Origin of the sequence: Pararhizobium sp. O133, assembly GCF_051669845.1 — a bacterium.
In the GTDB taxonomy this organism is placed as follows: Bacteria; Pseudomonadota; Alphaproteobacteria; order Rhizobiales; family Rhizobiaceae; genus Pararhizobium.
On record NZ_CP196426.1, the window covers coordinates 283,315 to 340,985 of the forward strand.

Annotated in this window: 48 protein-coding genes and 3 pseudogenes (1 of these 51 running past the window's edge); 23 read left to right on the plus strand and 28 right to left on the minus strand. The window is 61.4% G+C overall.

Annotated elements, in window-relative coordinates; translation table 11 throughout:
* Nucleotides 1-926 carry the 5' portion of an aldehyde dehydrogenase gene (aldA, locus tag ACST81_RS01385; RefSeq protein ID WP_438751019.1) on the minus strand. The gene continues 499 nt to the left of window position 1, outside the view, so only the first 926 of its 1,425 coding nucleotides appear in the window; its start codon is at nucleotides 924-926; its stop codon lies off the left edge, out of view.
* Between the two features lie 117 nt (nucleotides 927-1,043).
* Nucleotides 1,044-1,958, minus strand: a complete 915-nt coding sequence (locus ACST81_RS01390; protein ID WP_438751020.1) for a LysR substrate-binding domain-containing protein — start codon at nucleotides 1,956-1,958, stop codon at nucleotides 1,044-1,046.
* Nucleotides 1,959-2,419: 461 nt separating this feature from the next.
* On the opposite strand from ACST81_RS01390, the gene aspT reads away from it, so the two are divergent.
* The 4 genes from aspT (at nucleotide 2,420) to ACST81_RS01410 (ending at nucleotide 10,443) form a co-directional block, all read left to right on the plus strand.
* Nucleotides 2,420-4,111, plus strand: coding sequence for an aspartate-alanine antiporter (gene aspT / locus ACST81_RS01395; protein WP_438751021.1), 1,692 nt, complete (start codon nucleotides 2,420-2,422; stop codon nucleotides 4,109-4,111).
* A 191-nt stretch (nucleotides 4,112-4,302) separates the two neighbouring features.
* Nucleotides 4,303-7,014: a decarboxylase gene (locus ACST81_RS01400; protein ID WP_438751022.1), complete on the plus strand. Its 2,712-nt coding sequence runs from the start codon at nucleotides 4,303-4,305 to the stop codon at nucleotides 7,012-7,014.
* Nucleotides 7,015-7,055: 41 nt separating this feature from the next.
* Nucleotides 7,056-8,753 carry a TrkA C-terminal domain-containing protein gene (locus ACST81_RS01405; RefSeq protein WP_438751023.1) on the plus strand — a complete coding sequence of 566 codons (1,698 nt, stop codon included), beginning with the start codon at nucleotides 7,056-7,058 and terminating at the stop codon, nucleotides 8,751-8,753.
* An 82-nt stretch (nucleotides 8,754-8,835) separates the two neighbouring features.
* A complete protein-coding gene (locus tag ACST81_RS01410) occupies nucleotides 8,836-10,443 on the plus strand; it encodes a bifunctional aspartate transaminase/aspartate 4-decarboxylase (RefSeq protein ID WP_438751024.1) in 1,608 nt (535 codons plus the stop codon).
* A gap of 101 nt (nucleotides 10,444-10,544) precedes the next feature.
* Here the strand turns inward: ACST81_RS01410 and ACST81_RS01415 are convergent, their stop codons facing one another.
* The 10 genes from ACST81_RS01415 to ACST81_RS01460 form a co-directional block, all read right to left on the minus strand.
* Complete coding sequence (locus tag ACST81_RS01415) at nucleotides 10,545-12,041, minus strand: aldehyde dehydrogenase (protein ID WP_438751025.1); 1,497 nt, start codon at nucleotides 12,039-12,041, stop codon at nucleotides 10,545-10,547.
* Between the two features lie 64 nt (nucleotides 12,042-12,105).
* A complete protein-coding gene (locus tag ACST81_RS01420) occupies nucleotides 12,106-13,233 on the minus strand; it encodes a zinc-dependent alcohol dehydrogenase family protein (protein WP_438751026.1) in 1,128 nt (375 codons plus the stop codon).
* A 52-nt stretch (nucleotides 13,234-13,285) separates the two neighbouring features.
* Entirely contained in the window at nucleotides 13,286-14,782 is a 1,497-nt protein-coding gene (locus ACST81_RS01425) for a sugar ABC transporter ATP-binding protein (protein WP_438751027.1), read from the minus strand.
* On the minus strand, nucleotides 14,779-15,879 hold the full coding sequence (locus ACST81_RS01430) for an SMP-30/gluconolactonase/LRE family protein (protein ID WP_438751029.1): 1,101 nt from the start codon (nucleotides 15,877-15,879) through the stop codon (nucleotides 14,779-14,781). The genes ACST81_RS01425 and ACST81_RS01430 overlap by 4 nt, the downstream gene beginning before the upstream one ends.
* Nucleotides 15,860-17,998, minus strand: coding sequence for an ABC transporter permease (locus ACST81_RS01435; protein WP_438751030.1), 2,139 nt, complete (start codon nucleotides 17,996-17,998; stop codon nucleotides 15,860-15,862). The genes ACST81_RS01430 and ACST81_RS01435 overlap by 20 nt, the downstream gene beginning before the upstream one ends.
* 78 nt (nucleotides 17,999-18,076) lie before the next feature.
* A complete protein-coding gene (locus tag ACST81_RS01440; RefSeq protein WP_438751031.1) occupies nucleotides 18,077-19,105 on the minus strand; it encodes a sugar ABC transporter substrate-binding protein in 1,029 nt (342 codons plus the stop codon).
* Nucleotides 19,106-19,146: 41 nt separating this feature from the next.
* On the minus strand, nucleotides 19,147-20,115 hold the full coding sequence (locus ACST81_RS01445; RefSeq protein WP_438753321.1) for an ABC transporter permease: 969 nt from the start codon (nucleotides 20,113-20,115) through the stop codon (nucleotides 19,147-19,149).
* A gap of 282 nt (nucleotides 20,116-20,397) precedes the next feature.
* On the minus strand, nucleotides 20,398-21,183 hold the full coding sequence (locus ACST81_RS01450) for a glucose 1-dehydrogenase (protein ID WP_438751032.1): 786 nt from the start codon (nucleotides 21,181-21,183) through the stop codon (nucleotides 20,398-20,400).
* 106 nt (nucleotides 21,184-21,289) lie between these two features.
* The gene (locus ACST81_RS01455) at nucleotides 21,290-22,231 is read right to left on the minus strand and encodes a LysR substrate-binding domain-containing protein (protein WP_438751033.1); all 942 of its coding nucleotides are present in this window, start codon (nucleotides 22,229-22,231) and stop codon (nucleotides 21,290-21,292) included.
* Nucleotides 22,232-22,320: 89 nt separating this feature from the next.
* Nucleotides 22,321-23,460, minus strand: a complete 1,140-nt coding sequence (locus ACST81_RS01460; RefSeq protein ID WP_438751034.1) for a CaiB/BaiF CoA transferase family protein — start codon at nucleotides 23,458-23,460, stop codon at nucleotides 22,321-22,323.
* Between the two features lie 240 nt (nucleotides 23,461-23,700).
* Between ACST81_RS01460 and ACST81_RS01465 the strand changes: the two genes are divergently transcribed.
* The 4 genes from ACST81_RS01465 (at nucleotide 23,701) to ACST81_RS01480 (ending at nucleotide 28,000) form a co-directional block, all read left to right on the plus strand.
* On the plus strand, nucleotides 23,701-24,534 hold the full coding sequence (locus ACST81_RS01465; RefSeq protein WP_438751035.1) for an HpcH/HpaI aldolase/citrate lyase family protein: 834 nt from the start codon (nucleotides 23,701-23,703) through the stop codon (nucleotides 24,532-24,534).
* The gene (locus ACST81_RS01470; protein ID WP_438751037.1) at nucleotides 24,531-25,889 is read left to right on the plus strand and encodes an MmgE/PrpD family protein; all 1,359 of its coding nucleotides are present in this window, start codon (nucleotides 24,531-24,533) and stop codon (nucleotides 25,887-25,889) included. Before ACST81_RS01465 ends, ACST81_RS01470 begins: the two co-directional genes overlap by 4 nt.
* Before the next feature lie 105 nt (nucleotides 25,890-25,994).
* Entirely contained in the window at nucleotides 25,995-27,149 is a 1,155-nt protein-coding gene (locus ACST81_RS01475) for an acyl-CoA dehydrogenase family protein (protein WP_438751038.1), read from the plus strand.
* Nucleotides 27,150-27,160: 11 nt separating this feature from the next.
* Complete coding sequence (locus ACST81_RS01480; RefSeq protein WP_438751039.1) at nucleotides 27,161-28,000, plus strand: FAS1-like dehydratase domain-containing protein; 840 nt, start codon at nucleotides 27,161-27,163, stop codon at nucleotides 27,998-28,000.
* Between the two features lie 69 nt (nucleotides 28,001-28,069).
* Here ACST81_RS01480 and ACST81_RS01485 read toward each other — a convergent pair.
* A pseudogene (locus ACST81_RS01485) lies at nucleotides 28,070-28,932 on the minus strand (IS110 family transposase).
* Nucleotides 28,933-29,096: 164 nt separating this feature from the next.
* Between ACST81_RS01485 and ACST81_RS01490 the strand changes: the two are divergent.
* Nucleotides 29,097-29,354: a hypothetical protein gene (locus ACST81_RS01490; RefSeq protein ID WP_438753800.1), complete on the plus strand. Its 258-nt coding sequence runs from the start codon at nucleotides 29,097-29,099 to the stop codon at nucleotides 29,352-29,354.
* A 16-nt stretch (nucleotides 29,355-29,370) separates the two neighbouring features.
* Nucleotides 29,371-29,526 (plus strand): annotated as a pseudogene (locus ACST81_RS01495) (VirB8/TrbF family protein); the annotation flags it as partial.
* Nucleotides 29,527-29,658: 132 nt separating this feature from the next.
* Here ACST81_RS01495 and ureG read toward each other — a convergent pair.
* From ureG to ACST81_RS01510, 3 genes are all read right to left on the minus strand, one after another.
* On the minus strand, nucleotides 29,659-30,270 hold the full coding sequence (gene ureG / locus ACST81_RS01500) for an urease accessory protein UreG (protein WP_438751040.1): 612 nt from the start codon (nucleotides 30,268-30,270) through the stop codon (nucleotides 29,659-29,661).
* A 107-nt stretch (nucleotides 30,271-30,377) separates the two neighbouring features.
* Nucleotides 30,378-30,839: an urease accessory protein UreE gene (gene ureE / locus ACST81_RS01505; RefSeq protein ID WP_438751041.1), complete on the minus strand. Its 462-nt coding sequence runs from the start codon at nucleotides 30,837-30,839 to the stop codon at nucleotides 30,378-30,380.
* Nucleotides 30,840-30,928: 89 nt separating this feature from the next.
* Complete coding sequence (locus ACST81_RS01510; RefSeq protein WP_438751042.1) at nucleotides 30,929-31,129, minus strand: hypothetical protein; 201 nt, start codon at nucleotides 31,127-31,129, stop codon at nucleotides 30,929-30,931.
* Between the two features lie 108 nt (nucleotides 31,130-31,237).
* On the opposite strand from ACST81_RS01510, the gene ACST81_RS01515 reads away from it, so the two are divergent.
* Genes ACST81_RS01515 through ACST81_RS01525 form a run of 3 tightly spaced genes read left to right on the plus strand, consistent with a single transcriptional unit; the run spans nucleotide 31,238 to nucleotide 33,825 of the window.
* Nucleotides 31,238-31,543, plus strand: a complete 306-nt coding sequence (locus tag ACST81_RS01515; protein ID WP_438751043.1) for a hypothetical protein — start codon at nucleotides 31,238-31,240, stop codon at nucleotides 31,541-31,543.
* 30 nt (nucleotides 31,544-31,573) lie between these two features.
* Nucleotides 31,574-32,107: an HdeD family acid-resistance protein gene (locus tag ACST81_RS01520; protein WP_438751044.1), complete on the plus strand. Its 534-nt coding sequence runs from the start codon at nucleotides 31,574-31,576 to the stop codon at nucleotides 32,105-32,107.
* Nucleotides 32,108-32,148: 41 nt separating this feature from the next.
* Nucleotides 32,149-33,825, plus strand: a complete 1,677-nt coding sequence (locus tag ACST81_RS01525; protein WP_438751045.1) for an alpha/beta hydrolase — start codon at nucleotides 32,149-32,151, stop codon at nucleotides 33,823-33,825.
* A gap of 30 nt (nucleotides 33,826-33,855) precedes the next feature.
* On the opposite strand, the gene ACST81_RS01530 is transcribed toward ACST81_RS01525, so the two are convergent.
* From ACST81_RS01530 to ACST81_RS01545, 4 genes and pseudogenes are all read right to left on the minus strand, one after another.
* Nucleotides 33,856-34,896 carry an AI-2E family transporter gene (locus tag ACST81_RS01530; protein WP_438751046.1) on the minus strand — a complete coding sequence of 347 codons (1,041 nt, stop codon included), beginning with the start codon at nucleotides 34,894-34,896 and terminating at the stop codon, nucleotides 33,856-33,858.
* A gap of 301 nt (nucleotides 34,897-35,197) precedes the next feature.
* Nucleotides 35,198-37,008 (minus strand): annotated as a pseudogene (locus tag ACST81_RS01535) (SLC13 family permease).
* Nucleotides 37,009-37,134: 126 nt separating this feature from the next.
* Nucleotides 37,135-37,656, minus strand: coding sequence for a DUF1269 domain-containing protein (locus ACST81_RS01540; protein WP_438751048.1), 522 nt, complete (start codon nucleotides 37,654-37,656; stop codon nucleotides 37,135-37,137).
* A gap of 236 nt (nucleotides 37,657-37,892) precedes the next feature.
* Entirely contained in the window at nucleotides 37,893-38,078 is a 186-nt protein-coding gene (locus tag ACST81_RS01545; protein ID WP_438751049.1) for a hypothetical protein, read from the minus strand.
* Nucleotides 38,079-38,585: 507 nt separating this feature from the next.
* On the opposite strand from ACST81_RS01545, the gene ACST81_RS01550 reads away from it, so the two are divergent.
* From ACST81_RS01550 to ACST81_RS01595, 10 genes are all read left to right on the plus strand, one after another.
* Nucleotides 38,586-38,720 (plus strand): hypothetical protein, encoded by a 135-nt coding sequence (locus ACST81_RS01550; RefSeq protein ID WP_438751050.1) that lies wholly within the window; start codon nucleotides 38,586-38,588, stop codon nucleotides 38,718-38,720.
* 217 nt (nucleotides 38,721-38,937) lie between these two features.
* Nucleotides 38,938-40,134, plus strand: a complete 1,197-nt coding sequence (locus ACST81_RS01555) for a succinylglutamate desuccinylase/aspartoacylase family protein (RefSeq protein ID WP_438751051.1) — start codon at nucleotides 38,938-38,940, stop codon at nucleotides 40,132-40,134.
* A gap of 99 nt (nucleotides 40,135-40,233) precedes the next feature.
* Nucleotides 40,234-40,557, plus strand: a complete 324-nt coding sequence (locus ACST81_RS01560; protein ID WP_438751052.1) for a hypothetical protein — start codon at nucleotides 40,234-40,236, stop codon at nucleotides 40,555-40,557.
* 34 nt (nucleotides 40,558-40,591) lie between these two features.
* Nucleotides 40,592-40,798: a hypothetical protein gene (locus ACST81_RS01565; RefSeq protein WP_438751053.1), complete on the plus strand. Its 207-nt coding sequence runs from the start codon at nucleotides 40,592-40,594 to the stop codon at nucleotides 40,796-40,798.
* A gap of 39 nt (nucleotides 40,799-40,837) precedes the next feature.
* Nucleotides 40,838-42,280, plus strand: coding sequence for an amidohydrolase family protein (locus ACST81_RS01570; protein ID WP_438751054.1), 1,443 nt, complete (start codon nucleotides 40,838-40,840; stop codon nucleotides 42,278-42,280).
* Nucleotides 42,281-42,354: 74 nt separating this feature from the next.
* Nucleotides 42,355-43,119: an esterase/lipase family protein gene (locus ACST81_RS01575; protein WP_438751055.1), complete on the plus strand. Its 765-nt coding sequence runs from the start codon at nucleotides 42,355-42,357 to the stop codon at nucleotides 43,117-43,119.
* A gap of 759 nt (nucleotides 43,120-43,878) precedes the next feature.
* On the plus strand, nucleotides 43,879-44,946 hold the full coding sequence (locus tag ACST81_RS01580; RefSeq protein WP_438751056.1) for a helix-turn-helix domain-containing protein: 1,068 nt from the start codon (nucleotides 43,879-43,881) through the stop codon (nucleotides 44,944-44,946).
* A 543-nt stretch (nucleotides 44,947-45,489) separates the two neighbouring features.
* Nucleotides 45,490-46,542: a helix-turn-helix domain-containing protein gene (locus ACST81_RS01585; RefSeq protein ID WP_438751057.1), complete on the plus strand. Its 1,053-nt coding sequence runs from the start codon at nucleotides 45,490-45,492 to the stop codon at nucleotides 46,540-46,542.
* Between the two features lie 304 nt (nucleotides 46,543-46,846).
* Nucleotides 46,847-47,980, plus strand: coding sequence for an efflux RND transporter periplasmic adaptor subunit (locus ACST81_RS01590; RefSeq protein WP_438751058.1), 1,134 nt, complete (start codon nucleotides 46,847-46,849; stop codon nucleotides 47,978-47,980).
* The gene (locus tag ACST81_RS01595; protein ID WP_438751059.1) at nucleotides 47,977-51,120 is read left to right on the plus strand and encodes an efflux RND transporter permease subunit; all 3,144 of its coding nucleotides are present in this window, start codon (nucleotides 47,977-47,979) and stop codon (nucleotides 51,118-51,120) included. The genes ACST81_RS01590 and ACST81_RS01595 overlap by 4 nt, the downstream gene beginning before the upstream one ends.
* 49 nt (nucleotides 51,121-51,169) lie before the next feature.
* On the opposite strand, the gene ACST81_RS01600 is transcribed toward ACST81_RS01595, so the two are convergent.
* The 8 genes from ACST81_RS01600 to ACST81_RS01635 all read right to left on the minus strand — a co-directional run bounded on the left by ACST81_RS01600 (nucleotide 51,170) and on the right by ACST81_RS01635 (nucleotide 57,561).
* Nucleotides 51,170-52,207, minus strand: a complete 1,038-nt coding sequence (locus ACST81_RS01600; RefSeq protein WP_438751060.1) for an urea transporter — start codon at nucleotides 52,205-52,207, stop codon at nucleotides 51,170-51,172.
* A gap of 106 nt (nucleotides 52,208-52,313) precedes the next feature.
* Nucleotides 52,314-54,017: an urease subunit alpha gene (gene ureC, locus ACST81_RS01605; RefSeq protein WP_438751061.1), complete on the minus strand. Its 1,704-nt coding sequence runs from the start codon at nucleotides 54,015-54,017 to the stop codon at nucleotides 52,314-52,316.
* A gap of 9 nt (nucleotides 54,018-54,026) precedes the next feature.
* On the minus strand, nucleotides 54,027-54,332 hold the full coding sequence (locus ACST81_RS01610; RefSeq protein ID WP_438751062.1) for an urease subunit beta: 306 nt from the start codon (nucleotides 54,330-54,332) through the stop codon (nucleotides 54,027-54,029).
* A 10-nt stretch (nucleotides 54,333-54,342) separates the two neighbouring features.
* Nucleotides 54,343-54,645: an urease subunit gamma gene (gene ureA / locus ACST81_RS01615; RefSeq protein ID WP_438751063.1), complete on the minus strand. Its 303-nt coding sequence runs from the start codon at nucleotides 54,643-54,645 to the stop codon at nucleotides 54,343-54,345.
* Between the two features lie 23 nt (nucleotides 54,646-54,668).
* Nucleotides 54,669-55,493, minus strand: coding sequence for an urease accessory protein UreD (locus ACST81_RS01620; RefSeq protein ID WP_438751064.1), 825 nt, complete (start codon nucleotides 55,491-55,493; stop codon nucleotides 54,669-54,671).
* A 133-nt stretch (nucleotides 55,494-55,626) separates the two neighbouring features.
* Nucleotides 55,627-56,145: a YqhA family protein gene (locus tag ACST81_RS01625; protein WP_438751065.1), complete on the minus strand. Its 519-nt coding sequence runs from the start codon at nucleotides 56,143-56,145 to the stop codon at nucleotides 55,627-55,629.
* A 71-nt stretch (nucleotides 56,146-56,216) separates the two neighbouring features.
* Nucleotides 56,217-56,900 carry an urease accessory protein UreF gene (locus tag ACST81_RS01630; protein ID WP_438751066.1) on the minus strand — a complete coding sequence of 228 codons (684 nt, stop codon included), beginning with the start codon at nucleotides 56,898-56,900 and terminating at the stop codon, nucleotides 56,217-56,219.
* 82 nt (nucleotides 56,901-56,982) lie between these two features.
* Entirely contained in the window at nucleotides 56,983-57,561 is a 579-nt protein-coding gene (locus tag ACST81_RS01635) for a HupE/UreJ family protein (protein WP_438751067.1), read from the minus strand.
* Nucleotides 57,562-57,671 lie beyond the last annotated feature (110 nt).

Consider the following 57,671-nt stretch of genomic DNA (forward strand, 5'->3'; position numbering starts at 1 on the left):
CGGCGGGCGGCAAAGCCGGTGCGCAATTTTTCGACAAGCGTGTCATGGACCGACGCATGCACATAAAGCCGCTCGGCCGAGGTGCAGACCTGTCCGCAATGGGCGGTCTTGGCTGATAGGATCAAGCGTGCCACCAGATCGAGATCGGCATCGGGCTCGACGATGACAGGCGTCTTGCCGCCGAGTTCCAGCGAGGGCTTGGCGATGTTGGCCTTGCAATAGTCAAGCACCGTCTGTCCGGCCGTGACGCTGCCGGTCAGCGTGATCATTCCGACGGATGGCTGCGTGCACATGGTGCGCGCCGTCTCATGTGACATGGTCATGATATTGATCAGCCCGGCCGGCAGATCGGCCTCCAGCACGGCTTGCGCGAAGGCGAAGGCCGATGTCGGCGTCGTGTTGCTCGGCCGCACGACCACGGCATTGCCGGTGATCAAAGCCGGCGCAATCTTGCGCACCAGCGTGTAGATCGGAAAATTGAACGGAATCAGGCAGGCGACGACGCCGATCGGCTCGCGCTTCAGCATCAGCGTCTCGTTCGGCGTATCACTTTCGATAACTTCGCCCTCGACCCGGCGCGCCCATTCGGCATGATAGCGCATTAGTTCGACGCCGTAGATCGCCTCCGCCGTCGCATCCGCAACGCTCTTGCCGGATTCCCTCGCGAGTGCCGCACCGATCGCGGGCGCATGCCGCTCGAGGGCATCGGCAAGCCGCCGGAGCGCATCGCCACGCTGGATGGAAGGCAGGACACGCCAAGCCTTCTGGGCATCCCGCGCCGCTTCGACGGCGCCGATCACGTCCGCATCGCTTGCCGCAGGCACGCTCGTGAAAACAGCGCCATCCGCCGGATTGCGCACATCAATGCCGACAGACGCAGAAGGCTCGACAAAGCGGCCGCCGATGAAGTTGCGATGCTGCGCCATGAGGGTCACCCGAACCACCTGCTAATCCAGCCAGTAGAGAGATGATCGTCCCGGTTTCGCAAGCGACTTATTCTCGGGCCAAGCATTCCAAAAACGAATGTTCGGCCCCGTCGATGACTATGTCGCGGCGGCGGCCTGATCGAGCGCCAGTTCGTTCAGCAGCCAAGCATGGAAATCCCGGACAGTCGCCAGCTCAGGCTGGCCCGACCGGGTCACCAGCCAATAGGATTCATGCCCCTCGACGCCGACATCGAGCACCGGCACGAGCTCGCCGCTTTCCAGCTGCCGCCCGACCATGAAACGATCAACCACGGCAACGCCAAGCCCGGTGCAGGCGGCCTCGATCACCAGGTCGAGCAGGTCAAACTCCAAACCGCCACGGATATCGGTATCGCCAAGCCCCGCCGCGTCCAGCCAGTGCTGCCAGGTCAGATAGCGCTGGTCGGCCGAGGCCAGCACATGCAGGAAGGTGAAGGCGGAAAAATCGATCCGGCCGTCGCGGGTCGCGGCCTTCAGCAGATCGGGCGCGCAGACGGCGATATGGCGCTCGGTCATCAGGATGCGCGATTGCAGCATCGGCCATTCGCCGTCTCCGAAGCGGATGGCGCAATCCAGCAGGCCGCGTTCGGCAAGACTGTCCCGGAGTTCGGTGCTGAGGCTGATTTCGATATCCGGAAGCGCCCGGCGCAGGCGCGACAGCCGGGGCATCAGCCAGCGCTTGGCGAAGGTCGGCGGCACATTGATGCGCAACCGATTGCGATTGCTGGTCTCGACAATGGAGCGCACGGTCTGCTCGATCGTGTGAAAGGCCTGCTGCAACGTCACCATCAGTTCGGTTCCGGCGCGCGTCAATTCGAGATCGTGATGGCGGCGGATCAGCAGGTCCTCGCCGAGTTGCTTCTCGAGATTGCGCACCTGCCGGCTGACAGCGCTTTGCGTGAGGTTCAGTACCTCCGCGGCACGGGTGAAACTCCGGGTCTGGCCGACGACCTCGAACACCTTCATCGCCGACAGCGCCGGTAATTTTCGCATACACGCATTTCCGTAAAATTTTGGCGCAGACGATTGGCATAGCGCCCGAGGCGATTGCGGATTGAAGGTACTTTGGCCGCGACGTTGAATCAACGGCCCCCTGTAGGGCGTCGTTTCGCTTGGCCGGCCGGGCATCGTCCCTTGCCACCCGCAAGACAACTCCATTGCAGGCTTTCAAGTCAGTATCGCGGTTGCATAAAAGTACGTTTTTATCAGGATCGCAACAGGAGGCGATGCCCGCTCATTACTCCAACGGCGCCGCCCCCGTGTGTAACCGGATATTGCGGGATTCATCCTTAATCACGATTATTGCGACCACCTTGCAAGACGATTGCAAGTGTGTATCCTGTCATTGATATTTCGCATTTTTTTGCAACTATAACGAAATCAACTGTTCCCTTGCAGTTCATTTGTGCCATGGAGCAGACCTGCCCTCCTGCGATGAGAGAAGAGGCACCCTCATGATCGACTGGTTTGTCAACACGCTTCGCGCCTATCCGGAAATTGCGATCTTCCTGTCCCTCGGCCTCGGTTATTATTTCGGTTCCTTCACCTACAAGGGGCTGGGGCTCGGCGCGGTGACGGCGACGCTGATCGCAGCCGTGCTGATCGGCCAGCTTGGCATAACGATTTCCCCACCGCTGAAACCGTTCTTTTTCCTGATGTTCCTGTTCGCCGTCGGCTACGGCGTGGGGCCGCAATTCGTGCGCGGCATCGCCAAGGACGGTATCCCGCAGGCGGTGTTCGCCGTTGTCGTCTGCGTCTTCTGCCTCGGCGCAGCCTATTTCGGAGCCCTCATCGCCGGTTACGACATAGGCTCTGCCGTCGGCCTCTACGCCGGTTCGCAGACCATTTCGGCCTCGATGGGTCTTGCCACCGATGCCATCAACCGCCTCGGCCTGCCGCCGGAACAGAGCAAGGCGATGCTCGACGCAATGCCGGTCGCCTATGCCGTCACCTATATCTTCGGCACTGTGGGCTCGGCCATCGTTCTCGCGCTTCTCGGCCCGGCCATGCTCAACATCGACCTGGAAGCCGAATGCAAGCGCTACGAAGAAGAACACGGCGGCAAGAAGGCGCTCGGCGGCGCCGGAACCGCTTGGCACAATTTCGAACTGCGCGCCTATCGCGTGAAGGACGGCGGCCGGATCGTCGGCATGACCGCTCTTCAGGCAGAAGGCCTGTTGCCGTCCGAACGCGTCTTTATCGGACGCGTCCGCCGGGGGGGTGTGGTGACCGACGCGACGGCCGAAACGGTGATTGCCGCCGGCGATGTCGTCGCCATTGCCGGACGCCGTGAAGTCCTGGTCGATCTGATCGGCAGCGTCGCCGACGAGGTCGACGACCGCGAACTCCTCGCTGTTCCGGCAAACGGCGTCGATGTCTTTGTCACCAGCAAGGAGGTCGATGGCAAGACGCTGGCCGAACTCGCCAGCCGCCCGGCGGCGCGTGGCGTCTTCCTGCGCAAGATCGTGCGCGGCGCGACCGCAACGGAAATCCCCATCCTACCGAACACAAAGGTGCATCGCGGCGATATCCTGACAATCGTCGGCCGCACGCAGGATACCGATGCCGCGACCAAGGATCTGGGGCGTCCGGATGCGCAGACCGACATCGCCGATGTCGCCTTCATCGGCGCGGCGATCTTCATCGGCGCCCTGATCGGGGCGCTCACCTTCAAGGTCGGCAGCGTTCCGCTGACCCTGTCTACCTCCGGCGGCGCGCTGGTCTCCGGCTTGTTCTTCGGCTGGCTGCGGTCCGTGCGCCCGACCTTCGGCCGTATCCCATCGCCGACCGTCTGGTTCATGAACTCCGTCGGCCTCAACGTCTTCATCGCGGTCGTCGGCATCTCGTCCGGCCCAGGCTTCGTCGCCGGCCTGCAGCAACTCGGCTTCAGCCTGTTCCTGTGGGGCATCGTGGTCACGACCGTGCCGCTGGTTCTGGCCATGTATGTCGGCAAGTACATCTTCAAATTCCACCCGGCAATCCTGCTTGGATGCTGCTCCGGCGCCAGGACGACAACGGCTTCCCTCGGCATGATCAACGACCGGGCGAAGAGCCAGATTCCGGGCCTCGGTTATACGGTGACCTATGCTGTCGGCAACACGCTCCTGACCATATGGGGCATGGTCCTGGTGCTCCTGCTCGCCTGAAGCGCCGGCGTGCAGATCGATTCTCGATGAAATGGCGAGAGGACCGGAGAGGTCCGATCGCAGGCGATGAAACCCGGATTTCAGTGACTGGTCCGCGCATCAATTTTCAACAGGCACTGCGACGGCGACCTGACGCACCGCCGTTTGTCGAGGTTCAGGACTTAAAGAACAAACCATATTGGGAGCATGAGATGTCAACCGAGACCGCGAACGTCAATCAGTTTCTACTCATGCATTCAAGCCGCGCCGACAACTGGCGCGAGGTCACGATACTCGCGGATAGCTGGGCCGCCAATCGGGGCGAGCAGGCGGCGCTCGAGTCGGCACTGGCGGGGCTCAGCGCGATCGAGGAATACAATGCCTATCCCGGGACACGGCTGCTCGAGGCGCTGAATGAACGCATCGCCACCAATGACGCCGGCGGCGCGGCAAAGCTCGCAAGGCGCATCTCGAACGGACTGCTGACACATGCCTATCGCGGCCGGCCATCGGAATGGGACGTGTATGACACGATGTCGCCGAACGAGGTGATCGACATCATGCCGCCCGCAACGGGGGAAACTGCCGGCCGCAGGCCCTATTTCGAGGTCCTTTACGTCAACAGCCAGCCAGCGGTGCGCTGGCCGGCGCTGGCAAACGAAATCCGTCGGCTGCGGCGTCCCGAGGACGGCTTCATATACGAACCGGTCTTCGTCGGCTCGTTCGAAGACGCCATCTGCGCCGCCGCGCTGAACCCTGACATCATCTCCGTCGTTCTGGCCGAAGGCTTCCCGTATCGTTCGCGCCACGATGCCCCGGTGCTGCGCTCCGTGCTCGACCCGCTCGGCGAAACGGAAGGTCCGGACATGTCGGCGCTGCGCCTTTCCCGCGCGCTGAAACGCATCCGTCCGGAACTTGATATCTATCTCCTTTCTAATCGCCAGGTGGAGAAGCTGGCGGGAGACCCGACGGCGGATGCCGTGCGGCGGATTTTCTACGCTGTCGAGGAGCCGTTGGAACTGCATCTCGCCATTCTCGAAGGCGTGCAGGCACGCTTCGAAACGCCTTTCTTCGACAACCTGAAGAAATATGCCCGCCGGCCGATCGGCACCTTCCATGCGCTTCCGATCGCCCGTGGAAAATCCGTCTTCAAGTCGGACTGGATCCGCGACATGGGCGAGTTCTACGGTCTCAACCTGTTCCTGGCGGAAAGCAGCGCCACGACCGGCGGCCTCGACAGCCTGCTGGAGCCGACCGGCACGATCAAGCGTTCGCAGGAAATGGCCGCGCGCGCCTTCGGCGCCGATCATGTCTTCTTCGTCACCAACGGCACATCCACATCCAACAAGATGGCCGTCCAGGCGCTCCTGGCGCCCGGCGACATCGCGGTGGTCGATCGCAACTGCCACAAGTCCCACCATTACGGCATGGTCCTGACCGGTGCGCAGCCCTATTATGTCGAAGCCTTTCCGATGACGGAATATTCGATGTATGGCGCGGTCCCGCTCGCCACCATCAAGAATGCGCTGTTGGCGCTCCGGGCCGAGGGACGGCTCGACCGGCTGAAACTGCTCGATCTCACCAACTGCACCTTCGACGGCCACATGTACAATGTCCGGCGCGTGATGGAGGAATGCCTGGCCATCAAGCCGGACCTGATCTTCCTCTGGGATGAGGCCTGGTCCGGCTTTGCCCGCTTCTCGCCCTTCCTGCGTCCTCGCACGGCCATGGGCGCTGCCGGCGATATCGAGGAGTGGCTGCGCGATCCCGCCTCGATCAAGGCCTATGAAAAACAACAGGCCGAACTGGGCGACACCCCCTCGGACGAGACACTGCTCGCCGCCCAGCTCATTCCCGACCCCCGTCTCGTGCGCCTGCGGGTTTACCAGACCAACTCGACCCACAAGTCGATGTCGGCGATCCGGCAGGGCTCGATGCTGCTCGTCAAGGACGTCGATTTCCACACCGTGGAAGCCCAATTCCATGAGGCCGTCTTCACCCATGCCTCGACCAGCCCGAACCAGCAGTTGATCGCAAGCCTCGACGTGGCGCGGCGGCAAATGGAACTGGATGGCTACGGGCTGGTGATGAACGCGATCGAGATTGCGTTCAAGATTCGCCAGGCCGTCAACGATCATCCGCTGATCTCGCAGTATTTCCGTGTTCTCGGTGTCGACGAGATGATCCCGGCCGCCTACCGCCAGTCCGGCTTCAAGGACTATCTGGCGCCCGGCACCACTTGGGCGACGGCCGTCAAGGCGATGCGGGAAGACGAGTTCTATCTCGATCCCACCCGCATGACGCTGGTCTGTGGTACCGCCGGCTTCGACGGCACGCAGTTCAAGGGCCTGCTCGCCAACGAGTTCGGTATCCAGATCAACAAAACCTCGCGCAACAGCGTGCTCCTGCAGTCGAACATCAACAATACGCGCAGCGACGTCGCGCATCTCGTCCGTGTTTTGGTCGAGATCTGCCACGGCATCGAGAAGCGGCTGGCCGATGGCGGTGAAGAGGCCCAGACGGGCTTTGCGGCCCGGGTGAAGTCGCTGATGACCGACGTGCCGGACCTGCCGAATTTCAGCCACTTCCACGACACCTATCGCGGCGATGCCGGCAAGACGACCCCGGAGGGCGACATGCGCACCGCCTTCTTCCACGCCTATGACGCCTCCGTCTGCGAATATGTGCCGCTCAAAGGTGCTGAATGCGACCGTCGCTTGGCGGAAGGGCCTGACATGGTCTCTGCAAACTTCGTCATCCCCTACCCGCCGGGCTTTCCGATCATGGTGCCCGGCCAGGTCCTGACCCAGGAAACCATCGACTTCATGCGCAAGCTCGATGTGAAGGAAATCCATGGCTACGAGAAGGCCAGGGGCCTGAAGCTGGTCAAGCCCGACGCGGTTGCCGCCAAGGCGCGGCGATAAGCGCATCGTTTGCTCAAGTTTCGAGAGGGAACCGGCGGGATATGGTTTGGGTCGAGAGTTTTCTGGTCAGGTATCCTGAGCTTGCCGTGTTCCTTGCCATCAGCATCGGATACCTGATCGGCAGCTTCAAATTCGGGGGTTTCAGCCTTGGGCCCGTCACAGGCTCCCTGTTTGCCGGCATCCTGATCGGCCAGTTCGCCCATGTGCCCGTCGCACCGATGGCGAAATCCTTCCTGTTCCTGCTATTTCTCTTCGGCATCGGTTATTCGGTCGGACCACAATTCTTGCAGGCCCTCAAGCGCGATGGGTTGAAGCCGGTCCTGCTTGCCATCGTCGTCTGCGTCACCGGACTTTTGACCGCGATCACGGTGGCCAGAATCCTCGACCTCGATCCGGGTTTCGCGGCCGGCATGCTCTCGGGCGCCCTGACCCAGAGCCCCGCCATGGGCACCGCCACCGAAGCGATCAATGCCCTGCCCCTGCCCGACGCCGATCGCGCGCTTTTCGTTGCCCATGTCGCCGTCGCCGATGCCGTCTGCTACGTCTTCGGCGCGCTCGGTGTCATTCTGTTCTGCAGCGTCGTCGGGCCAAAGTTGCTGGGCGTCAATCTGGTCGAGGAAGCCCTCCGGCTGGAGAAGGATTACGGAATCGTTCGCAAGCCGAGCGGGATCGCCTCGGCCTGGCACCGGTTCGAAATGCGCGCTTATCGGATTGCGGAGGGCGCCCCTGCGGCGGGCCTGTCCATCGCATCCGCCGAGGCGACCTTTCCCGAGCACAGGTTCTTCATCCAGCGCGTCCGGCGCGGGGAGACAATCCTTGAAGCTGCACCGGATATCATCATCAGCCCTGGCGACATCGTCGCCGTGTCGGGATCTCGCGAAGCGTTGATTGGCGTTCTCGGAGCCCGCGCCGGCGAAGTCGAGGACCGGGAGCTTCTCGACGTTCCGGTGTCGGTCATCGACGTGCTTGTGATGAGCCCGGCTGTAAAGGGCCGAAACCTCGCCGACGTGGCGAAGGAGAGCTGGACGCGCAGCCTCTATCTGCGCGCCGTCAGCCGCGGTGGTCACGACATTCCGCTCGCACCCGGTATCACCGTCGAGCGCGGCGACATCGTCAGCCTGGTCGGGCCGGAAACCGTGGTGTCGAGCGCCGCCAAGCGGCTTGGGGTCATCATCGCCCCGACGACAACGACGGATTTCTTCGTTCTTGGTCTTGCAATCTTCCTCGGCGGCCTCATGGGCGTTCTCGTCGCCTTCCCGGTCGGTGACATGCGGATTTCGCTCAGCACCAGCGTCGGCACGCTGATCGCCGGACTTACGGTCGGGCATCTGCGCACGCGCTTCCCGCTCTTTGGCCGGATACCGGATGCGGCGGTGTCGCTGATGACGGCGCTCGGCCTTGCCGCCTTCGTCGGCATGACCGGCCTGCATGCCGGACCGGTGTTCTTCTCGGCAATCGCCGAGGCCGGCGCCGGCCTCCTGGTCGGCGGTCTCGTGGTGACGCTGACGCCGATGTTCGTGGGGCTCTATTTCGGCCGCTACATCCTGCGCATGAACCCGATCCTGCTTCTCGGCGGGCTTGCCGGGGCGCAGACCATGACGGCCGGCATGGCGGCCGTCCAGGACCGCTCGGGCAGCAGCATTGCCGTGCTTGGCTACACGCCGGCTGTCCCGATCGGCCACATCCTGCTCACAACCTGGGGAACCGTGATCGTCGGCATCATCGCCGGCGGCCACTGAACGGCGGCGGCATGGCGCCCCGCGACTACCACCTGCACCGGCCGCTGCCGCGGCTTCTGAAGCTCATATGGAGGACTGAAACATGACCGCGATCGACTACAAGAAATTCGAGAAGATGAGTCCGTTCGAGATCAAGGACGGGTTGATGAAGCTCGCCAAGCGCAGTTCGGCGAAATCGGCCAGCGCGCTGCTCAATGCCGGGCGCGGCAATCCGAACTGGATCGCGACAGCAGCGCGCGAGGCCTTCTTCCTGTTCGGTCAGTTCGCACTCAGTGAATGCCGGCGCACGATGGACAATCCGGTCGCCGGCCTTGCCGGCATGCCGCAGCCGAAAGATATCGCCGCGCGGCTTTCGACATGGCTGGACAAGCGGGGGGACGAGCCGGGCGCCGATTTTATCACACGCATGATCGATCATGGCGTCAAGGCCTTCGGCTTCAACGCGGATGCCTTCGTGTTCGAGCTCACCGATTCGATTATCGGCGACAATTACCCGGTCCCCGATCGCATGCTGGTCCACGCCGAACAGGTCTCGCACCGCTACCTGATGTGGGCGATGGGTGCGGACACTTCACTCTCGGGCAAGTTCGACCTCTATGCCGTCGAGGGCGGCACGGCGGCGATGTGCTACATCTTCAAGTCGCTGATCGCCAACCGTATTCTGAAAAAAGGCGACACGATCGCCATGGGCACGCCGATCTTCACACCCTATATCGAAATTGCCGAGCTGGAAGACTATGCCTTCAACGCGGTCCATATCCGCGCCACGCAGGAACATCGTTTCCAGTATTCCGATGACGAAATCGCAAAACTCGAAGATCCGAAGATCAAGGCCTTCTTCGTCGTCAATCCAGGCAATCCGACATCCATGGCGATCGACACGGCAACGTTGAAAAAGCTGGTCGATCTCGTCAAGACGAAGCGCCCCGACCTCATCATCCTCACCGATGACGTCTACGGCACTTTCGTGCCCAACTTCCGTTCGTTGATGTGCGAATTGCCCTACAACACGATCGGCGTCTATTCCTATTCGAAATATTTCGGCTGCACCGGCTGGCGCCTCGGGGTCATCGGCATTCACGAAAGCAATATTCTGGACGACATCCTGTCCAAGCTGCCGGCCAAGGAACTGGAGGCGCTCGACAAGCGTTACATTTCGATCACGCTGGAGCCGCGCAAGCTGAAGATGATCGACCGCATCGTCGCCGACAGCCGCGACGTAGCGCTGAACCACACGGCCGGCCTGTCGCTGCCGCAACAGGTCATGATGACCATGTTCTCCATTGGCGAACTGATGGACCCCGAGAAGATCTACCAGAAGGCCTGCATGGATATCTGCAAGACGCGCGTCGATACCCTGCTCGAAGGCCTGCCGCTCGATGTCCAACCGAACCCGAATTTTGCCGCCTATTACGGCACGATCGATTTTGAATTCTGGCTGCGCCACTATGTCGGCGAAGACATGGTCACCTGGTTGAAGGAAAACGTCCATCCGCTCGATCTCGTCTACCGCCTGGCGGAGGATCACTCGATCGTGCTCCTCAACGGCGGCGGTTTCGATGCGCCGAACTGGAGCGTGCGCGTCTCCTTCGCCAACCTTGCCGACGACGTCTACGACGATATCGGTCGCGGGGTCCGCGCCGTCGGTCGCGGATATGTCGACATGTTCAATGCCACGAAGGGCAAGTAGCGCTCCGACCGGCCCAACCCTGCGGTTCACAAGCTCTTGCGAACCGCATCAGACCCCTGTTCGCTTAATCGATCCACGTATATGATTTCCCTGCGACCTGATTAACGCATAACAAACGGATTTGGCACGTCCTTGTTGAAGGCGAGCCAGACGCTCTTGGTTTCCAGGAAATCATAGATCGCATCCTGCCCGCTCTCGCGGCCAATGCCGGAATTCTTGAAGCCGCCAAAAGGCATCATGTAGGAAACCGCACGGTAGGTATTGGTCCAGACCGTGCCGGCACGCAAACGCTTGGCAGCGGTGAAGGCGCGGCCCATATCGGACGTCCAGACACCGGCGGCAAGGCCGTAAGGCGTGTCGTTGGCGATGTGATAGGCTTCCTCGTCGTCACTGAACTTGATGACTGACAGCACCGGGCCGAACACCTCTTCCTGGGCAATGCGCATATCGTTGCGGACGCCGGAAAATACGGTCGGCTCGATGAACCAGCCGTCTCCGCATTCGGGCCGGTTGGCCGGCTTGCCGCCCATCGCAACGGTCGCCCCGTCGGATTTCGCCATATCGATCATCGACAGGACGCGCTTGAACTGCGGCTGCGTCGTGACGGGACCGACCTGCGTGCCCATCTCCATGGGATCGCCCATCCTTGCCGTGCGGGCAAGTTCCAGGAATTTTTCCAGAAACTGGTCATGGATCGTTTCATGCACGAGAAGCCTGGACCCCGCGATGCAGGTTTGGCCGGTCGCGGCAAAGATGCCGGACACCACGCCCTTGACGGCATTGTCGAGATTGGCGTCGGGAAAGACGAGTTGGGCCGATTTGCCGCCAAGCTCCAGCGTCAGCCGCTTGAAATTGCCGGTCGCCTGTTGCGCGATACGACGACCGGAAATCTCGCCACCGGTAAAGGCGATCTTGTCGATGCCGTTATGGGTCGAGATCGCCTCGCCGACATCCTGGCCGAAACCGGTGATAACATTGACCACGCCCTTGGGAAAACCGGCCTCCTCGACCAGCCGCATCAGTTCCAGCGTCGAAGCGGAGGTAAATTCGGACGGCTTGATGACCATGGTGCAGCCGGCCGCCAGCGCCGGCGCCATCTTCCAGGTGAGCAGCAGAAGCGGTGAATTCCAGGGCGTGATCGCCGCGACGACGCCGACCGGTTCGTGACGGGTGTAGGTAAACATGTCCGGCTTGTCGATCGGGGGAACGCTGCCCTCGACCTTGTCGGCCATGCCGGCGAAATAATAGAACCATTGCGGAATATAGCCGACCTGACCACGCATCTCCGCGATCAGCTTGCCGTTGTCGCGCACTTCGGTCGTGGCCAGACGGTCAGCATCGCGGGCGATGAGATCGCCGAGCCGCCGCAGCAGATGGCCGCGCTGGGTGGCGTTGAGTTTCGACCATTCCCCCTTATCGAAGGCCCGCCGGGCAGCCGACACGGCGCGGTCGACATCGCGCGCATCGCATTTCGGCATCCGGGCCCATACCTTCGCCGTGAACGGATCGTGGGATTCGAATGTCTCGCCCGATTGCGCGGCGACCCATTCGCCATCGATGAAACAGAGAAAGTCGGTGATGCCTTCGGGTCTGGCCATGTCGGTCACTCCATATGTCCTGCAACGGTCGCGACGGCCCGGAAAAGGCCGGCGAGAAAGAAAATCAGTCGAACTCGACGATCTGGCGCACCGCCGAACCATCGGCCAGCCGGTCGAAACCTTCATTGATGTCGTCGAGCCGCAGGCGGTGCGTCAACAGCTTGTCGACCGGCAGCTTGCCGCGTTTGTAGAGGCCAAGGAAACGCGGAATATCCCGCGAAGGCACGCCGGAACCGATATAGCTGCCCTTCAGCGTGCGCTCTTCCGCCACCAGCGTCACGGCCGGCAGTGACAGCATGGCCTTCGGATTGGGCAGGCCGGCGGTGATCGTGGTGCCGCCACGGCGGGTGATGGCATAGCCGAATTCCAGTGCCTTGACCGAACCGGCAAACTCCATCGCAGCCTCGACCCCGCCGCGCGTGGCTTCCCGGACCTTGGCGACGACATCGGGGTCATCGGCATTGAAGGTGTGGGTTGCGCCCAGTGCCTTGGCGAATTCCAGCTTGGAATCGAGCCTGTCGACGGCGACGATCGTTTCGGCGCCGGCGGCGGCCGCACCGATGAGGGCTGCAAGCCCGACACCGCCGAGCCCGATGACCGCCGTCGATCCGCCGGGCTTGACGTCGCCGGTGTTGAAAACGGCGCCCGCGCCCGTCAGCACCGCGCAGCCGATCAGGCCGGCAATGTCGAGCGGCACATCGCGGTCGACCTTGACCAATGAGCGGCGCGACACGGTCGCATATTCGGCGAAGGAAGACACGCCGACATGATGGTGGACCTTCTGCCCCTTCCAGTGCAGCCGGGTCGTGCCGCCCAGCAATTCGCCATGGCCGTTGGAAACGGCTCCGGGCTCGCACAGTGCGGGGCGACCTTCCGAGCAGGGTGCGCAATGGCCGCAGCTTGGTACGAAAACGAAGACCACATGATCGCCGGGCGCGAGATCATCGACATAGGGACCGACGTCCTCGACGACGCCGGAGGCTTCATGGCCGAGAACCATCGGCACGGGGCGCGGCCGGTTGCCGTCGATGACGGAGAGATCGGAATGGCAGAGCCCGGCAACGGCGATCTTCACCAGGACCTCGCCCGGTCCCGGGCCTTCCAGTTCGACCTCCCGCACCTTGAGCGGCTGGCTCTTTGCATAGGGACGTTCGAGTCCGATTTCTTCAAGGACAGCTGCCCTGATCTTCATTGTTCCATTCCTCATTCCACCGGGCGGCCCGGCATTTCAACGCGCCGGCGGCTCAATGAACCGCCGCGTACATGATCTTTTCCTCGGTCGCCTCCTCCGTCGAGAATTCCTCGACCACCCGGCCCTGTCGAGAAACGAGGATACGATCGGCCAGATTGAGGATTTCAGGCAAGTAGGAAGAAATCACCACGACCGCGAGACCGGCATCGGCCAGTTCGTTGATGACCTGGTGCAGTTCGGCGATGGCCCCGACATCGACTCCGCGTGTCGGTTCATCGAAGATCACCAGCTGAGGCTTCTGTATCAGCGCCTTGGCGATCACCACCTTCTGCTGGTTGCCGCCGGAAAGTTCGATGACGCGGGCATTGCCGTCGATCGCCTTGACGTTCAGCCGCCTGGTCCAGTCCTTGGCAAGGTCCATCATCTCGGAATGCGACACCACGATGCCCCTGTTGAGATCGGCGGACAGCAGGTTCAGATAGATGTTTTCGGCGATCGACTTGGTCTCGAAGAAGCCTTCGATCTTGCGATCTTCGGTGACATAGACGATGCCATCCTTCACGGCCGGCCGCGGCACCCGGTAGCGCACGGATTTACCTTCCAGCCGAACCTCGCCGCCATGGAAGAAATCGCGCTTCACCACGCCCGAGATGATCTTCGCCGTCTCGGTGCGGCCCGAACCAATCAGTCCGAAAATGCCGGTAATTTGTCCGGCATAGACGGAAAACGAGGTGTTGCGCACCATCTTGCCCATGGAGAGGTTCTGCACCGACAGCACCTTGTGACCATATGGGCGGGCCTTGCGGGTCTTGTCGCGGCTATAGAGTTCGGCAGAGAGAGAGCGCCCGACCATCGATGCGATGATCTTGTCGCGATCGAAGGTGCCGGCGTCGTCGGTGATCACGTGCTGGCCATCCCGAAGGATGGTGATACGGTCCGAGATCGCCAGCGCCTCTTCAAGAGCGTGGCTGATGAAGATGATCGACACGCCCTCGCGCTTCAGCCGGTTCACCAGCGAGAAGAAATGGTGCTTCTCCTCCGGCGTCAATGTGGCGGTCGGCTCATCGAAGATGATGACCCTGGCCTTGTGGTGCACGGCGCGCGCGATCTCGACCATCTGCTTTTGCGCCGCGCCCAGTTGCGAGACGTAGAGCGTCGGATCGACACCGAAATTCAGCGATTGCAGGAATTGCTGGGCAGCAATGTAAATGCCCCGCAATCGGTTCAGGAACTTCTCGTTTCCGAGATAGATGTTCTGGGCCACGGTCAGCGAGGGCACCAGACTGGTTTCCTGAAACACCATGGCGATGCCCTTGCCGAGCGCATCCGCCGGCCGGCCGAACGTCATCGGCTCGCCGTTGAAGACCACCTCGCCCTGCGTCGGTTCATAGACGCCAGCCATGATCTTGGTCAGGGTGGATTTGCCGGCGCCGTTTTCTCCGAGCAGCGAATGCACTTCTCCCGGATACAGGGTGAAGTTGACATTCCTCAACGCGGCGACGCCGTAAAACTCCTTGGTAACGTTCTTCAGTTCGAGAATGGGGTTCATCTCACTTGCCCTTCCGCAGGCAGCGCGACGGCCACCACCTCATCGCCGCCCTTTGCCGTCACCCAGAGCTTTCCTGCCGCTTCGAGCGCCGAGGTGATGCCATGGCGACGACCACCGGCGCGGCTGTGGAAGCTGCGCAAGGGCACGAAATCGGCGCTCAGTTCGACAACAAGGCCGTAGGAGCGCGTCGGCGCCCAAGGCTTCAGAATGCCCATCTGCTTGAGCGCGCCGCCCTGCATCGGTTCACGAAACGAATAGCCGCTGCGTAGCGCCGGGGCGATCCAGAATTCCTTGTCGACCTCCGCCATCATCGTCCGACGGTAGGTCGGTTCCCGAAGGACGAATTCGATCAGCTGGCTGCGGGGTGCAAAGATCGACAGCCAGTAGCCGCCCCGCGCGGAGTGGCTGATGCGCGCGGGATAACCGGGCAGATCCTCGATCACCTGTCCAGCAATCCGGCCGGCCGGTGTGAGCCGCACGAGCCGCTTCTGCCATGCTTCGCTGACAATGATATTGCCGTCCGGCGCAAAGGCGATGCCGTTCGGGTAGGAGAGCCGATCGGCAAGTTTGTCGGCCTTTCCACTCGCGGGATCGAGCCGCCAGATCGACCCGGTCTGGCCACCATCAAGCAGGTCGCGTTGCCAGTCATCGAGACCGTTCTTCGATGAGCCGATGGCGACAAGCAGCGTGCCATCATCAGCGAAATCCATGGCGGTGATGCCGGTCCAGTCCTGATTGCCGCCGGAAAGCCCGGTAGCGTCCTGCCCTGCGGTATCGGTAAAGACGACGGTTCGACCGGTCGCCGCCGCCAGAATGCCGGTCGATGAAGCCGCAAGTGCGGAGATTGGCGCGCCCAGTGTGCGGAATGCCATCCCAGGCCCGCCGCACGGTGGTTGGCGATGGAGATCGGCGCCGCTGGAATAGACGAGCCCGTCTCCGGTTGCGACAAGATTGTCCGGTGCTGAGACACGAAGGCCGAGTGCGGCATCTTCCAGCAGGTTGTTGGGCTTCAGCGCTCCATCGAGCGGTGGCACGGTGACCGCTGCCTCGCCTCGTCCGAGGAAGCGATCGACGAAATTACGCAGCGCGTTCGTCATCGCGGCCTCCCCAATAATTGCTGTAGCCGGACCAGGCGTCGTTTCTCCCCTCGAGCCGGATACGGCCGATACGGTTGTTGGTGATGCCGCCGAGATAAAGGTAGCCCTTGTGTTCGCGCATGGAGGTGATCATCGGATGGTTTTCAGCACCCTGATCCCAAAGCGATTCCAGGACCTCGCCCTTGTCATTGAAGCGGATGACGCAGCCGATATTGAGGTTTGGATAGAGCCATTGATCCGGTGCGATACGGCGGGCCATGCGCTTGCGGAAGCCCGGCATGCGCAGCGCCACGTCGAGCGCAGGCGAACGCATGCCCATGATCGCCGCCCAATAGGTGCCGTCGGACGCGCGGTTGATGTTGTCCGGATAGCCGGGAAGGCGATCAAGCACTCGCTCCAGCGTACCCGCCTTTGGGCCGCTGATGTAATAGCGGTTGATGCGGCAGGCCCAGCTTTCGGCAAACAGGATCGATTGGCCATCGTGCGCGGTACAGACCCCGTTGGGGAAAATCAGGTTGCGCAGCGCCGTATGGGTCTTGCCCGTCTTCGGGTCGTGGCAGATGATCCGACCATTGCCGCGGCTTTCCAGCGCGTCGACCGGCCAGTCATGCATCTCGTAGCGGATCGTGGCTTCGGAAAAGAAGATTCGGCCATCGGGCGCAATATCGAGATCGTCGGCGAGCCGGAGACGGGAATCATCGACGATCGAGAGCTTCGAGCGGTTGGTCTCGTCCGTAACCTTCGTGACGTTGCGATCGCGGTCGATCTTGTAGAGCCCCATGCCGCCGACGCAGACGACGAGGTTCTTGTCCCTGTCCCAGCTCATGCCGAGGGGCGAGCCGCCGATATGGGCATAGACTTCGTGGGACGTGTAATCCGGCGGGGCGAAACGCACGATATCGCCGTGCCGCGTGCCGCAATAAAGATAGTCCTCATCATCCAGGATGACGTCTTCTGGCGATTCGACCGCCGCGAGGCCAATGATCTCGACATGCTTGAGCCGGTCGTTGAGCGCAAAGGCCGTACCGGAATCTTCGCTTGTGGCAACCGGTTCGGGAAGCTCGATATAGGTGGGCGAGACATAAACCTTGTTCAGCAGCTTGTCGCGGTTCTTGAGCCAGCGCACATCGACGAACACGGCGAAGATCAGGGTCAAGCCGAGCACCATCGGGCCGGAGCCGGAATTGAGCCCGAGACGCAGCACGCCACTGGTCATGATCAGCACGATTACCGCGCCGATCAGTGCCTTGACGATCGACCCGCGGCCGCCACCGAGGCTGTTGCCGCCCAGCACAGCCGCAGTGAGGGCCGAAATTTCAAGGCCCATCCCGGTATCTGTGCCGGCGCCCGAAAGCCGGGCGGCATAGAGCACGCCTGCCAGCCCACAGAGCATGCCGGAAATGGTGTAGGCGGCGCAGACCGTGCCGCGAACAGAAAGGCCGATATTATGAGCGGACCGGCGCGAGCCGCCGATCGCCATCAGCCGCCAGCCGGGACGCGAGCGGGTCAGCAACACATGGCCGACAACCGCGACGACGACGAGCACGCAGAATGAGAAGGGAACGCCGAAGAAACCGCCGAGGCCCATCAGGTCCCACAGATCGGACTGGTAGAAGCTCATCGACATTGCCTGGGCATATTTGAGCAGCAGCATGTCGACCACCGCACGAACGATGATCAGCGTTACCAGCGTGGTCAAAAAGGCACGCAGCCTCAGATAGCCGATCAGCACGCCGTTGAGCAGGCCGACCGAGCCACAGATCAGGATGACGGCGGGCACTGTCGTCCAGACCGACCAGCCGGCGAGATTGAGCAATGCCAGCGTCATGAAGTTGCCGAGCGCGAAATTCGAGCCAACGGAAAGATCGATGCCGCCGACGACGATGACGACCATCATGGCAATGCCGACCAGCGCGAACTCACCGAGCTGGCGCGAGGTAATCGACAGGTTGCTGGCGGAAAAGAAGTTCGGGATCAGCGCGCCGAACACGGCAATCACGCAGATCAACACCAGGAAGGGGATGGCATTGTCGATCCATTTCTTGGAGAGAATTTCTCCGATCACATGGTCTGGAATGAAGCGGTATCTCAGCTTCGTTAGGTTGCTCGCCGATGCCAAGACATGCCTCCTGCTGCGAATTCGATAAGAACGAAATCAGTGGAGCATGGCCGGAATCCGGCCATGCCGTACTCGATATCAGCGCAAGATCTTGGCGTATTGCTGGGGATCCCAGCAGCTGCCTTCCTTGACGTCTTCCTTGGTCATGACGCGGGTCGGCGAATAAATCTGGGTCTTGATCGCACCGGCGCCCTGATTATTCTGCAGGGCGATCATGATCGAGGTCCAGGCGTCGCGGCCCATGCCCGGCGCGTTGTAGTTGATCGCCGCCGAATAGGTGCCATCGGCGAGGCCGTCGCACATGCTCTGCGCGCCGCCGCCGGAGGTGATGAAGTAGACCTGGCCCTGCTTGCCGGCCTGCTTGATGGCAGCGCCCGTGCCGATGCCCTGGCCATCCCAGACGTCGATCACGCCGCAGAGATCAGGATGTTGCTGCAGGGCCGTCTCGGTGATCGCGCGGGCCTTGGAGGCATCCCAGTCGGCTGCCTGGCTCGAGACGATCTGGATTTCCGGGTGCTCGTTGAACACCTTCATCATGCCCTGGACCTGATAATAGCTGACGCCGCCGGTGAGTACGCCCTGGACGATCGCTACCTTGTGCGATGTCTGTGTATCGGCGCCGCACTTCTTCAGCATCATGTTGGCCGCCTGCTCGCCCATGGCGATGAAGTCGGGGCCGACGAAGGCGTCGGTCTGGACCGCGCCCTGCATGTTGAGCTGCACGACGACAATGCCTTCGGCATTGGCCTGCTTGAGCAGGCGGGCCAGCGACTGCATATCCGGGTTCTGCGTCACGATCACATCGGGATGCTCGGCGATGAGCGCGGTCATGCCCTGTGCCATCGCATCGGTGTTCCAATTGGGATCCTGCGACGAGAAGCTCATGCCGTAGCGCTCGGCTTCGGTCTTGACTACGCCACCCCAGGCCTGCGCCAGGTCGAAACCGATCGAGATCGGCAGATAGGCGATCTTCTTGCCGGCCAGTGAACTGATCGCGGGCTCGCGATACGGATCGTTCATGTCATCGGCGGCCCCGACGGCGGATGCGCCGATAGCCAGAGCGACCGCAGCAGTTGCTGCCAGTTTTACCAAACCATTCCTACCCATATTTCACTCCTCCTAAGTGCATGATTTAATTTTTGTTATGCTTAGATATCGCCCTGTTGACCCGTCTGTTCGTCGCGCGGATTGACGATGCTGTCGACGACGATGGCCAGCAGAAGGATCAGGCTCTTGATCACGTTCTGCACCGTGTACTGGACGTCCATGATGGTCATTCCGTTCATCAGCACGCCGATCAACAGCGTGCCGACGATGACGTTGCGGACATTGCCGCGCCCGCCCGACAAGCCGACGCCGCCGAGCACCACGACCAGAATGACGTCGTAGATCATGTTGGAATTGACGATGCGGGTGTTCATCGCCTCGACCGAGGTCGCGGTGATGATGCCGGCGACGAAGGCGATGCCGCCGGAAAGCACGTATTGCAGCACCAACATCGGCCTGACCGCGATGCCGCTGATGCGCGACGCCGCCAGATTATCGCCGATCGCATAGACGAAGTTGCCGATCTTGGTGAACCTCAGGAACAGGAACACGACCAGCGCCATGCCGGCGGCAACGATGATCGGCATCGGCACGCCGAGAAGCTTTCCCTGCCCCAGGCTGACGATCCAGCCCATGGTTTTCGGCATATAGACGACGTCGGTGCCGACAATCAGATGCGCGCGACCGAAACCATAGACGAAGGTGGCCATGGCCAGCGTCGCAAACAGCGGCGGGATTTCGGCATAGGCAACGAGGATACCGGTGCAGAGCGCGATACCGAGGGCAAACAGAAGCCCGATCGTCAGCGCCGCATAGACCGGCAGGCTCTCATGGATCAGCTGCATCGACCACGCGACCGAAATCGCCATGACCGCCACCAGCGAAAGATCGATACCACGACCGAGAACCACGATCAGCATGCCGAGCCCGAGAATGCCGAGCACGGCGACACTGCGCATCAGCGACAGGATGTTGTTTCCGGCAAGGAAGTTGTTGAGCGTCAGCGAAAAGACGACGAACAGCAAAGCCGTCAGCAGCAGGACGATCTTTTCCTGATTGAGATGGCGCATGAAACCCAGGCTACGCACGTCTGTCCCCTCCCCTTCGCTTCGGCGGAATATCCGGCCTCCCGCAGCATGGCATTAACTGGCTTTTGCGGGCTTTGAACCGTCGCTCCTCCGCGACGAATTTCAATGGAAGCTACTGTAAAGAATATGGAAATCCCAGCAGTTGAAATGAACTATAGCAGCAGGTCGTATTAATTAAATTATCAAATTGCGTTAAGCGCCATACAGCGATGTTATGACAGAGGCCTGCACCTTTCGGCCTTTCCGGCGTCGCCGCAACCATCGTCATATCGTTCGACCGCCATCGACCGGCAACAGCACACCGGTCACGAATTCTGCCTCGTCGGAAGCGAGGAAAAGGGCTGCATTGGCGATGTCGGCGGGTCGCGACAGCCGGCCCATCGGTATCGTCGCCAGGAACCGGCTGCGGTTTTCCGGCGTGTCCGCCACGCCCATGAAACTTTCCAGCAGGCCGGTTTCGCCCAGCACCGGGCAGATGCAGTTGACGCGGATACCGCAGGGCGCGAGTTCCACCGCCATCGATTGCGACAGGATGTTCACGGCGCCCTTGCTGCCATTGTACCAGGTAAGCCCCGGTCGCGGCCGGATGCCAGCCACCGAGCCGATATTGATGATCGTGCCGCCGCCGTTTGCCTGCATCGCCGGTACGACGGCCTGCGTCATAAGATAGATCGACTTGACGTTGACGCGGTATACGCGGTCGAACGTCTCCTCATCGACATCGAGCATGGGCTGGTTGCGATGTGTCCAGCCGGCATTGTTGACGACGATATCCGGCGTGCCGAAATGCCGGGTGACCTCTTCCACCGCCCGTTCGACCTCAGCCCTGTCGCCGACGTCAGCCGATGTTGCGAAGGCATTTCCGCCAATGCTGTCCGCCACGCGCTTTGCCGCATCCACCCGGATATCGAGAATGGCGACGCTGCCGCCTTCCGCGGCAAACAGTCGGGCGATGCCTTCCCCGAAGCCGCCGCCGGCGCCTGTCACAATCGCCACCTTGCCCTGCAGCCGGCCTCCGGCCTGCGCCCTTGTCGCGGTCTCCTGGTTCACGGCAAATCCTCCCCTTGCGCGTTTCGATGGCGCGACGTTGAGGCGAGGCAGGCCATATTTCAAAGAGAATATTCAGCTTGCAGCTATAGTCTTCTGCTATGGCTGATCAGCGAAGCGCCCTGGCGCCGCTCCATTGCCCTGTGGCGGCCAGTTCGAGCAGCGTATCCCGGCAAAGCGTCTCGATTGCCGCGACGGCATTGGTCATCGGGCGATCCGCGGGATGGACGAGGTGGACGTCGCGCTTGAGCTCCGGCTTGCTGATCCGCCAGGAGCGCAGCCGTCCGTCGCGAACCTCGCGGGCGATCGCATTGAACGGCAGGATCGAGTACCCCATGCCCTTTTCCACCAGCTCCTTGATATTGCCGTAGGAATCGACGTCGATCACGGTGTTCAGATCGAGATTGCCGGCGGAGGCCTCCCGTTCGAGCAGTTCACGCAGGCCATGGCTGGAGCTCGGCAGGATCAACGGCAGCGGCGCGACCTGCTTCAGCGTCACCTGCCCGAAGGCCGGCGTCTTCACATCCTCCATCGGCGTGACGGGACCCAACAGGCAAAGCTCTTCGGTCAGAACCGGATAGGATGTCAGCACCCGGTCCTCGACCGGTATATAGAGCACGGCGATATCGACACGACTCTCCCGGATCCATTCGGTGATGAAGCCGCTCATCGCTTCCGCGATTCGCAGCTTGATCTTCGGGTATCTCTTGCGCGCGGCGATGATCAGCGGAACCGACAGGATCTGGCTGATCGTGCCGGGCAGGCCGAGACGCACTTCCCCGGCAGGCTCGGCCTCATGTCCGCGGATTTCTTCCTGCACAATCGAAAACTGGTCGATAATGATGCGGGCGTTGCGCAGCAGGATTTCGCCGGCCTCCGTCGCCATCACCCCCTGCGGGCTGCGAAACAGCAGCGCGGTGCCGAGATCGGCTTCCATGTTGCGCACATGCAGGCTAAGCGCCGGCTGCGCCACGTTGAGCGTCGCTGCCGCCTTGGAAAACGACCCCTGCTCGACGATGGCCACGAAATAACGAAGCTGGCGAAGATCCACCCCATCCTCCCAATATTATCTTATAGCGAATATCCTCGTATTCGCTTTTTATTATAGATGGAGAAGTGTGTGGCCCGTCAAGCGCGGTGTTACACGGCCGCCTGCAAGGCGGAAAATTCCTGACGGATCCGCGCCGTGTCGGCACCCAGCGCGGGGACGGCACCGAAGGACGGCACGACACCATCGGCAAGTGCTCCGGGGGCCATCAGCCGCACCGGGCCCGTTGGCGTATCGACGGACATATATCGGTTCTGCGGATGGGCCGCGACATCTTCCAGCGTGCTGACCCTGCCATAGGCGATGCGCGCCGCATGCAGACGTTCGGCCATGACATCCCGTGCCACCGAGCCGAAGCTCGGCACGATTTCAGCATCAAGCGCCTCGCGGTTTCGCACCCGTTCGCTGTTGGATGAAAAGCGGGCGTCGAGGGCCAGATCCGCGCGGCCAAGCACATCGCGGCAAAACATCGCCCATTCCCGCTCGTTCTGGATCGAAAACAGCACCGACTTGCCGTCCGCGCAGACATAGGAGCCATAGGGGGCAATGGTCGGGTGATTGAGGCCGCTGCGCGCCGGCGTCTTGCCGCCATAGGCAAACTGGAGATAGGGCACGTTCATCCAATCCGACAGGGCATGATAGAGCGACACGGCGATATGCCGTCCCTCGCCGGTGGATGCGCGCGCGATCAGCGCCTGCAGAACGGCCTGAGTCGCCGTCATGCCCGCGGCGATATCGCAGACCGAGACACCGACGCGTGCCGATCCATGCTCATTGCCGGTGATTGCCGAGAGTCCGCTTTCGGCCTGAACGAGCAGGTCATAGGCCTTGAGGTCGCGCAACGGTCCTTCATCGCCATAGCCGGAAATCGAGCAGGTGATCAGTCGCGGATTTTTCCGGCGCAGTGCCTCCGGCCCGAAACCCAGTCTCTCGACGGCCCCCGGTGCCAGATTCTGGATGAAGACATCGGCACGGCTGATCATGTTCATCAGGATCGCACGGTCTTCTTCCTGCTTGAGGTCGAGACAGACGGACTCCTTGCCTCGATTGAGCCAGACGAAATAGGCGCTCTCGCCGTGGACGAGCTGATCATAGTCGCGGGCGAAGTCCCCTTCGGGCCGCTCGACCTTGATCACGCGCGCCCCGGCATCCGCCAGCTTGCACGACAGATAGGGCGCAGCAACCGCCTGCTCGACCGATACGACAAGCACACCTTCAAGATCTGGTTTCATTGCTCTCCGCCAGCCATTTGCGCATTTCGTCAGAGGCTGCTTACCTCAGCTTTGGCGGAGCATTGCCGATTTTCGTCATCACATCAAATAACAGACTAATGTGGAGGCTATACAGCAATGTTATCGGAAGGGGTGGCCGGGATCATACGCGCAAACTATGGACCCGCGCGCAAAATTGTATTGGCGGACCGTAGGATAGCCGACCAGAATGCCGTCAAAACATCCCCTTGATGGATCGTCATGCCGCCCAATATCGCCGACCATGCCCTCTTTCTTTTCGTACCTGCCGACCGCCCCGATCGGGTCGCCAAAGCCAGCGCCTCCGGGGCGGATGCGATCATCATCGACCTCGAAGATGCCATCGCGCCCGCTGCCAAGCCGATGGCGCGGAAAAGCCTCGGTGATGGGCTGGCGGGAGGACTGCCCGCTTTGCCGGTGTTCGTGCGGATCAATGGCGTCGGCACGCCCTGGCACGTTGAGGACCTTGTTGCAGCATCGGCACTCGACATTGATGGCGTGCTATTGCCGAAGGCGGAAACGGCCGCCGATCTGGAGGCTGTGCGCGCGAATCTGCCCTCCGGGATGGCGGTGCTTGCCATCGTCGAATCGGCGAAAGGTCTTTCAAACTGCGATGCGATCGCCGAAGCAAGTGATCGCATCATCTTCGGATCGCTGGATTTCGCCGTCGATATCGGCGCGAAGCACGACCGCGAGGCGCTGCTGATGGCGCGCAGCCGCATTGTGCTTTCCGCCCGTCTGGCCAACAAGCCGCCGCCGATCGATGGCGTGACGATGGCGATCAAGGACGAAGCGATCGTCGAGGATGATGCTCGCTACGGCGCTTCCCTAGGCTTTGCCGGCAAGCTCCTCATTCATCCTGCGCAGGTTTCCCCGGCCCGCCGTGGTCTTGCACCCAGCGATGATGAGGTCGCCTGGGCATTAAGGATTACCGCCACGGCCGGTGATGGCGCCGCCCGCGCGGTCGATGGTCTCATGATCGATGCGCCGGTGCTCGCCCGTGCCCGCCAGATCGTCCGCGCCCACCAACGCTTTGCGAACGGAACCCCGACATGACCGGCATCACCGAAACGCTCGCCCGCTATGCCGCCGACCTTGCCTATGCCGACCTGCCACCAGATGTGCCGGTGCGCGCCAAGCATCTGACGATCGATCTTGTCGGTAGCATCGTCCGCGCCGGCCAGGAGGCGGATTCGACGCCCAGCATTCTGGGTATGCTGAAATGCCTTGGCCTCGATGCACCCGGAAACTCGACGGTTTTCGGCCTGTCGCGCTGCTATATTCCCGCAACGGCCGCGCTGCTCAATGGCGCGCTCGGCCATTCGCTGGATTTCGACGACACCCATGCCGACAGTTCGCTGCATCCGAGCGCGCCAGTCGTCCCGGCCGCCTTTGCAGCCGCCGAACTTGTCGGTGCATCCGGCAAGGATCTGCTTGCCGCCGTTGTTGCCGGTTACGAAGTTTGTTGCCGGCTTGGCAACGCGCTCGATCCAACGGCGCATTACGCGCGTGGATTCCATCCGACCGCAACCGCCGGCACATTCGGCGCAGCCGCTGCGGCTGGCAGGTTGCTTGGGCTTGATGCGGCGGGCATCGCCTCGGCCTTCGGTATCGCGGCCAGCCAGGCGGCCGGCTCGCTGCAATTTCTCGTCAACGGCGCCTGGAACAAGCGTTATCAGGTGGGCGCGGCCGCGATGAACGGGCTGATTGCCGCCACTCTCGCCAGCGAAGGTTTCATTGGCGCGGCCGACGCCATCGAAGGCAAGCACGGCCTGCTCGTCGGCTATACCGACAATCCCCGTCCCGAACGGGCCGTCGCCGATCTCGGCACGGTCTATGAAACGATGAAAATCGGCATGAAACCCTATCCAGCCTGCCGCTACACCCATGCGGCCGTTGATGGCCTTCTGGTGTTGAAGCGCGAAAATGACTGGGCGGTCGCCGATATTCTGGGTGTGGACATCGGCCTGCACAAGAATGGCATCGTGCTGACAGGAGCACCGCTCGAGGACAAACGACGGCCGAAAACCGTGGTCGATGGCCAGTTCTCCATGCCGTTTGCCGCTGCGGTCGCGCTCTATCAAGGCAGTTTCGGCTGGGATGATTACGCGCTGCTCGGCAACCCAGATGTCGAAGCCATCACGGCCCGCGTCGATGTTCGCCGCGATGAGCGGCTCGAGGGCCTGCGCCACCCCTTCGGCGCCCGGATCGCCGTGCGTACGGCATCAGGCACGGTCGAGCGCAACATTCCTGATCCATCCGGCGAGCCGGATACCTTTCCGGCAAAGACCGAGATCGAGGCAAAGTTCATGACGCTGGCGACGCCGGTGCTCGGCAACGCCGCATCGTCTCTGTTCTCACGGCTGGAGGGCATTGAAGCCCTGCGGGAGATCAGGGAAATCGTCGCCTAAGTCATATCTTTTCCATATGATGCGCCTCACCAATCTGTATTTGTGGTTATAGCATCGAACTCCTAAAGTTCGGCTCGCCATCCCTTCCTATCGAGAGGAAAAGACGTGCCGATTCAAGACTATGCCGAGATCCGCGAAGAAGTTGCCAAGCTGTGTGCGGGGTTTCCCGGCGAATATTGGCAGAAGCTGGAGCGGGACAGCGCCTATCCGGCCGAGTTCGTCGCGGCATTGACCGAGGCGGGCTATCTCTCGGCGCTGATCCCCGAGGAATTCGGCGGTTCCAGCCTGCCGCTTTCGGCAGCGGCGGCCATTCTGGAGGAAATCCAGCGCTCCGGCTGCAACGGCGGCGCCTGCCATGCGCAGATGTATATCATGGGCGCGATCCTCCGGCATGGCAGCGATGCCCAAAAGCAGAAATACCTGCCGAAGATCGCCACCGGTGAACTGCGCCTGCAGGCCTTTGGTGTCACTGAGCCTTCGAGCGGGACAGACACGACGTCGCTCAAGACCTTTGCCCGGAGGGAAGGCGATCACTATATCATCAATGGCCAGAAGATCTGGACCTCCCGCGCCGAATATTCCGACCTGATGCTGCTCTTGGCGCGCACCACGCCAAAGGAGCAGGCGGCGAAGAAGACCGACGGGCTTTCGGTTTTCATTCTCGACATGCAGGAAGCCCGCAAGGCCGGCATGACCATCCGGCCGATCCGCACCATGATGAACCATGCCACGACCGAAGTGTTCTTCGACAATGTGAAAGTACCGGCGGAAAACCTGCTGGGCGAGGAAGGCAAGGGATTTCGATACATCCTGTCCGGCATGAATGCCGAGCGCATCCTTATTGCCGCCGAATGCGTCGGCGACGCGAAATGGTTTATCCGCAAGGCAAGTGACTACTCGAAGGAACGGATCGTCTTTGGCCGGCCGATCGGTCAGAACCAGGGCGTGCAGTTTCCCATTGCCCGCGCTTATGCACAGATGCGCGCGGCCGGACTGATGGTTCAGGAGGCTGCCCGGCTTTACGAGCAGGGCGAAAATTGCGGTGAGGAAGCCAATATTGCCAAGATGCTGGCGGCGGAGGCCTCCTGGGCTGCGGCCGAAGCCTGCGTACAGACCCATGGCGGCTTTGCCTTCGCCGAGGAATACGACGTCGAACGCAAGTTCCGCGAGACGCGTCTCTATCAGGTGGCGCCGATCTCCACCAACCTGATTCTCAGCTTCATCTCCGAGCATGTGCTCGGCATGCCGCGTTCCTATTGAGAGAACTTTCAATGACCGACGTCGATATCGATTACCTCAGAAGCTGGATCGGTCGCGAGCGCAGCGTCAGCGACGTCATAACGCCACGCCTTGCCGCGAGCCTCGATGCCGTTCTCGACATCGACCGGGTTGCGACACCGGGCGCACCAGCCCCGATCGGCATTCACTGGTGCCTTGCCCCCGATATCGTGCCGATGCGCGGCATCGGGGCAGATGGACATCCTGCGCGCGGCAATTTCCTGCCGCCGGTGCCGTTTCCGCGGCGCATGTGGGCCGGTGGAGAATTGACGTTTCTCGGAGATTTCCGCATTGGCGACGACGTCTCGCGCGTCTCGACCATCGAAAACGTCGAGCTGAAAACCGGCCGCAGCGGTCGCCTGATTTTCGTCACGGTGCGGCATCGCTATGTAACGCCCCGTGGCCCGGCGCTCGATGAGAGGCAGGATATTGTCTACCGGGAGCTTGAAGGCACGCCGCGCGCACCCGAGCAGGCCCCTCCCCTCAAAGTTGGCGATCAGACGCGGCATGTCGAGGCAAGCCCGTTGCTGCTCTTCCGTTACTCGGCCATTACATTCAATGGCCATCGTATTCATTACGATCAGCCCTATGTCACCGGCGAGGAGGGTTATCCGGGCCTGGTCGTGCACGGGCCGTTGCAGGCGACGCTTCTTCTCGGTCTTGCCAGCGAACACCGCAACGGCGGCTTGCCTGAAACCTTTGCGTTTCGCTCGACCCGACCGCTCTTCAGCGGCGGCAGGATTTCGCTCCATGCTGTCTTGGAGAAAGGCCAGACCTCGGCCTGGATCGCCGACCAGCAAGGCAATGTGACAATGGAATCCCTCGTTTCATAGGGAATGCCATTTCGCGATCGCGGTGTATGAGGCGGTCAATCAATGACTGACCTAAAGTATCCGTTATGATCAAGCGGCTTTTAGAATCCATTTTCGGTTGCGGCGCAAAAGTGCGTTGGCGGGAACAACGCGCTTTCCTCGCATGATAGCGGTGATAGCGACTTCTGGTGGCTTTCCGGCTTTCTTAAGCGCGCCGTATTTGGCTTGGATATCCGGATTGAAGCGGATAGCGACGAGCGCGGGCATGTGGAGGGCCTGTCGTTTGGAGCAAGGCCTGACAGCTTGCCGACGGCCTTTTCACCCAGTTCGGGCATCTCGATGAGAAGGGTAAAGGCCGTGATCTTTGACAGGCCGGGAATGGAGACAAGGATGTCGAAGCGCGTCTTGAGGCTCTCGTCCATGGCAATGTGGCCGGCAATGGCCTGCTCGACCTGGGCGAGTTGAGCTTCAATCTGCTTCAGGCGGGCGGCGTTCTGCCGTTTGAGGAGCGGCTGGTCGATGTTCTTGCCTCGGTTTTTCGCCGCTGTCCTGTCCTTCACCAGCGCCAAACGCGCCGCATGCAACTCCTTGAGTTTACCTAAGGAAGCGGCATCCGATCGTAAAAGGCGCGGGCTCAGCAGCATACCAAACTGTGCCAGCATCTCGGCATCGGCACGGCCTGTCTTGGCCAGTTTTCCAATTGCCTCGGCAAATCGTCGCGCCTGACGCGGGCTCACTTTGGAAAGTGGCAGACCCCGGGCGAGCATGGAGCGTTCGAAACCCTTGTGGTAGGCACCGGTCGGCTCATAGACGATGCGCTCGACCGGCTTGTCGCCGATCCAGGCGAGGATGGCGGAAAACGCCTTAGGGTTGTTGGTTATGCGCAGTCTCTCATCGATGGGGTGCTTGATCTTCTGGAACGGGCGGGTCGCCGCAGCCCAACACGATCTCATGGCGCGGGCCGCGAGTGACGCGTTTGACGGCGCGGAAACGCAAAAAGCACCTTGATGCTTTTGCCGAGGAGCTTTGATTTGTCGCAGCCTTTTGTTTCGGAGGCGGAGAAACGCAAAAAGCCCCACGGTGGGGCTTTTTGGAAAGATTGGTTGCGGGGGCACTTATGAGCGCTCCCCGCGTGCTCCTCCTTGACGAACCAACAATCGGCCTCGCTCCCGCGATTGTTGAAAGAATTGCCGAGTTGGTCACGGAAATTTCCCGGTCAGGTGTCGACATTTTGATGGTGGAGCAGAACGCGGAAACCGCACTTGCGATTGCGGACCGTGCCTACATTTTGGAGGATGGACTCGTCGCTGCCGAGGATCATGCAAGCATTTTGGCGCAAAGCGAGCGAGTGCGCGAGTCCTATCTGGGGATGTGAGCATCCCCGTTGGGCGCGCGGCGAGGAGGTGCGGACAACCCACTGGGTTGCGACGCTGACCTACTCCTACGCCAACGCGCCCATGTCCTCGACAGACCGGCTTGTGAACCCAACAAGAGGGATCAGCCGGACGACATGGTCGAGACCTGACACCTCGCGCCTTCAATTATAGGCTGTGCCGTCAGCGTCCTTCACGACTGCGCAGGGTGGCCCAGCCGAACTGAAATTGGCTTTCCCATAAAGACCCCTCGCCCCGTGTCAGGAGAAAGGCATCTGCGAATTTAGGGACTGTTCACGGATCTGATCACAACCCGCCCTGCACGCGCAAAAAATCGACGATGCGGACGACGCCGTCGCCACGCTTCATGTCGGAAAAGACGAAGGGGCGTTCCGCGCGCATGCGGGAGGCATCCCGCTCCATCACGTCGAGATCGGCGCCAACATGGGGCGCCAGGTCCTTCTTGTTAATGACGAGAAGGTCGGAGCGGGTGATCGCCGGCCCGCCCTTGCGCGGGATTTCCTCGCCTTGGCAGACGGAGATCACATAAATTGTCAGGTCCGCAAGGTCCGGTGAAAAGGTCGCGGCGAGATTGTCACCACCCGATTCGATGAACACGACGTCGAGATCCGGAAAACGCCGGTTGAGATCGGCAATGGCCTGGAGGTTGATCGACGCATCCTCGCGGATCGCCGTGTGCGGGCAGCCGCCGGTTTCCACGCCGATGATGCGCTCCGAGGGCAATGCCTGCATGCGCACCAGCGCCTCGGCATCCTCCTTCGTATAGATGTCGTTGGTAACGACGGCGACGGAATACTGCTCGCGCATCGCCTTGCAGAGCTTTTCGGTGAGCGCCGTCTTGCCCGAGCCGACAGGGCCGCCGATGCCAACGCGCAGGGGACCGCTTTTCGATGTCATTCCAACCTCCGGAAATTATGGCGTGCGACGGCGAGTGCCGCACTTCGTCATTGAAAATCTGCGCCTGCGAGGTCCCGTGCCAAAGGCTCCGATGCCCTTCCAGATCGTCAGCCATGGCCGTGACGATGCCCCCCGTTGCCGTGATAGGCGCCGCGCAGTGGATGGAAGGGCTCGGATATCTCACGAACAGACGCGCCAAGTCCGGCCAGCATGTCGCGGATGACATGGTCACGCAGGATGAGGACACGCTCCGCCTCGATCTGCGCCGGCAGGTGGCGGTTACCGAGATGCCAGGCAAGTTCAACGAGATGCAGGATATCTTTCGGGACCACTTCGTAGAGCAGCTCTTCCGCCGCGATGACCTCGATGGTTTCGCCCGTCTCCGTCAGAAGCACGTCGCCATGGGCAAGCAGCACCGGCTCCCTGAGATCGAGCATCACGACGTCATCGTGCTGCATATGCAGGAGTTTGCGGCGCACATGGCGCTGGTCATGCGCCAGCACCACGACACCGACAGGTGTGCGGCCGGCGCCGCCGGGCGGCAGGATTTCTGTGGAGCGGTAGGGCAAGTGACAGCCTCTCGGAACAGGATGTAGCGCTGCACCATGGGCGATACCGTAGGCAGGTCCCGCAATGTGAGCAGGTCGCCAGCGGCATGTCAATCGGTGTCATAACGGAACCCCATACCGGGCTCGCTCAGCCAGAAGGCCGATATCGGGGAGGCCAACCCGGTTCGCGGCATTGCCGATAGATCAGGACCGAAGCAAGCGTTCAGCATCACACCGGCGCCGAGCGCCTGCGCCTTTTCATAGGCCTGGGGGATTTCGTCCTGCAACGGCGCCTTGTTTAAATCGTCCATGAAATAGGCACCACGTCCCTAATGCATGCACCCTTTCCGGCAGCTTCTTGACAAGGTGCATGGCACCGAACCTAACGTCGTAAAGCGACTGATCGATGGAGGAAGAAGATGCGCAAAAACATGTGGCCGGCATTTGCTCTCGCACTCGTCCTTGCATCTCCCGTGTCGATGCCAGCACCGGCTAATGCCGTATCGGTGAACATTCACGTCGGCACCAGCCTCAACTCCGGGCGCGCGATCAGTTGCAGACAGGGTCAGCAGCTCATTCAGAACCGTGGTTTCCGCAACGTCCGTCGCATCGACTGCAGGGGCAGGATTTTTATTTATCACGGAAGGCGCGGAAACCGCCATTTTGAAATCGCCCTCAGTGCCAGTACCGGCCGTGTCGTCGATGTCCGCCGGCTTCGCCGATAGGTTATTGCGAACAGCCAGCAGAGGAAGCGAATGATGACCAGCCAATCGAGTGTCGGCCATCCCAGATCTTCGCGGTGGACCAATTCGGCCATCGGTATCGCCTTGGTCCTTGCCGGTGTCTTCGTCCTCGCCGATGTCGCGCTCGCAACCGTCGTCAGCGCGGTCGTTCTCGCTATCGTAGCCATCTGCGCGGGCCTCGTGGAGATCGGGCTTTCTGTTATGGCGGGCGGATGGCGAAGGTCCCTTTGGCAAATCCCGCTTGGCCTGCTCTACATCGCCTTTGGCCTGGCGCTTCTCAGCCTGCCCGGCTTTGGCTCGCAGTTCCTGACATGGGCGCTTGGCGTCATCCTGCTGCTCTCGGGCATTGCCCGGGTCTTCGTAGGCGTGAATTATCTGCGGAGCGGCAAGCGGGCGATGTTTTTTTCCGGTATGCTGGGCGTGATAACCGGCTTCCTTATCCTGGTGGGATATCCGGCAACCAGCGGCTGGGTGATCGGCACATTCCTCGGGGTCGACCTGATCGTGCACGGCATCGGCTGGCTTAACGCGGATCGGGGAGTCTGATCCGCGGTGAGAGCGGCAATCGAAGGAACATCGATGCGACCATGCTGACCTTTGTGACGAAACAGATCCTGGTTGGCGGCGCCCTGCGGTTCCTGCGATCCCTGTCGGCAGGCGGCGTGGTGCTCGGCACGATATTTTTTGCCGCGTCCTTGACGCCGACGCTCATTCCCCGATCCTTTCTCCTGCAGGGTGCCCTTTCCGGCGGATGTTTCGCCGTCGGCTACGCCATCGGCGTCGGCTGGCGCTGGCTCTGGCGCTATATGCAACTGCCCCACCCGCGCGGTCGGATGGAGAGATGGCTCAAGATCGGCGTCCTGGGACTCTGCCTGATCCTGGCGGTCGCTTTTCTCCGGAACACGGCGGCCTGGCAGAACTCCATCCGCACGCTCATGGACATGGAGCCCGTCAGCAGCGCCCATCCCATCGAGATCAGCGCAATCGCCATCCTGACCTTCGTGGCGCTCGTGTTGCTGGCCCGCCTGTTCATGATCGTCGTTCAGTTGATTTCGAAAGGCGCCGATCGTGTCGTCCCGCCACGGGTTTCGCGTGTGATCGGCTTTTCGCTTGGGGTCATCCTGTTCTGGTCCATCGCAAACGGCCTTCTGGTTCGGTACACGCTGCATGTCCTCGATTCATCCTTCGCGGCCTTCGACGCGCTCTTCGAGCCGGATCAGGATCGGCCCACATCACCGCTTCAGACAGGAAGCACGGCATCGCTCATGGCCTGGGAGGAACTTGGCAGGACTGGCCGGCGGTTTGTATCCACCGGCCCGAGCGCGCAAGACATTGCGGGCTTCACGGGCCAGCCGGCCCTGCAGCCCATCCGGGTCTATGCAAGCCTTCATGCCGGCGACAACGCCGCGGAACGGGCAAAGCTGGCCTTTGAGGAACTAAAGCGCGTCGGCGGCTTCGAGCGCTCGGTCCTCGTGGTGATCACGCCGACGGGTACGGGCTGGGTCGATCCCGCGGGGATCGATACCGTCGAATATCTCCACCGCGGGGATATTGCCAGCGTGGCGCTGCAGTACTCCTATCTTTCGAGCCCGCTTTCCCTGCTGGTCGAGCCCGACTACGGCATGGAGGCGGCTCAGGCTCTCTTCGCGCAGGTCTACGGCTACTGGACGACCCTGCCGCGCGACCGCCGGCCAAAACTCTATCTGCATGGGTTGAGCCTCGGAGCCCTGAACTCGGAGCGTTCTACCGACATCTTCGAAATTCTCGGCAATCCGATCCAGGGCGCGGTCTGGAGCGGCCCGCCTTTCGCGAGCAGGATCTGGCAGCAGGTAACGGCAGCGCGCAATGCCGGATCGCCGGCGTGGCTACCTGAATTTCGTGACGGCTCGATATTCCGTTTCATGAACCAGAACGGCTCGACGGTGCCTGCGGAAACCCCGTGGGGGCCAATGCGGATCGTCTATCTCCAATATGCCAGCGATGCGATCACCTTCTTCGACTACCGCGACCTCTACCGTCGGCCCGACTGGATGAACGCACCGCGCGGTCCGGACGTATCTCCTCATCTGCAGTGGTTTCCCATCGTGACCATGCTGCAGCTTGCCGTTGATATGGCGGTGGCCAACGGAACGCCCATGGGGTTCGGCCACGTCTTTGCACCGGAACATTATCTGAAGGCGTGGCTGGCCGTGACCGATCCTCCGGGCTGGAGCCCTCAGGACATCGAGAAGCTCTCGCATTACCTGGCGGAACGCAGCCGATAAGCGAAACATTCCGGAGTGGTCGCAAGCCGGCTATATCGGCTGCTCGTTTTCCCGTGCGATGGGTGCTCCGAAAATCTCCGCTATCCATCGCGTCGACGGGAATTGCGCGCAAAAGGTCAGGATCATGATCGTGATCGGAACGCCGATGAATGCGCCGAACAGGCCCCAGACGAACGACCAGAAGAAAACCGAGAAGAGCACCAGGAACGGCGACATTGCGAGTGCATAGCCCGCCACTCTCGGCTCGATGTAACTGCCGATAACAAACTGGATGACGTTGAGGCCGGCAAAGATGAGAACGGCCGCCTCCGGCGACCCGAACTGCGCCAGGGCATAGGCGCTCGGCAGAAGCGTCGCCACGAACGGTCCCATGAACGGGATGTAGTTGAGGGTAAAGGCAATGACTCCCCACTCTGCGGCAAACCGAAGCCCGAAGACCATGGAAAGAGCCCAGACCAGCCCGCCTGTCGCAAGGCTCATGACGGTCCTTACAAGCATGTAGCGCCGTAGCTTGAAAGCCGTGAGCGCACCGCCATCGATCAAGGCATTCGCGGTGTGATTGGCAAGAGCCGCGCGGATGTTCCTCGCAATGGTTTCCGTATCGAGCAGGCCGAGCAGTACATAGACGACCACGACGACCCAGAATGAGATCGTGGTGTTCAGCCGGGCCGTCACGCCCTGCAGCATCCGCAGCAACCAACCGACATTGAAATGCTCGGCCCACGCACCGGCGATGACAATGCCATGACCTTCAAGCCAGATGGCAAGCTGGCTGTAAAGCGCCTGGAACCGTGCGCCCTCGGCAACGACGGAGCGGCCGATGCGCCCAAACCCCCAAGCGGCGAGCGACGTCAGGACGACGAAGGCACAGATGATGATTCCCACCACCAGCGCAAGGGCCAGCAGCTTGGGCAGGAAACGTTGCAGGTTCCTCTGAAGCGGCCAAACGAGAGCAATGATGAAAAGCGCGCCGGCAATAGGAGCGAAGACGGCCGCCGCTATCTGCAAGGCAGAGACGAGCGCAATGGCCGCGATAATGAAAAGGAGGGCAACCAGCGCTCGGTTATTCATGAAGACAGTGTTCCCCTAGGCAGCGGCGGCGACAGTCGTTCCCGCCACCCGTTGTTCGTTCGAGGTGCAGCCTGCGGCAAGCATCGCGCAGAGCGCTGCAAAAGCGACTTTTCGCATTCTTCTCTCTCCGAAATGAACTCTTCCCCTTGCGGGATCGCAGCATTGCGACGAGGCATCTTCGCAAATATCGTTGGACGAATAATTAGTCGCATGTCCCAAAACCATGCCCCGCGTCTTTAATCGTGCACCAGGGGTCTGTACAAACGCCGGGCGGCATTTCCCAAGTCCGGCCGGCCTCTTCTTAGGGCGGCCAGATCAACGGGACAATGAAAACGGCTACGACGAAATACAATGCCATCAAAGGCGTACCGAGTTTCCAATAGTCGCCGAAGCGGTATCCGCCCGGCCCCATCACCATCATATTCGTCGTCGTGGCAATCGGCGTCATGAACGACGCCGAACCGGCGACGCAAAGACTCATCAGGACAGGTTGCGGCGCGATGTGCATAGCCGTCGCCGCAGCCATCGCGATTGGAATGACCAGCATTGTCGTCGCGGTGTTGCTCATGATCTGCCCCAGGGACGCCGTGAGGAGGAAGAGCCCCGCAAGGAGCGCCGTCGGTCCTGCGGAACCGATCGCGGACGCAAGCTCATCGGCCACGAATTCCGCCGTGCCGGATTCTATCATCGCCGTCGAGATGGGCATCAGCGCCCCGACCATGATCACCGTCGTCCAGTGGACGGCACGATAGGATTGTTCGAGCGTGATGACTCCGGCCGCGACGAGGACGCAAGCGGAAAGAAGTCCTGCGACCGCGGGTGGTACGATGTTTGTCGCCAGCATGATCACAAGCCCAAGGAGCGTGGCGACCGCGATCCCGGCACCCGGGCCCATGGGGACGGCCTGCCGGCGGACGAGATCGGGCGAATCGACGACCAGTACATCGGGATCGTCCAGCCGCCGGTCGAGGGCTTCCCAGCTCCCTTCGAGGAGGATGGTGTCGCCCGCCTTCAACTCGGGTTTGCTGTAGTCGATCTCCGCGCCGCCTCGCTGCACCGCCAGAACGATCAAGTCGCCACTTTCCGTTGCCAGGCCGGGATACATCGGGCGCCCGATCAAGCCGGATCGCGGAGGAATCATGACTTCGGCGAGCCCGGACCGGCGATTGAACGCGGGATTTCCGCCTTCTGTCGGCGCATCCTCGCGAATGGCCAGATGGAGCCGTGCCGCCACATCCGCAACCGCGTCGGCGGTGGCACGGACGAGCAGGTAGTCTTCGGATGTCAATGCCCGACCCCGAACAGGAAGGCCGGACGCGGAGGCCTGGACGGCCATGACCTGCACCTCGCCGGAAGCTCCAAGTTCCACCTTGTCCGACGGTAACCCGACGAGCGGGGAACTCTTCCTGATACGGAGCCGAAACAGGCCGTCCCTCAAGCCATAGTGCTCGACGAGGATCTCGGCATGCTGGCTGAAATCGGCGGGCAGCCTCGCGCTACTCTCGCGGGGCAACAGGCGCTTGCCGAGGAGGAGGACGATGAGCACCGTCCCCACAAGCAAGGGCACGCCCATCAGGGCGAATTCGGCGAATGCGAAACCTTCGAGGCCCGCCTCCTCCAACGCCTCCGAGACGAGGAAATTCTTCGGGGCGCCCGTAAAAGCAGATTGGCACCGGCATGGGCGGAGAATGCCAACGGCATGAGCAATTGGGCCAGCGATTGGCCCATCCGCGCCGCCGCTATCACCGCGACGGGCATCAACGCCGCGACGGCGCCGCTTCCGCTGACGAGGGAGGTCAGGCCGCCAACGGCAATCATAAGAATAAGGAGAAGCCGGGCCGGGTTGTTCTCGCCCGCCCCTGCCATCAGGATTTTCCCGGCCCATGCCGTCACACCCGTCCTTTCGAGCGCGGCACTCACGACGAAGAGACTGGCGATAAACAGGACCGCACGATCACCGAACCCGGCGAAAGCCTGCTCGAGGGTGACAAGGCCGGCAGCCCAAAGAGCGAGTGCCGCCGCGCAAGCGACGGCGATCACCGGCAGCTTGTTCCACGCAAACAGTGCGATCGTCGCAAAGATGATGAGACCGGTGCTTTGAATAGCGGTCACAACTCATCCTCCCCTGACAATCCCAAGGCCCGATGAACTCACAACCGGCCTGCCTTTGCAAGTCGTGCCGAGACGGGAGACCGGCATGTCCGGCCTCCTGTCAGTGCACGGCTCTATTGGCTCCAGTCACGAAGCTGCTGCTGGAGCCGCGACGATCTCGGCCTGGGCGGCTGACAGCGCTTCGCGCAGGGCGGCTTCCTTGGTCTCATCGAACGACGTCTGCAGGAGTTCGCCGCCGACGCCCTTGAGGTCTGCAAGAACCTTGTCAGTCGTCATCTTGCGCACCAGCAGGAAAAGGCCGGCCGTTCCAGGCTGAAGCACGCTGGCGGCGTCCTTCATGAAATCGTCCTTGATACCGACGTCGCTGAGTTTCCCGCCAAGCGCGCCGGAGGCAGCGCCGAGAGCGGTCCCCACAAGCGGCATCAGGAAGATGGCGCCGATCAACGTGCCCCAAAGGGCGCCCGACGCCGCGCCGCGCGTCGTGAGGTTGACGAGCTGGTTCAGCTTGATCTGCCCCTTGTCATTCTTGACGACGACAACGGCATCGCCGAGCTCGATCAGATACTCCCGTTGCAGCGACAGCACCTTCTGGCGCACCTCCTCTGCCTTTTCTTCCGTCGGGAACCCGATGAAAACCAGATCGCTCATGTGAATCTCCTCTTCATTGAAACACCAGCCTTGCGGGATGCCCTGCACACTCCAATCCTCGCCTGCCGTTTAGCAGGCACAATCGGGCGCATGCAGGCCGAGGTGCGGCTTGCCCCAGTTGTTCGGGACGCTAACAAGTGGGGCGGCGATAAGGATGAGCGGTGAATCCCAAAATTGCGCAGGCCGTCCCGTTTTGGCCTTGATTGCTTCGTTCGAAGCGGGAAGGGAATTCACGTCTAACGGCTGCCGGCGATATCGACGAGCAGGATCGAGGCAGTCACAACAAAAGTTGCGGCAAGGAGCGTGATCCGATCGGTGTTCTCGGTGACGGGCACCACATGAAACAGCCCCGTCTGCGGCGCGGCGCAGGCCACCGAACAGACATGGAAAACAGCGAGCGCGAACAGGCTTCGCCAGCACATCGTCTCACCTCCGCAGGTCACGGGCAGTGCCGATCGGACCCTATGCCGGCTTCTCGCTGGATACCTTCGGCCGGCTTCTCCGGCTTTCCGGCTTCGTCGAGGCCCTTGGCCGATGCGCAAGCATCGCTCCGCGGGCCTCTCCTGGCCGGAAAACCCGATCGAGCCGGTCCTATGGGTTTCTATCATCGGTCCTTGGTATTACCCACCTGCTTCAAGTCCTCCCACCCGGTCAAGGCTTTCTCTCATAAACTGAATTGTCGCTCACGACTCCGGGACGGAGTGCGTAGCTTCGGGATTCCCGGCTCATGACTTATCCTGTCTCCCGGCTAATCTCCGGATGGGGTGGCCTACCGGTGCCCGGCGGGCCATGACGCCCGGTCCGCGGGGCCAACCTCTCAAAGGAACACCAGGATTGAACCCGGTAGCCCTCATAGTGACGATCACCGCCGTTTCGATCGTTCTCTTTGTCTGGAACAAGGTGCAGGCCGCTGTCGTCGCGATGCTCGTATGCCTTCATTGTGGACGTTGGGGGTTCTCAGCCTCAACCAGGCACTTGCGAGCTTTGGCGATCCGGCTGTCATCTTCATTACGACGCTCTTCGTGGTTTCCGTCCTTGTCGTGCCGCTGATCTGGTCGTTCTAGATCGATAGCGCGACGCGAGGGATTTTCTCAATGCCGGCCGATGGGACCGGTCGAAAGACATAGTGCAGGAATGAAGCGATGACGACTCATGGCGATGAGGGACTGGACCGCCGCAGCTTCATGATCGCGTCGGTTGCCACGGTGGGAGCGACCGGGCTCATGGCGACGACGGCCCATGCCCAAATATCATCCCGTACAATTAAGAAAGGCTCCGAGCATGGTCGATAAACTCCAAAATGGCATCAAGCGCCGCAATCTGATCAAGGCATCCGTTGCTACGGTCGGGGCGGCAACGGTGCTTGCCGCCAATGCCATCCCAGCGGCTGCGCAAGCCTTGTCCTCCACCGACGCCACGACTGGAAAGGGAACGGTTTATACCGGAGAAACAATCCAGGGAAAGAAAGTCGTCAGCGCACTCGACGTCAACGACCTAGAGCCCGGTCGGAGGCACCATCTGTACTTTCAGGGCGTGCAGATGCGTACCGGAGAGTACTGGTACGTGTCCGTAATCGTCGCCAGAGGCGCAAAACCAGGAAAACGCGTCGTTCTGACCAGCGGCGTACACGGCGACGAGATGAGTTCGGTGCATACGGTCATGACCGTTATGAACCAGCTCGATCCAGCACAGATGTCGGGGACGGTGATGGCGGTCACGGACATAGCGCGCCCCGCCATGTTGGCCATCCAGCGCAAATGGCCCAACTCGAGCAGGAGCATCGACCTGATCGATATGAACAGGGTCTGGCCGGGGAACGAGAACGGCACCGCGCCCGACCGGCATGCCGCGCTGGTGTTCAACCGGCTGCTGCGGCCGAACGCGGACGCCGCGATCGACTTCCATACCGGGACGACCGGCTTCGAGGTCAGCGCATTCAATATTGCCGATATGAATGTGCCAGAGGTCAAGGCGATGGCCGATCTCTATCCGGTCGGCCAGATTCTCGACATGCCGCAACATGCCTTTCCGACAACCCTGCACAATGCGCTTCTCGCCGCAGGCGTCCCGGCGATCTGCCCGGAGGTCGGTGCCGCGCGCGTCCTGGACCTCTCGATGATTGCGCAGTTCGTAGAGGGTACAATGAACGTGCTCAAGCATCACGGGATCGTCGCCGGCCCAATGGGGCGGACCGGCAAGGATGTGCGCGTCTTTGTCGGTCGTGGCGCAGTCCCGGTTGCCGCAACCCAGGGAGGGTTCGTCGAACATCTGGTCAAGCTCAACGACAAGGTCGAAGCCGGCCAGAAGTTCGCCATCCAGCGCAACAGCTTCGGTGAAGTAGTCGCTGAGTATGCGAGCAGCGTGACCGGCGAGATGTCGGGCCTGCGCACCGATGTGATGTCCGAACCCGGAGACAACCTGGCGTTCATTCTGTTCGAGAAGCCGGTCCCGGACGGCGAGGACATCTATCAGGAGTAGTTGCGCCTACAGACAAGAACCCGCCGGCCGCTATGATTTCAGCGACCGGCGGCGCACCGGACCCTGTCTTCTCTTCCCAACGCCCCAATTTGGAGTTCCATGATGTTGAGAAATCTATCGCTCGCGGCAATTGGCACCCTGTTGCTTGCAAGCTCCGGACATGCCGAGTCCGGCACGTCGATTGGTGCAGGAAACCCTTACCCCGTCGGCGACTACACATGCCAGGACGGCACGAATCTGGCAGTGCGTCTGTTCGGCGAGCACGCTTCGGTATCCGTCAACGGCGCGCCCGCGGTTGATCTGCCGGCCATGGGGACAGAAGGAACGACCTATTCGAACGGCCGGTGGACGCTGACCATCGTGCAGGGACAACTGTCGTGGGGCGTCGGCCGCGCCGCGCCGTCGCCATGCACCGGCGGTTGAGCGACTCGCCGTAAGAAAATCACTGCCACCGACGGTGCTATCCGCAAATGCCCAGGAGGCCGGCCAGAAGGTCGCGATCCAGAGAAACACATTCGGCGAGGTGCTGACGGAATACACGGCGGCACGCAGTGGCAAGGTCGGCGCCAGACGGACAGACGCAACGGCCGAGCCCGGAACGCCGATCATCTTCATCATATTCGACAGCGCGAGCGCCGTCGGCGGAGATGTGGTGGTCGAATAGGCACCCATCACGATTTTCCAGAAAGCGAAAGGAAAGCCCATGTTGCGTGTTGGAGAAAAGTATCGTCACCTTGCCCACGACGCCCGCTGCGGCTGCTTCAGCCCGGACCTGCAGAAGGCCTCTCGCCGGCTGGAGGCCTTGTCGCGGCGTGGCTTTCTGTCCGGCCTGGCTGCGGCCGCCGTCGCCACCGGCTTTCCCGCGCAAGGCTTTGCCCAGGCGGAAGCCAAGCCGATCAAGACCCTACTGCGCAAGGCGCGCCTCTTCGACAGCAAGGCCGGTACGGTCATCGACAATGTTCAAGTTCTTGTGGTCAACAACCAGATCGCCGGGATTGACCGTACCAACACGCCGCCGCCGGAAGACGCAACCGTTCTCGACTGCCGGAACGGCGTCATCATTCCCGGGTTGATCGATGCGCACTGGCACGCCATCTTTGCCGCGGTTCCGTTGAATCTCCTCCTCGGTGGAGACCCCGGCATCATCTTTGCCGCTTCGACTGCCGAAGCCGACCGCACGCTACTGCGCGGTTTCACGACCGTGCGGGATCTTGGCGGGCCTGTCTTTTCGTTCAAGCAGGCCATCGACGCCGGCATGATCCCCGGACCGCGAATCTATCCGTCCGGGGCCATGATCACCACGTCCGGCGGGCACGGAGACCTGCGTCTTCCGCACGAAATCCCGAGGGATGGCGGCAAGCTGAGCGGGGGCGAACTCCTGGGCGGCTCCGCAATCGTCGATGGGATCGACGATCTCAAGCTCCGGATCAGGGAGCAGCTCCTGCAGGGCGCCTCGCAGGTCAAGCTTGTCGGCAGCGGTGGCGTATCGTCGCCGCGCAGCCCGCTGGACATGACGACATTCAGCGAGGAGGATCTGCGCGCGGCCGTGAGCGTCGTGGAGGATTGGAACACCTATATAGCGATCCATGCCTATACGCCTCGCGCCGTGCAACGCGCCCTCAAGGCCGGCGTGACCTGCATCGAGCACGCTCACCTCATGGACGAGGAAACAGCCATCATGATCGCCGCAAAGGGAGCGTGGCTCAGCATGCAACCCTTCCTGACGATGGAGGATGCATCATCCCAAAGCGGGCCGGGTCTTGAACGCATACAGCAGCTCTTCGCCGGAACGCCGAGGGCTTATCAGTTTGCGCGCAAGCACGGCATCAAGACCGCCTGGGGCTCGGACGTGCTCTTTTCACCGGAACTCGGCCCCCGGCAGAACATCATGCTGACCCATCTGAGCAACTGGTATCGCAACGCCGAAGTGCTGCAAATGGCGACCTCCGGCAACGCGGAGCTGCTCGGGCTTTCCAACCTGCGCAATCCCTATCCCGGCAAGATCGGGGTCATCGAGGAAGGCGCCCTGGCCGATCTTGTCGTCATCGACGGCAATCCGGTCGACGACATTGCCCTGCTCGAAAACCCGCAAAAGAATTTCACGGTGATCATGAAGGACGGCCGTGTGCACAAGAACATCCTCTGAGATCGCGAGGCATTTGCTTGAGGAACCCACAGCCGAAGAGCGTCGGCGCTCCCCGCGAGAGCATTTTCCGCCGCATGAAGGTGGCGGCGTGCGTGTTGCCAGCGGTTTCGATCGTCCTGTTCGCCGAACCCGCAGCGGCGGTCGATCCGCATCACGGCGACCATGAATGTGTCGTCCTCGTGCATGGCCTTGCCCGTGGCGCGGGCTCATTCTGGCTGCTGGAGAAGGCCCTCGCGCGGCGCGGCTATCATGTCGTGAATACCGAATATCCATCGACAACGGCGAAGATATCCGAACTCGCCGACCATATGGGAGCAGCGGTGGCACAATGCGGGGCGCGCCATGTCCACTTCGTGACGCACTCGCTAGGCGGGATTCTCGTGCGCCACTGGCTCGCCAAACACCCCCGGCCGAAGCTGGGCCGCGTGGTGATGCTGGGACCTCCGAACCACGGCTCGGAAATCGTCGACCTGTTCGGCAATCTGCCGCCATTCGCATGGATCAACGGCCCGGCCGGGCTTGAGCTTGGGACGGGAGCGGATGCAGCCCCCAACCTTCTGCCCAAACCCGACTATCCCGTCGGCATCATTGCGGGCGATATCTCGGTCAATCCCATCTACAACTCGGTTCTACCGGGGCCGAACGACGGTAAGGTTACCGTCGAATCCACGAAAATCGAGGGCGCAACCGACCATCTCGTGGTCCACGCGACGCACACCTTCATGATGTACAATCCGATCGTAGTCATCGAAGTGTTGAATTTTCTCGGCACCGGCGCATTCCAGCATGGTCTTTCGTTCACCTCTGCATCCAGACAGCTTGCAGCGGTTTTCGAATAGAAGATGCCCGAACCTTGTCCTCCCCGGGTCTATTCCGCAGGCTCACCAGGACGCCCCCGCATCCCGCAAGGGTGCGTTCGCCCACGACCAGTGTCACCGTTTTCGGATAGGGCATTCCCGTCATCGTGTCGGAACAGGTCTTCTCGGCAATAATCATGGTGAAAGCCTGTCCCCGACAACGGCGGAATAGGTTTGCCGGGCATCCGTTGCATGCGCCGCGGGAACAGGCTCGACGGAAAGGGTCTCCCCGTCCTGAGTACGGACTATTATTCCCGTCTCGGACATCTCCAACTGCCAGCCCGGCTCATTTCCGCGGGCGTTGAGGGTCGTGGCCCGCGCTGAATGCGCAGCGACGAGACCCACGACGAGCGCCATGCTCACTCGTGCGAGGGATCGGCTCGCAAAGATTCTGATCATGGGCACAGCCTCCAGACGAGGAACGGCTTGTCATGGACCATGGCCGCAAAATAGTCGATGCGCCGCCAAGGCTTGCACCTGAAGAGCCACGAAACAGGTACGGTGGACCCGGAATTGGGATTCCCTGCCCATCTCCTCCCTCACATGTTACTATTCTACTGTCTCGTGCCGCATCCGCGGTTCACCGAGGTAACACATCGTTAACGATGTTTGCTCAGGGTTTATTTTCAATATAAGATCAGAGTTGCAACCTTTGGGAGAATAAGATTTCTTCGATCGCACTGCATATGTGCCGATTTCAGCGAACTTCATGCGTGCTTACACTTGATTTAGGGAGCTATCATGGACGCACTGGTAAAATATGGGCAGAAGCCAAGCGATCTTTTCCTTGATGAGCCTCTAAAATGTGCGATCGAATGCGACACGGGCTGTGCCTCTTCGCATCAGCGCTTCGAGTTCTTCCGCAGTTGGCATTCTGACATCGTCGATGTCGGGCTTCGATGCGGCGATACCATCACTTTCGAGGCGCAGGAAAAGATCTGGCCGCTCGGGGACTGTGCATTTGCCGCGATCGACGCCTCTCCCCATCACCTCCTTCGTTGGGAGCACAAGAGAAAGCCGGCCGTCGATCATTGGCTCGTGACCGTGAAACCGGCAGCTGAAACTGCGTCGACCAACGGCAAGCCCCGGCGAAAGCTTCGCATGAAGAACCTGGCAGCACCCGACGTCTGCGAAACCGAGGGCGGAATCATCGCGCTTTTCCTCCCTCACAGCGCAGTTGTCGCCCCTCTCCATCCCGAAATCTCGGACAATGCTGGCGAATTCCTTGCGGATTATCTGACCCTGCTTCACAGCAATCTCGCCCATCTCACGCAAAGCAATGTTTCCGGCGTCGTTGAAGCGACCACGCAGATGGTCGCCGCAACGCTTGCCCCTTCTCATGAAAAGCTGGAGGAGGCACAGGCTCCGATCGACGCCGTGATCACCACGCGCGCCATTCGCGCGATCAATTGCAGACTTGCAGACCCTGAATTGACCCCGGACCATCTTTGCCGAAGCGTTGGCGTTTCCCGGTCACGCCTCTACCGGATTTTCGAGCCGGCCGGCGGCATCTCCAATTATATCCGCCGCAAGCGCCTGCTTGAAACGCGACGCGTGCTCGCGGAGAGTACAGATGGGCGTTCGGTCTCGAACATTGCCGAGAGCATGGGTTTCACCGACCCGTCGACCTTCAGCCGAATGTTCAAACGGGAATTCGGACTGTCCCCAAAGGAAGCCCGCGCCCTCGGGTGGCAAGGAGTGCAGCACTCCACCTGGCTGGAAATCGATCAACCTGTCGGCTGCCCGAATACCCTCAACAGCCTCCTGATCAACAACTCATTGGGCTTATCGATAGGCGCCAGCTCTTGAGAGCATGGGTCGCCATGGGAAATAATTGGACAATTTACCCACAATTGGGATTCGCTGCATATGTTCAAATTCCATGGCGGAACTAGAATCGCCTCATCGCCCGAGCCTGACGACACAACGCTCAATCGCTTAATTTTGGCTCGGGTTCATTTTATGCCGAGACGGCAATACCGATTTTCGCGACCTCCGGTCACTGCCGTCCCCGGGAAAGGCTGACGCTCTAGCCAAGATCGGACGCGAGAATGCACTCGACATTGCTACGTCCTCGTCTCCGTCCGTCGAGCAATTTATTTCTATCGAACATGGCACGCTGGCGTCGCAGAAATCCAGTCTACGGAAGAAGACGTCCATCGGGATGGCTGGCCGGAAAGTCTGGAAAACGGGTGATCTGGCCCTGAGTTCAAGAATGCCCGGGACCAGGAAGCGACGTCCGCTCAGCCCGGCTCCGGTCGATGAAACCGGCGAAGCATGCAACTCGCTGGACCACCACCTGATCGACAGTTCCCGCGTTCTCTCGCTAACGCCCAACGATAGGGAGGTTTCATGCAGCACAAGGCTCAAACAGCAGCGGAAGGCAACGGAGAGGCCGCCTTGAAGTGTGTCATCGACATAGACACGTCCGGGGCGCCGCCTGCAGAACAGTTCGATCTGTACAGAAACTGGAACGCCAGTCTGGTGGATATCACGCTCCTGCGGGAGAGGTTCAAGGCTTTCGCCGCCCGCCAAAGGGCTTGGCAACTGGGCAATCTTGCTCTGGTGTCGCTGGAGTTTCCCGGTACTGGCTATCACCGGCGCTGGAGCGGCAGGAAGAACCCGGTTTTCGATCACTGGATTCTTTCTGTCCCACGCACGCTTCCTGCGGGTGGCGGGCCGGAGCAGGTTGGAAAATTGTGCTGGCAATGCCTTGCGGTACCGCATGAAGAAGAGGCTGAGGACGATGGCGCCCTCGTTCTGTTCCTTCCACGGGATTTTGCGTTCTCGCAACCGGTCGATCTCGCCATACGCCCGGAAATGGCGGCCTTCATCGCCGACTACATCCAGCTCCTCTATCGCTCACTTCCCGATCGGACGGAACGCGATGCCGAATACATCGCCGTCGCGACGATCAACCTGCTCGCCGCTTGCATCACCCCGTCCCGTAATCACGTTTTCGAGGCGGAGGGGCCGATCAATGCGGTGATCATGGCGCGTGCGAACAAGCTCATCGCCGCTCGGCTCACCGAGCGCGATCTATCGCCAGAAAAACTGTGCCATGACCTGAACGTCTCTCGGTCGCGGCTCTACCGGATTTTCGAGCCGACCGGAGGAATCTCCAGTTATATCCGGCGCCAACGCCTGCTGCGCACCAGGAACATCCTTGTCGACAGCACGGACAGGCGGTCGATTTCGGCCATCGCCGAAGAATGGGGGTTCATGGACGCATCGACATACAGTCGGACATTCCGGCGCGAATTCGGCATGACCCCGAAGGAGGCCCGCGAGACGGGCTGGCTCGGGATCAAGCATCCATGGGCTCCGCCCGGGGGACCACATGGTGATGTGGCCCCGTCCCTGAACGTCCTTCTGATGAACAGCTATCTCGCAGGGCAATTGTAAACGGTTCCCGATTGCGCTTGTTCGGAACCATCAGCCTGCTTGTTCCAAGCGTTCAGGGTGCCGGCTGTGAGGCCAGAGGATTTACCCGGCTTAATCGACATCCCTGTGCAGTTTATCCCGGCTTCATGCACCGGGTCCATTTTTCCGTAGATGACGGCAAATCCCCGGGATTTAAAGGCATTTTCCCTTTCCGCCCAGCGCCATGCAGAAATATGATTCCTTGCCGACGCTCGGAACGCGATGATCGCCTCTGGGTTTTGTTCACGGCCTCGGCCGCGGGCATTGACGTTTTCCGGAGTGGAACATGGGAATTTCCGACAGCTTTTCTGGTGTCCTTTTCGCCTCGCTGATCGCAGCTTCGCAGTTGATACTGGCTCCAGCGCGCGCTGAAGACATGAAGGTTACAACGTTCACCGTTACACTGGAGGATGTTTCACCGAAACACGAATTCGTGGGCCGTGTGGAAGCACTCAACGCCATCGACATTCGCTCCCGCATCGACGGCTTTATCGACGAACGGCTGTTCGAGGAAGGTTCCTCCGTTGAAAAAGGCCAGGAGTTGTTCCGGATGGACAGCCGCGCGCTCGACATCGCGCTGGCCGATGCGAAAGCCTCCCTTGCCCGCGCCGAAGCAACCCTGGTCGATGCCGAACGGCAGCTTGTGCGAAACCGCTCCCTCAACCAGTCCGTCGCCCGTGCGACAACCGAGCAGAGCGAGACCACGCGCGACACGGCCGCTGCGAGCGTCCAGTCGGCTGAAGCGGCCGTAAGACAGGCTGAGCTCAACCTCAGCTACAGCCACATCACCTCTCCCCTGAAAGGGCGCATTGGGACGGCCGCTCTTGCGGCAGGCAGCTTCGTCAATTCCGCCTCGCCGGCATTGGCGCGCGTCGTGCAGATGGACCCTATTCGGGTGGTCTTCTCGGTGAGCGACCGCACCTTGCTCGAACTTAGGGATGCTGCCGGCGGAGTAAGCAAGGACGACCTTGCCAGCCGGTACAAAACGTCCCTGAGGCTATCGAACGGGCAAGTCTACGCACACAAGGCGCCGATCGCATTCCTGGGAAGCGAGGTCGATGAGCGAACTGGGACCCTTCCCGTTCGGGTGCTCTTTCCCAACCCCGACCTCCTGCTCATCCCCGGCCAATTCGTGACGGTCGTCGCCTCCGAAACCGCACGGATCGAACGCCCGACCGTCCCCCTCGGCACGGTACAGCAGGACCGCGAGGGCAAATACGTCATGCTGGTCGATCCGGACAGGAAAGTCATCCAGCGCCGCATCACCGTAGCCGAGCAGGCACATGGAAACTGGATCGTCGAAACCGGACTGGTGGGTGGCGAAAGCGTGATTGTCGACGGACTCCAGAACATTACGGAGGGATCCGTGGTGGAGATCGCCACAGGCGCAGACGCATCTCAACCGGCGGTTTCCAAATGAATATTTCCGCCCCTTTCATCGGCCGCCCCCGCTTCGCAATGGTGATCGCGGTCGTCATGCTCATCGCCGGCACGGTCGCTCTCCTGCAGATTCCGGTCGCGCAGTTTCCCCAGATCACACCGCCGGAAGTCCAGGTTTCCGCCAGCTATCCCGGTGCCAACGCAACGGTGATGACCGACAGCGTCGGCGCCCCGATCGAAGAACAGGTGAACGGCGTCGAGGGCATGATGTACATGTCTTCGTCCAGCTCCGATAACGGCACCTACAGCCTGACGGTGACCTTCGAAGCGGGGACCGACCCCGCGATCGCCCAGGTCAACGTCCAGAACCGCGTTGCTCTGGCAACGCCCCGCCTTCCGGCCGCCGTCACCCAGGCCGGGGTAACGGTCCGTAGCCGCTCGTCCAGCATGCTGCTCGGCCTGGCCATCTATTCCCCGAAGGGCACCAGGGACGAGGTCTTCATCAGCAACTACGCGTCGGTGAACATTCGCGATGCCATCGCCCGCCTTCCCGGTGTCGGCGAGGCCAGCGTGTTCGGGCCGACCTACAGCATGCGCATCTGGATGAATCCCGACCGTATGGAGGCGCTGGGCATCACGGCAGCAGATATCAGCTCTACGATCCGGGCGCAGAATGCCCAGGCCTCGGCCGGCCAGATCGGTTCGCCTCCCGCCACGACGGGACAGCAGATGCAGCTTACTGTGACGGCGCGCGGGCGGCTCGCCAGCGAGGCCGAGTTCGGCGATATCATCGTCAGGAGCAACCGCGACGGCGGGGTCGTCCGGCTTCGCGACGTCGCGCGCGTGGAACTCGGCGCCCAGTCCTATGACACGGCTTCCACCCTCAACGGCCGCCCGAGCGCGACCGTCGTCGTCTACCAGTCCTCCGACGCCAATGCGCTCGGGGTCTCGACAGCCGTTCTCGGCGAACTGGAAAGGCTTTCGACGCAGTTCCCGGATGACGTCGCCTATACGCTCGTCTTCGACACGACATCCTTCGTGCGGGAGACCATCCGCGAGATCTTCGAGACGCTCGCGATCACCTTCGTGCTCGTCGTTGCCGTGGTCTTTGCATTCCTGCAGGACTGGCGCGCGACCGTCATCCCATCCCTGACGATCCCCGTGTCGCTGATCGGCGGCTTTGCTGTTCTTTACGTGCTGGGCTATTCGGCGAATACGATTACGCTCTTCGCCGTCATTCTGGCGATCAGCCTCGTGGTGGATGACGCCATCATCGTCGTGGAAAATGTCCAGCGCTTGATGAGCGAACAGGCCATGGACATTCGCACCGCGACCCTCGCCACCATGCAGCAGGTCACCGGCCCGATCGTCGCGACGACACTGGTGCTTGCCGCGCTCTTCATTCCGGTCGCGTTCCTGGCCGGCATCACCGGCGAACTTTATCGCCAGTTCGCTGTCACGATCCTCGTGACGATCGTCTTCTCGACGATCAATGCCCTGACCCTGAGCCCGGCTCTGTGCGTACTCATCCTCAAACCCGCGCCGGAACGCAAAACAGGGATTTTCAGCAAGCTGAACAGCGGCTTGGATGCGTCCCGCCGGTTTTATCTGCGGATGTTTGCGATTTTTGCGCGCCGTCTTGTGCTTTCCGGCGTACTCTTCGTCGCTGTCGTGGCCGGCATTTATGGCTTTTATCGCATTCTGCCGACCGGCTTTGTGCCGGCTGAGGATCAGGGATATATGTTCATGAACGTGCAGCTTCCGAACGCTGCATCGCTGGAAAGAACCCAGCAGACGATAGCGGAGGTCAGTTCCCTCCTTCAGCGAACACCGGGGATTGCCAATACGATCGGCATTGCCGGCGTCAGCATGGTCGGCGGGGGTGGTTCGAACAGCGGCATGATCATTTCGGCGCTGGAACCGTGGAGCGAGCGCGGAGCGGACCAGAGTGTGTTCTCCCTGATCAACCGGCTGCGCCCCGAGCTTGCAGCGATATCGACCGCGTCGATCGTGCCCTTTAATCCGCCCGCAATTCCCGGGCTCGGCACCACCGGCGGCTTCGACTTTCGTCTTCAGGCGAGGGCCGGACAAAGTCAGCAGGAACTCGCCGAGGTCATGCGCGACCTGATCATTCGCGCAAACCGGACACCCGGACTTGCCGGCGTGTTCAGTACGTTCTCGGCCGATGTCCCGCAGCTCTACCTCGACATCGACCGAAAGCGGGCCGAGCTCTATGGCGTTTCGCCCGCGGCGATCTTCAGCACGCTGCAGGCCCATCTGGGATCCGCCTATGTCGACGATTTCAATATTTTCTCAAGGGTGTATCAGGTCCGGCTGCAAAACGAGCCGGCCTTCCGCCAGCGCATCGAGGACATTCAGCGCCTGAGGGTGCAAAGTCAGTCCGGCGATCTCGTTCCCCTGCAAAGCATGGTTTCGATCTCGACGATCTACGGCGCAAGCTCGGTCAACCGGTACAACCTGTTTTCGTCCGCCGCGGTCAACGGGCAGGCGGCCGTCGGTACCAGCTCGGGCCAGGCGCTTGCAATCATGGGAGGACTGGCTGAAGAAGCAATGCCGTCCGGATTCGGTTTCGAATGGACAGGACTTGCGCTTCAGGAAATGCAGGCGGGCAGCGAGACGGTGCTCATCCTTCTCATGGGGATCGTTTTCACCTATCTTTTCCTCGTCGCTCAGTATGAAAGCTGGAGCGTGCCGGTCGCCGTCATGCTGTCGGTCGCCGTCGCGGTCGTCGGCGCGCTGGGCGCTCTCGTCGTTGGAGGGATTGATCTCAATATCTATGCCCAGATCGGCCTGTTGCTGCTCGTTGGTCTTGCGGCGAAGAATGCCATCCTGATCGTGGAATTCGCAAAGGAACGCCGAGAGGAGGGCATGAGCATCGTCGAGGCCGCGACCGAAGGAACGTCCCAGCGCTTCAGGCCCGTGCTGATGACCGCCCTCGCCTCGATATTGGGCGTCGTGCCGCTGGTCATCGCCTCCGGTGCCGGAGCCGGTAGCCGCCAGGCGATCGGCGCCACGGTTCTTGGCGGCCTGCTGCTCGGCACCATCCTGGGACTTGTAGTGATCCCGGTGCTTTACGTAGCCGTCCAGACAGCGCGGGAAGCTCTCAAACAACGGCTGTTCGGCATGAAGCCCGCTGTACCCGAGGCTGCCGGAAAGTAGCCGGCTCCGGCCTTCTCCTCTCGGAGACGACCAGGGGCAACGCGCGCATTCAATCCAGTGTTTTCCGCTCAAGATAGCGCGCGCGGTTTTCCTCGGGCGTCGTGGAATCGGCTGGTTGCACCGGCACAAGGGCCTTGAATGCCCCCTGCCCCAGGAGCATGAGCCAGGTGACGAGAACGAAGGTGGATGTCAGGACGGGCATTCCGATCGGTTTGAGGAAGATGGCGATGGATGCCCAGAGCCAGCTCGCAACCACGGCGCCGAAAATGGCATAGAGCAGGCTTCGCCAGGTGAGAACCAGGAAGACGCCGCCGAGCGCCATCGCGGTCAGGGCGGAATTGTAGCCGAAGAGGCCGTCCCGCACCGCCCCTTCGGGGCCGCCATAAAGGGCCGCCACCACAGTGCCGACGATCGCGCCCAGAAGGCCCATTGCCGCGCAGATGCGGGAGTTCAGCGCAATGGCGACAAGGATGACGTAGCCGGAAATCCAGTTGTCCTGAAAGAATATCTGGCCGATCGACGTTCCTATTCCCTCATACCATGTCGAGAGAATATAGGGCACCGTTTCGGAAAACTGCTCGGGCGAGATCGGCTTGGCCATCGGCCCCGCATCGATCGCATCGAATTTCAAAACGGCAAAGAGAAACAGCCAGCCGACAAGGACGAAGGGCATCGTCAGGGGGGCGACCTTGTGAGGCCCCAGGATTGCGGCTGTGCTGGCAAAGGTCATCGTCGTCAAGGCGGCGGCGCAGATGAGATAGACGGCCATCGCAGGGGACGGCACGGCACCCGTCCGAAAATCCTCGCTGGTGAAGGCGATGAGGGCTAGTCCGACCAGCGCACCGTTGAAGCCGTACAGCCCATCACGCATCATGCCTCTGTCGGCCTTGAGGAGAAGGGCGGTCGCCGTGCTCGAGATGACGCCGAGGATACAGATCGCGGCGTAGATCCAGGAATTCCAGGCAAGCGCGACGAGGATCACAAGCCCGGACAGGGGATTGTTCTGAAAGACGACCTGGCCTATGCCCCGCAGGGACCAGTCCACGAAGGACAGGGGCGGATGATCACGAAAACGATCCAACTGCATTGATCTCTGCTCCTCGGGTAAGATCCGGACCTGCACGTTTCGCCCGTCGATCCAGGCGCAGTCGATGGAGGATAGGCGCGGCAGCCGCGCCCATCCTTTTCAGCGCCTAGAAAAGGAAGTAGCGCTGGCTCATCGGCAGGGCGTCCGCCGGCTCGCAGGTGATCAGTTCCCCATCGACGAGCACATTGTAGTTCTGGGGATCGACCTCCAGCTTCGGCGTGCGATTATTGTGCACCATGTCCTTCTTGGTGACCGTCCGGGTACCCTTGACGGCAACAAGTTGCTTGGACAGCTTCAGTTTCTCGCCGATCCCGTCGTCAAGCGCGGCTTGCGAGACGAAAGTGACACCCGTTGAACCCAGCGCCCGTCCGAGCACGCCGTACATCCGGCGATAGTGGACCGGCTGGGGTGTCGAAATCGACGCGTTCGGATCGCCCATCGGGGCAATCGCGATCATCCCGCCGATCATGACCAGCTGCGGCTTGACCCCGAAGAAAGACGGCTTCCAAAGTACGAGATCGGCGCGCTTGCCGATCTCGACGGAGCCGATTTCGTGGGCAAAGCCATGGGTCAGCGCCGGATTGATCGTATATTTGGCGACGTAGCGCTTGACGCGGAAATTGTCGTTCCGCTCGCTGTCTTCCGGCAGAGGGCCGCGCTGCACCTTCATCTTGTGCGCTGTTTGCCAGCAACGAAGTGTCGTCTCGCCGATGCGGCCCATCGCCTGGGAATCCGACGACATCATCGAAAAGACGCCGAGATCGTGAAGGATGTCCTCCGCGGCGATCGTCTCGCGCCGGATGCGCGACTCGGCGAAGGCGACGTCCTCGGGGATCTGCGGGCTGAGATGGTGGCAGACCATCAGCATGTCGAGATGTTCGTCGATCGTATTGATCGTGTAGGGCCGTGTCGGGTTCGTGGAGGAGGGCAGGATATTCTCCTCTCCGGCCGCCGTAATGATGTCGGGCGCATGGCCACCACCGGCGCCTTCCGTATGGAAGCTGTGGATCGTCCGTCCCTTCATCGCAGCGAACGTATCGCGCACGAAACCGCTCTCGTTGAGCGTATCGCTGTGCAGCGCGACCTGGATGTCCATCTCGTCGGCGATGGTGAGGCAGTTGTCGATCGCTGCCGGTGTCGTGCCCCAGTCCTCGTGCAGCTTGAGACCGACGACGCCCGCGCGGATCTGCTCGCGCAACGGTTCGGGCAGGCTGACATTGCCCTTTCCAAGCAGACCGACATTGATCGGCAGCGCATCGACTGCCTCGAGCATCCGGTGGATCGCCCAAGGCCCGGCCGTCACGGTCGTCGCGAGCGTGCCGACCGTCGGGCCGATGCCCCCGCCGACGAGCGTGGTCGTTCCGCTTGCCAGTGCTTCCTCCGCCTGCTGCGGGGCGATGAAGTGGATATGCGTGTCTATGCCGCCGGCGGTGAGGATGCGCCCCTCACCGGCAATGACGTCCGTCGCACCGCCAATGATGATGGTCACGCCGGGCTGGATATCGGGATTACCGGCCTTGCCGATGCCGGTGATGCGGCCGTTCTTGATGCCGACATCGGCTTTTATGATGCCCCAGTGATCGACAATGATGACATTGGTAATGACCATGTCGGCGACCTCAATCGCCGGGCGCTGGCTCTGCCCCATGCCGTCGCGGATCACCTTGCCGCCGCCGAAGGTCACCTCCTCTCCGTAAACGGTGCGGTCCTCCTCGATCTCGATGACGAGTTCCGTATCGGCCAGCCGCATCCTGTCGCCCTTGGTGGGGCCGTAGAGATCGGCATAGGCCTGTCGTGTGATCGTTCCCATTCGTGCCTCCTACAGCTTGCCCATAACCTTGGCGTTGAACCCGTAAACCTCGCGCTTGCCGTCGAGCGCCACGAGTTCCACGGTGCGTTCCTGGCCCGGCTCGAAACGGACTGCCGTTCCCGCCGGAATGTTGAGGCGGAAACCTCGCGTGGCCTTGCGGTCGAACAGCAGAGCCTCATTCGTTTCATAAAAATGATAGTGGGAACCCACCTGGATGGGCCTGTCGCCGGAATTGGCGACGTCGACCTTGCACGTCTGCCGCCCCGCATTCAGGTCTATGGAGCCGTCCTCTATAAAATATTCGCCGGGAATCATGATGGCCTCCTTACGGGATGGGATTGTGGACGGTGACGAGCTTCGTACCGTCCGGAAAGGTCGCTTCGACCTGGATGTCGTGGAGCATCTCGGGCACGCCCTCCATCACGTCGTCGCGGCTCAGCAGCGTCGCGCCGTAGGACATGAGGTCCGCCACGGTCCGTCCCTCGCGGGCACCCTCCAGCAGGGCCGCCGAAATATAGGCCACGACCTCGGGATAGTTCAGCTTCAGCCCTTTTGCCTTGCGGCGTTCGGCGACCAGCGACGCCGTAAAGAGCAGGAGCTTGTCTTTTTCACGCGGTAGCAGTTCCATTGCTTGGTCCTCATCGTTTCGGTTCACGTTGCCCAGATGCGCGGAGCAACGGCCTTTTTCATCAGGCCGCGTTCGCGAAGGATGCTCCACGCTTGCAGAAAGAGCGCCTTGCCTTCCGACATGCGCTGGCCGAGGTAGCGGCAGACGATCACGCGCTCGAGCTGGGTTACCGAGAAGACGCCGTGCGCCGCCGCGCCCAATTGATCACGGATGCGCTCGACCGTGTTCTCAAGCGCCGGCCCCGCATAAACCATTGTCCCCATGATGGGTTGGCCCGCAAAAACGTGCGGCGCGTCCAGCACCTCCGGCGCGCGCGAAAATGCCATCTGCTCGAACCAGATGGGTTCGCCGCCGCGGACTATCTCGACGCGCTGGCGAAGGCGCCCGTCGGCGAAGCGTTCGCCCGCCGCAGGCCGGCCGAGACTGATGAAATCCCAGCCGACATAAGCGGCATCCTCGCCGAGCGTGACGCGGATGCTGATCGAGGCATCGGCGCCGTCGAAGAGGATCGTTTCCTGCGGAAGATTTTCACAGACCGCGCCGGGGCCGACATCGATTAGGGTACGCTGGACGCTCGTGCCGCTTTCGCTGCGGTAGAATTTCGTCGCGCCGGGCGTCGTCAGGACGGCACGCGCCAGCGGCGCAAGATGGCATGTGATGTCGAGTACATCGCCGCCCGCAACGCCACCGGGCGGATGCAGGAGATAGACATGGGCGGAGCCATCGTCTTCCGGATGAAAGGCACGCTGCACGGCAAGCGGCCCACAATGCCGCCGGCGCATCAGCCGCGTCTTCCCGTGGGAATTCGCAAACCACAGTTCAAGTTCGGCCTGCCAGCCACCTGCCATCGGCGAAAATCCTTTTTTCAGATCCGCCCTTTCGACGGCCTGTGCTATTCAAAAGCTGGTCACTCCGCCCGAAAACGAATGGCTTTCGGAAGCCTGCATGCTGACGGAATGGATGGGACGCGCGGCCAGCCCATCAGACCGGTTCCTTCGTTTGATCGTCGTTTCTGTCGCGGCGCACCTCTTCCGACAGATGATGCGAGCTTGCGGTCAGTTTCATCGCGCCTGCCAGGAGAAGCGCAGATATCGGCAGCACGAGAGCTTCCCATTGCGGCGGTGTCTTCACTTCGCCCACCTGGGCTGCGAAATGAACGACCAAGTAGAGGATGATCATCTGGAAGAAGAGGTTCTTCAGTTCCGCGACCGTATCGATAATCATCCAGTGCGGCAGCCTTGACCGCTGCGCCTCGGGAATGTCGAGCGCAAAGCCAAGGGCGATGCCGCAGCCGACAACCATGAGGACGATGCCCAGCAGGATCTTGTCAGTGGCGCGCAGGACCCCAACGATGACCGAGAAATCCGGATCGAGCCGGGCCATCTGAAAGCTCTCCCACAGCATCAGGATCGCTTCCCAGAACATCAGGAAAGCGCCGAAAAGCACACCGGCTGCGGCAAGGAGGAGGACATATCGAAGGCCGCGAAACAAGGAAATCAAATCATAACCCTCCCGGGACTGGTTCGAAGGTTTGGTGCGCCGACCCGCTCACTTGCGTTTGCAAGGGAAGCCTATGAGCGGAACAGCCGGCTGTACTGCGTCTCGTGCCATGCGCTGGCCATCGCCATCGCCGGCGCGGCATTACCGATGTCGTCCTCCCCGATGGACTCGGCCCTCAGGGCCGCGCGCTCGATGACATCCCCTGCCGCGACGAGAAGGCGCTGGCCGGCCGTATGACCCAGCGGCACGAGCCGGATCGCGGCGGACACCTGCCCCTCGATGGCACTCCATAACAGTCCGCGCAATGCATCGGCCGCCGCGATAGTCCAATGGGTAGCGGCAAGTGCAAATGCGGCGGGATAGCCGAGCTTTCGGTCGGCGAAGGATCGAGCCGAGGAGACGTCGAGGTCGTGGAGAACCTGCATCAGCGCGCTTCCCATCTGCTTGTCCTCAAATTCAATCTCCCGGCTTTCCCGTGTCGCTGATAGCCATGCATCGGCTTTCAGAAATGCGGCGCGATCACCCGCGCCGAGCGCCTGCATCATGCGCCAGAACAGGGCCGCGTCACAGACGGCGTAGCTGTGCTCGATAAGGCCGAATATCCAGCTGGACGCAGTGGCTTCGTCACGCACGACCCCGTCGTGAACCGCCCATTCGAGGCCACGAGAATAGGAAAAGGCACCAACCGGCTGGCTTGGGCTCACGAGCCGCAGAAGCTGGATGGGCAGGCCGACGGGCGTTCGTTCCGATGTCACATGTGTTCCCCAAAGCGGTTTACCCGAAGCCGCACACGAACCGGCGGATTCGAGCTTCTGTTACGCCGAAACCCTTAGCAGCTCAGTTTGCGATCAGGAGGACACCACAGAGCGCGGTGGCACCCCCGGCGATCCGCAGAGCCGCAGTACCGTGCATCAGGCGACCGACGGCGATACCCAGACCGATGCCCACTGCGTGAAGGAACATCGTCGCAAGCGCAAAACCTGCACCGAAGGACAGAGCGCTGTCGCCGACCATTTCCGCGCCGTGCGCATGGCCGTGGAAGAAGGCAAACACGCCGACAATTCCGGCCGCGGCCACAGCCGAAACAGGCTGAGCGATGGCGACCAGAAGGCCGATGGCAACAATCGATGCAAGGATCACAGGCTCCACGAAGGGAATCGGCAGGCCGGCGAGCGCTGCGACAAAGCCGAGCAGCATCACGCCGACAAAGGTCGCGGGAACGGCGATGAGCGCGCGTCCCTGCAGGGTTGCCGCCCACAGGCCAACCACGACCATTGCAAGGACATGGTCCATGCCCAGGAGCGGGTGGAAAAAACCGGCCATGAAGGAGCCATGTTCGCCATGGCCGACATGGGCAAAGGCTGGGGTACTCATCACCAGCAACGGTGCAAGGGTCAGAAAGGACAATTTTTTCATCGTACCACCTCCGCAGTGTTGATCAAATAAAGCCTCGAAAGTCGGCGGGACACCTTCCGTGTCCGGCAGCTCCGACAAAAATATCTTCACCAATCCGGCCGTTTCCGGAT

Coding starts and splice junctions, on each gene's coding strand:
- ACST81_RS01390 (WP_438751020.1), bottom strand. CDS start 1,958: ATGCGAAAATTACCGGCGCTGTCGGCGATGAAGGTGTTCGAGGTCGTC.
- aspT (WP_438751021.1), top strand. CDS start 2,420: ATGATCGACTGGTTTGTCAACACGCTTCGCGCCTATCCGGAAATTGCG.
- ACST81_RS01400 (WP_438751022.1), top strand. CDS start 4,303: ATGTCAACCGAGACCGCGAACGTCAATCAGTTTCTACTCATGCATTCA.
- ACST81_RS01405 (WP_438751023.1), top strand. CDS start 7,056: ATGGTTTGGGTCGAGAGTTTTCTGGTCAGGTATCCTGAGCTTGCCGTG.
- ACST81_RS01410 (WP_438751024.1), top strand. CDS start 8,836: ATGACCGCGATCGACTACAAGAAATTCGAGAAGATGAGTCCGTTCGAG.
- ACST81_RS01415 (WP_438751025.1), bottom strand. CDS start 12,041: ATGGCCAGACCCGAAGGCATCACCGACTTTCTCTGTTTCATCGATGGC.
- ACST81_RS01420 (WP_438751026.1), bottom strand. CDS start 13,233: ATGAAGATCAGGGCAGCTGTCCTTGAAGAAATCGGACTCGAACGTCCC.
- ACST81_RS01425 (WP_438751027.1), bottom strand. CDS start 14,782: ATGAACCCCATTCTCGAACTGAAGAACGTTACCAAGGAGTTTTACGGC.
- ACST81_RS01430 (WP_438751029.1), bottom strand. CDS start 15,879: ATGACGAACGCGCTGCGTAATTTCGTCGATCGCTTCCTCGGACGAGGC.
- ACST81_RS01440 (WP_438751031.1), bottom strand. CDS start 19,105: ATGGGTAGGAATGGTTTGGTAAAACTGGCAGCAACTGCTGCGGTCGCT.
- ACST81_RS01445 (WP_438753321.1), bottom strand. CDS start 20,115: ATGCGCCATCTCAATCAGGAAAAGATCGTCCTGCTGCTGACGGCTTTG.
- ACST81_RS01460 (WP_438751034.1), bottom strand. CDS start 23,460: ATGAAACCAGATCTTGAAGGTGTGCTTGTCGTATCGGTCGAGCAGGCG.
- ACST81_RS01465 (WP_438751035.1), top strand. CDS start 23,701: ATGCCGCCCAATATCGCCGACCATGCCCTCTTTCTTTTCGTACCTGCC.
- ACST81_RS01470 (WP_438751037.1), top strand. CDS start 24,531: ATGACCGGCATCACCGAAACGCTCGCCCGCTATGCCGCCGACCTTGCC.
- ACST81_RS01480 (WP_438751039.1), top strand. CDS start 27,161: ATGACCGACGTCGATATCGATTACCTCAGAAGCTGGATCGGTCGCGAG.
- ACST81_RS01490 (WP_438753800.1), top strand. CDS start 29,097: ATGAGCGCTCCCCGCGTGCTCCTCCTTGACGAACCAACAATCGGCCTC.
- ureG (WP_438751040.1), bottom strand. CDS start 30,270: ATGACATCGAAAAGCGGTCCCCTGCGCGTTGGCATCGGCGGCCCTGTC.
- ACST81_RS01510 (WP_438751042.1), bottom strand. CDS start 31,129: ATGGACGATTTAAACAAGGCGCCGTTGCAGGACGAAATCCCCCAGGCC.
- ACST81_RS01515 (WP_438751043.1), top strand. CDS start 31,238: ATGCGCAAAAACATGTGGCCGGCATTTGCTCTCGCACTCGTCCTTGCA.
- ACST81_RS01520 (WP_438751044.1), top strand. CDS start 31,574: ATGATGACCAGCCAATCGAGTGTCGGCCATCCCAGATCTTCGCGGTGG.
- ACST81_RS01525 (WP_438751045.1), top strand. CDS start 32,149: ATGCTGACCTTTGTGACGAAACAGATCCTGGTTGGCGGCGCCCTGCGG.
- ACST81_RS01530 (WP_438751046.1), bottom strand. CDS start 34,896: ATGAATAACCGAGCGCTGGTTGCCCTCCTTTTCATTATCGCGGCCATT.
- ACST81_RS01540 (WP_438751048.1), bottom strand. CDS start 37,656: ATGAGCGATCTGGTTTTCATCGGGTTCCCGACGGAAGAAAAGGCAGAG.
- ACST81_RS01545 (WP_438751049.1), bottom strand. CDS start 38,078: ATGTGCTGGCGAAGCCTGTTCGCGCTCGCTGTTTTCCATGTCTGTTCG.
- ACST81_RS01550 (WP_438751050.1), top strand. CDS start 38,586: ATGCCTTCATTGTGGACGTTGGGGGTTCTCAGCCTCAACCAGGCACTT.
- ACST81_RS01555 (WP_438751051.1), top strand. CDS start 38,938: ATGGTCGATAAACTCCAAAATGGCATCAAGCGCCGCAATCTGATCAAG.
- ACST81_RS01560 (WP_438751052.1), top strand. CDS start 40,234: ATGATGTTGAGAAATCTATCGCTCGCGGCAATTGGCACCCTGTTGCTT.
- ACST81_RS01570 (WP_438751054.1), top strand. CDS start 40,838: ATGTTGCGTGTTGGAGAAAAGTATCGTCACCTTGCCCACGACGCCCGC.
- ACST81_RS01575 (WP_438751055.1), top strand. CDS start 42,355: ATGAAGGTGGCGGCGTGCGTGTTGCCAGCGGTTTCGATCGTCCTGTTC.
- ACST81_RS01580 (WP_438751056.1), top strand. CDS start 43,879: ATGGACGCACTGGTAAAATATGGGCAGAAGCCAAGCGATCTTTTCCTT.
- ACST81_RS01585 (WP_438751057.1), top strand. CDS start 45,490: ATGCAGCACAAGGCTCAAACAGCAGCGGAAGGCAACGGAGAGGCCGCC.
- ACST81_RS01590 (WP_438751058.1), top strand. CDS start 46,847: ATGGGAATTTCCGACAGCTTTTCTGGTGTCCTTTTCGCCTCGCTGATC.
- ACST81_RS01595 (WP_438751059.1), top strand. CDS start 47,977: ATGAATATTTCCGCCCCTTTCATCGGCCGCCCCCGCTTCGCAATGGTG.
- ACST81_RS01600 (WP_438751060.1), bottom strand. CDS start 52,207: ATGCAGTTGGATCGTTTTCGTGATCATCCGCCCCTGTCCTTCGTGGAC.
- ureC (WP_438751061.1), bottom strand. CDS start 54,017: ATGGGAACGATCACACGACAGGCCTATGCCGATCTCTACGGCCCCACC.
- ACST81_RS01610 (WP_438751062.1), bottom strand. CDS start 54,332: ATGATTCCCGGCGAATATTTTATAGAGGACGGCTCCATAGACCTGAAT.
- ureA (WP_438751063.1), bottom strand. CDS start 54,645: ATGGAACTGCTACCGCGTGAAAAAGACAAGCTCCTGCTCTTTACGGCG.
- ACST81_RS01620 (WP_438751064.1), bottom strand. CDS start 55,493: ATGGCAGGTGGCTGGCAGGCCGAACTTGAACTGTGGTTTGCGAATTCC.
- ACST81_RS01635 (WP_438751067.1), bottom strand. CDS start 57,561: ATGAAAAAATTGTCCTTTCTGACCCTTGCACCGTTGCTGGTGATGAGT.